General features: G+C 71.8%; 52 protein-coding genes (2 of these 52 cut by a window edge). 18 read left to right on the forward strand and 34 right to left on the reverse strand.

Translation table 11 applies throughout. From position 1 onward, the window contains the following. From E9998_RS25900 to E9998_RS15360, 5 genes are all read right to left on the reverse strand, one after another. Positions 1–369 carry the start of an ABC transporter ATP-binding protein gene (locus E9998_RS25900; RefSeq protein WP_204745465.1) on the reverse strand. The gene continues 672 nt to the left of window position 1, outside the view, so the window shows 369 of its 1,041 coding nt (coding positions 1–369); the start codon lies at positions 367–369; its stop codon lies beyond the left edge, outside the window. Between the two features lie 9 nt (positions 370–378). Continuing rightward, entirely contained in the window at positions 379–1,536 is a 1,158-nt protein-coding gene (locus E9998_RS15345) for an ABC transporter permease (protein WP_136530578.1), read from the reverse strand. Positions 1,537–1,543: 7 nt separating this feature from the next. Then, positions 1,544–2,539 carry an ABC transporter permease gene (locus E9998_RS15350; RefSeq protein WP_136530579.1) on the reverse strand — a complete coding sequence of 332 codons (996 nt, stop codon included), beginning with the start codon at positions 2,537–2,539 and terminating at the stop codon, positions 1,544–1,546. A 15-nt stretch (positions 2,540–2,554) separates the two neighbouring features. Next, positions 2,555–4,606, reverse strand: a complete 2,052-nt coding sequence (locus E9998_RS15355; protein ID WP_136530580.1) for an ABC transporter substrate-binding protein — start codon at positions 4,604–4,606, stop codon at positions 2,555–2,557. A 409-nt stretch (positions 4,607–5,015) separates the two neighbouring features. Next, the gene (locus E9998_RS15360) at positions 5,016–5,483 is read right to left on the reverse strand and encodes a hypothetical protein (RefSeq protein WP_136530581.1); all 468 of its coding nucleotides are present in this window, start codon (positions 5,481–5,483) and stop codon (positions 5,016–5,018) included. 175 nt (positions 5,484–5,658) lie between these two features. Here E9998_RS15360 and E9998_RS15365 point away from each other — a divergent pair, with 175 nt between their 5' ends. Continuing rightward, positions 5,659–6,165, forward strand: a complete 507-nt coding sequence (locus E9998_RS15365; protein ID WP_136530582.1) for a PH domain-containing protein — start codon at positions 5,659–5,661, stop codon at positions 6,163–6,165. Between the two features lie 2 nt (positions 6,166–6,167). Here the strand turns inward: E9998_RS15365 and E9998_RS15370 are convergent, their stop codons facing one another. Then, positions 6,168–7,079 carry a 2-hydroxyacid dehydrogenase gene (locus E9998_RS15370; protein ID WP_136530583.1) on the reverse strand — a complete coding sequence of 304 codons (912 nt, stop codon included), beginning with the start codon at positions 7,077–7,079 and terminating at the stop codon, positions 6,168–6,170. 149 nt (positions 7,080–7,228) lie between these two features. Between E9998_RS15370 and E9998_RS15375 the strand changes: the two genes are divergently transcribed. The 5 genes from E9998_RS15375 (at position 7,229) to E9998_RS15395 (ending at position 13,381) form a co-directional block, all read left to right on the forward strand. Then, a complete protein-coding gene (locus tag E9998_RS15375) occupies positions 7,229–8,380 on the forward strand; it encodes a PQQ-dependent sugar dehydrogenase (protein WP_136530584.1) in 1,152 nt (383 codons plus the stop codon). 828 nt (positions 8,381–9,208) lie between these two features. Beyond that, the gene (locus E9998_RS27230) at positions 9,209–10,084 is read left to right on the forward strand and encodes a metallophosphoesterase family protein (protein ID WP_476729802.1); all 876 of its coding nucleotides are present in this window, start codon (positions 9,209–9,211) and stop codon (positions 10,082–10,084) included. 97 nt (positions 10,085–10,181) lie between these two features. Then, positions 10,182–11,027 (forward strand): polyphosphate polymerase domain-containing protein, encoded by an 846-nt coding sequence (locus tag E9998_RS15385; protein ID WP_136530586.1) that lies wholly within the window; start codon positions 10,182–10,184, stop codon positions 11,025–11,027. Positions 11,028–11,045: 18 nt separating this feature from the next. After that, positions 11,046–11,729, forward strand: a complete 684-nt coding sequence (locus tag E9998_RS15390; protein WP_136530587.1) for a DUF4956 domain-containing protein — start codon at positions 11,046–11,048, stop codon at positions 11,727–11,729. After that, positions 11,729–13,381, forward strand: coding sequence for a CotH kinase family protein (locus E9998_RS15395; RefSeq protein WP_204745466.1), 1,653 nt, complete (start codon positions 11,729–11,731; stop codon positions 13,379–13,381). The genes E9998_RS15390 and E9998_RS15395 overlap by 1 nt, the downstream gene beginning before the upstream one ends. Before the next feature lie 52 nt (positions 13,382–13,433). Here E9998_RS15395 and mgtE read toward each other — a convergent pair whose 3' ends face one another. The 6 genes from mgtE to E9998_RS15425 form a co-directional block, all read right to left on the reverse strand. Then, positions 13,434–14,780 (reverse strand): magnesium transporter, encoded by a 1,347-nt coding sequence (gene mgtE / locus E9998_RS15400; RefSeq protein WP_136530588.1) that lies wholly within the window; start codon positions 14,778–14,780, stop codon positions 13,434–13,436. Positions 14,781–15,115: 335 nt separating this feature from the next. Continuing rightward, positions 15,116–16,603 (reverse strand): Asp-tRNA(Asn)/Glu-tRNA(Gln) amidotransferase subunit GatB, encoded by a 1,488-nt coding sequence (gene gatB, locus E9998_RS15405; RefSeq protein ID WP_136530589.1) that lies wholly within the window; start codon positions 16,601–16,603, stop codon positions 15,116–15,118. 3 nt (positions 16,604–16,606) lie between these two features. Further along, positions 16,607–18,109 carry an Asp-tRNA(Asn)/Glu-tRNA(Gln) amidotransferase subunit GatA gene (gene gatA, locus E9998_RS15410; RefSeq protein ID WP_136530590.1) on the reverse strand — a complete coding sequence of 501 codons (1,503 nt, stop codon included), beginning with the start codon at positions 18,107–18,109 and terminating at the stop codon, positions 16,607–16,609. Then, the gene (gatC, locus tag E9998_RS15415; RefSeq protein ID WP_136530591.1) at positions 18,109–18,408 is read right to left on the reverse strand and encodes an Asp-tRNA(Asn)/Glu-tRNA(Gln) amidotransferase subunit GatC; all 300 of its coding nucleotides are present in this window, start codon (positions 18,406–18,408) and stop codon (positions 18,109–18,111) included. Before gatC ends, gatA begins: the two co-directional genes overlap by 1 nt. A gap of 371 nt (positions 18,409–18,779) precedes the next feature. After that, complete coding sequence (locus E9998_RS15420) at positions 18,780–20,582, reverse strand: ABC transporter ATP-binding protein (protein ID WP_192907099.1); 1,803 nt, start codon at positions 20,580–20,582, stop codon at positions 18,780–18,782. After that, positions 20,579–22,315, reverse strand: a complete 1,737-nt coding sequence (locus E9998_RS15425) for an ABC transporter transmembrane domain-containing protein (protein WP_158299826.1) — start codon at positions 22,313–22,315, stop codon at positions 20,579–20,581. Before E9998_RS15425 ends, E9998_RS15420 begins: the two co-directional genes overlap by 4 nt. A gap of 239 nt (positions 22,316–22,554) precedes the next feature. Between E9998_RS15425 and E9998_RS15430 the strand changes: the two genes are divergently transcribed. From E9998_RS15430 to E9998_RS15440, 3 genes are all read left to right on the forward strand, one after another. Continuing rightward, positions 22,555–23,163, forward strand: a complete 609-nt coding sequence (locus E9998_RS15430) for a hypothetical protein (protein ID WP_136530593.1) — start codon at positions 22,555–22,557, stop codon at positions 23,161–23,163. Between the two features lie 34 nt (positions 23,164–23,197). Further along, positions 23,198–23,749 (forward strand): alpha/beta fold hydrolase, encoded by a 552-nt coding sequence (locus tag E9998_RS15435; RefSeq protein WP_136530594.1) that lies wholly within the window; start codon positions 23,198–23,200, stop codon positions 23,747–23,749. A gap of 154 nt (positions 23,750–23,903) precedes the next feature. After that, positions 23,904–24,650: an SAM-dependent methyltransferase gene (locus tag E9998_RS15440; protein ID WP_136530595.1), complete on the forward strand. Its 747-nt coding sequence runs from the start codon at positions 23,904–23,906 to the stop codon at positions 24,648–24,650. Between the two features lie 147 nt (positions 24,651–24,797). Here E9998_RS15440 and E9998_RS15445 read toward each other — a convergent pair whose 3' ends face one another. From E9998_RS15445 to E9998_RS15480, 8 genes are all read right to left on the reverse strand, one after another. After that, entirely contained in the window at positions 24,798–25,880 is a 1,083-nt protein-coding gene (locus E9998_RS15445) for a response regulator (RefSeq protein ID WP_136530596.1), read from the reverse strand. An 81-nt stretch (positions 25,881–25,961) separates the two neighbouring features. Further along, on the reverse strand, positions 25,962–26,777 hold the full coding sequence (erm, locus tag E9998_RS15450) for a 23S ribosomal RNA methyltransferase Erm (protein ID WP_136530597.1): 816 nt from the start codon (positions 26,775–26,777) through the stop codon (positions 25,962–25,964). A 191-nt stretch (positions 26,778–26,968) separates the two neighbouring features. Beyond that, on the reverse strand, positions 26,969–28,504 hold the full coding sequence (locus E9998_RS15455) for a sodium/solute symporter (protein ID WP_136530598.1): 1,536 nt from the start codon (positions 28,502–28,504) through the stop codon (positions 26,969–26,971). Then, positions 28,501–28,854: a hypothetical protein gene (locus E9998_RS15460; RefSeq protein WP_136530599.1), complete on the reverse strand. Its 354-nt coding sequence runs from the start codon at positions 28,852–28,854 to the stop codon at positions 28,501–28,503. The genes E9998_RS15455 and E9998_RS15460 overlap by 4 nt, the downstream gene beginning before the upstream one ends. Positions 28,855–28,903: 49 nt before the next feature. Then, positions 28,904–29,671: a LytR/AlgR family response regulator transcription factor gene (locus tag E9998_RS15465; RefSeq protein WP_136530600.1), complete on the reverse strand. Its 768-nt coding sequence runs from the start codon at positions 29,669–29,671 to the stop codon at positions 28,904–28,906. Then, on the reverse strand, positions 29,668–30,663 hold the full coding sequence (locus E9998_RS15470) for a sensor histidine kinase (protein ID WP_136530689.1): 996 nt from the start codon (positions 30,661–30,663) through the stop codon (positions 29,668–29,670). The genes E9998_RS15465 and E9998_RS15470 overlap by 4 nt, the downstream gene beginning before the upstream one ends. 165 nt (positions 30,664–30,828) lie before the next feature. Continuing rightward, complete coding sequence (locus tag E9998_RS15475; protein ID WP_136530601.1) at positions 30,829–32,508, reverse strand: solute symporter family protein; 1,680 nt, start codon at positions 32,506–32,508, stop codon at positions 30,829–30,831. Further along, positions 32,508–32,864 (reverse strand): DUF485 domain-containing protein, encoded by a 357-nt coding sequence (locus E9998_RS15480; protein ID WP_136530602.1) that lies wholly within the window; start codon positions 32,862–32,864, stop codon positions 32,508–32,510. Before E9998_RS15480 ends, E9998_RS15475 begins: the two co-directional genes overlap by 1 nt. Positions 32,865–33,200: 336 nt before the next feature. On the opposite strand from E9998_RS15480, the gene E9998_RS15485 reads away from it, so the two are divergent. Continuing rightward, complete coding sequence (locus E9998_RS15485; RefSeq protein ID WP_136530603.1) at positions 33,201–33,620, forward strand: VOC family protein; 420 nt, start codon at positions 33,201–33,203, stop codon at positions 33,618–33,620. A 56-nt stretch (positions 33,621–33,676) separates the two neighbouring features. Here E9998_RS15485 and E9998_RS15490 read toward each other — a convergent pair whose 3' ends face one another. From E9998_RS15490 to ligA, 5 genes are all read right to left on the reverse strand, one after another. After that, complete coding sequence (locus E9998_RS15490; RefSeq protein WP_136530604.1) at positions 33,677–33,976, reverse strand: hypothetical protein; 300 nt, start codon at positions 33,974–33,976, stop codon at positions 33,677–33,679. A 127-nt stretch (positions 33,977–34,103) separates the two neighbouring features. After that, entirely contained in the window at positions 34,104–35,153 is a 1,050-nt protein-coding gene (locus E9998_RS15495) for an RpnC/YadD family protein (RefSeq protein ID WP_136530605.1), read from the reverse strand. Between the two features lie 114 nt (positions 35,154–35,267). Then, positions 35,268–36,245, reverse strand: coding sequence for a sigma-70 family RNA polymerase sigma factor (locus E9998_RS15500; protein ID WP_136530606.1), 978 nt, complete (start codon positions 36,243–36,245; stop codon positions 35,268–35,270). A gap of 99 nt (positions 36,246–36,344) precedes the next feature. Beyond that, positions 36,345–38,372, reverse strand: a complete 2,028-nt coding sequence (locus E9998_RS15505) for a putative bifunctional diguanylate cyclase/phosphodiesterase (protein ID WP_136530607.1) — start codon at positions 38,370–38,372, stop codon at positions 36,345–36,347. A gap of 337 nt (positions 38,373–38,709) precedes the next feature. Beyond that, a complete protein-coding gene (gene ligA, locus E9998_RS15510) occupies positions 38,710–40,974 on the reverse strand; it encodes an NAD-dependent DNA ligase LigA (RefSeq protein WP_136530608.1) in 2,265 nt (754 codons plus the stop codon). A 239-nt stretch (positions 40,975–41,213) separates the two neighbouring features. Here ligA and E9998_RS15515 point away from each other — a divergent pair, with 239 nt between their 5' ends. The 5 genes from E9998_RS15515 (at position 41,214) to E9998_RS15535 (ending at position 46,068) form a co-directional block, all read left to right on the forward strand. Further along, positions 41,214–42,605: an alkaline phosphatase PhoX gene (locus E9998_RS15515; RefSeq protein ID WP_158299827.1), complete on the forward strand. Its 1,392-nt coding sequence runs from the start codon at positions 41,214–41,216 to the stop codon at positions 42,603–42,605. A 257-nt stretch (positions 42,606–42,862) separates the two neighbouring features. Further along, a complete protein-coding gene (locus E9998_RS15520; protein WP_136530610.1) occupies positions 42,863–43,594 on the forward strand; it encodes an ABC transporter ATP-binding protein in 732 nt (243 codons plus the stop codon). Between the two features lie 2 nt (positions 43,595–43,596). Further along, positions 43,597–44,334, forward strand: a complete 738-nt coding sequence (locus E9998_RS15525; RefSeq protein WP_136530611.1) for an ABC transporter permease — start codon at positions 43,597–43,599, stop codon at positions 44,332–44,334. 9 nt (positions 44,335–44,343) lie between these two features. Next, complete coding sequence (locus tag E9998_RS15530) at positions 44,344–44,964, forward strand: TetR/AcrR family transcriptional regulator (RefSeq protein ID WP_136530612.1); 621 nt, start codon at positions 44,344–44,346, stop codon at positions 44,962–44,964. A gap of 87 nt (positions 44,965–45,051) precedes the next feature. Then, positions 45,052–46,068, forward strand: coding sequence for a magnesium and cobalt transport protein CorA (locus tag E9998_RS15535; RefSeq protein ID WP_136530613.1), 1,017 nt, complete (start codon positions 45,052–45,054; stop codon positions 46,066–46,068). Between the two features lie 12 nt (positions 46,069–46,080). Here E9998_RS15535 and E9998_RS15540 read toward each other — a convergent pair whose 3' ends face one another. From E9998_RS15540 to E9998_RS15550, 3 genes are read right to left on the reverse strand one after another with little or no spacing between them, the layout of a single operon-like run. Next, positions 46,081–46,476, reverse strand: coding sequence for a type II toxin-antitoxin system VapC family toxin (locus tag E9998_RS15540; protein WP_136530614.1), 396 nt, complete (start codon positions 46,474–46,476; stop codon positions 46,081–46,083). Further along, positions 46,473–46,748: a type II toxin-antitoxin system Phd/YefM family antitoxin gene (locus E9998_RS15545; protein WP_136530615.1), complete on the reverse strand. Its 276-nt coding sequence runs from the start codon at positions 46,746–46,748 to the stop codon at positions 46,473–46,475. The genes E9998_RS15540 and E9998_RS15545 overlap by 4 nt, the downstream gene beginning before the upstream one ends. Before the next feature lie 59 nt (positions 46,749–46,807). Continuing rightward, the gene (locus tag E9998_RS15550) at positions 46,808–47,509 is read right to left on the reverse strand and encodes a VIT1/CCC1 transporter family protein (RefSeq protein WP_136530616.1); all 702 of its coding nucleotides are present in this window, start codon (positions 47,507–47,509) and stop codon (positions 46,808–46,810) included. A 175-nt stretch (positions 47,510–47,684) separates the two neighbouring features. On the opposite strand from E9998_RS15550, the gene E9998_RS15555 reads away from it, so the two are divergent. Both E9998_RS15555 and E9998_RS15560 read left to right on the forward strand, forming a co-directional pair. After that, positions 47,685–49,493, forward strand: a complete 1,809-nt coding sequence (locus tag E9998_RS15555; RefSeq protein ID WP_136530617.1) for a DUF4153 domain-containing protein — start codon at positions 47,685–47,687, stop codon at positions 49,491–49,493. 119 nt (positions 49,494–49,612) lie between these two features. Beyond that, the gene (locus tag E9998_RS15560; protein WP_136530618.1) at positions 49,613–50,269 is read left to right on the forward strand and encodes a sulfotransferase family protein; all 657 of its coding nucleotides are present in this window, start codon (positions 49,613–49,615) and stop codon (positions 50,267–50,269) included. A 190-nt stretch (positions 50,270–50,459) separates the two neighbouring features. Here the strand turns inward: E9998_RS15560 and E9998_RS15565 are convergent, their stop codons facing one another. From E9998_RS15565 to E9998_RS15575, 3 genes are read right to left on the reverse strand one after another with little or no spacing between them, the layout of a single operon-like run. After that, on the reverse strand, positions 50,460–51,470 hold the full coding sequence (locus tag E9998_RS15565; RefSeq protein WP_204745469.1) for a methionine synthase: 1,011 nt from the start codon (positions 51,468–51,470) through the stop codon (positions 50,460–50,462). Further along, the gene (mnmA, locus tag E9998_RS15570; RefSeq protein ID WP_136530690.1) at positions 51,463–52,572 is read right to left on the reverse strand and encodes a tRNA 2-thiouridine(34) synthase MnmA; all 1,110 of its coding nucleotides are present in this window, start codon (positions 52,570–52,572) and stop codon (positions 51,463–51,465) included. The genes E9998_RS15565 and mnmA overlap by 8 nt, the downstream gene beginning before the upstream one ends. A 57-nt stretch (positions 52,573–52,629) precedes the next feature. Further along, positions 52,630–53,787 (reverse strand): cysteine desulfurase family protein, encoded by a 1,158-nt coding sequence (locus tag E9998_RS15575; RefSeq protein WP_136530619.1) that lies wholly within the window; start codon positions 53,785–53,787, stop codon positions 52,630–52,632. Between the two features lie 247 nt (positions 53,788–54,034). Between E9998_RS15575 and E9998_RS15580 the strand changes: the two genes are divergently transcribed. Further along, a complete protein-coding gene (locus E9998_RS15580) occupies positions 54,035–54,946 on the forward strand; it encodes a hypothetical protein (RefSeq protein WP_136530620.1) in 912 nt (303 codons plus the stop codon). 69 nt (positions 54,947–55,015) lie between these two features. Here the strand turns inward: E9998_RS15580 and E9998_RS15585 are convergent, their stop codons facing one another. The 3 genes from E9998_RS15585 to E9998_RS15595 all read right to left on the reverse strand — a co-directional run. Next, entirely contained in the window at positions 55,016–55,627 is a 612-nt protein-coding gene (locus E9998_RS15585; RefSeq protein ID WP_136530621.1) for a biotin transporter BioY, read from the reverse strand. Positions 55,628–56,124: 497 nt separating this feature from the next. Next, on the reverse strand, positions 56,125–57,054 hold the full coding sequence (locus tag E9998_RS15590) for an electron transfer flavoprotein subunit alpha/FixB family protein (protein ID WP_136530622.1): 930 nt from the start codon (positions 57,052–57,054) through the stop codon (positions 56,125–56,127). A 20-nt stretch (positions 57,055–57,074) separates the two neighbouring features. After that, positions 57,075–57,671, reverse strand: the 3' portion of a protein-coding gene (locus E9998_RS15595; protein ID WP_136530623.1) for an electron transfer flavoprotein subunit beta/FixA family protein. Its footprint extends 174 nt past the window's final position; the window shows 597 of its 771 coding nt (coding positions 175–771); the start codon falls outside the window, past its right edge — the gene reads right to left on this strand; the stop codon is at positions 57,075–57,077.

Raw genomic sequence — 57,671 nt, forward strand, 5'->3', positions numbered from 1 at the left:
GATGGTGCGCAGCGGCAGCAGGGACGCGGCGGGCTCCTGGAAGATCATGCCGATCTCGCCGCCGCGCAGGCGTCCGAGACGCTTGTCCTTGGGGTCGAGGGCGAGGATGTCGAAGGACTCGCCGGTGCCGTCGAGCTCGTGGCCGTTCCAGGCGATGGTCCCCGACTCGATCCGCCCCGGGTCCTCGACCAGGCGCAGGATCGAGCGGGCCGTCACGGACTTGCCGCAGCCGGACTCGCCGACGACGCAGAGCGTCTTGCCCGCGTGGACGGCGAGGTCGACGCCGTCGACGGCGCGGACCTTCCCGTCGTAGGTGTCGAAGCTCGTGCGCAGCCCCGAGATCTCCAGCAGTGGTCGTGCGTGCTCCATTGCCCCCACCTAGTGCTTGTACGGGTCGGCGGCGTCGCGGAGGCCGTCGCCGACGAAGTTGAACGCGAGGACCACGAGCACCACGCAGAGGCCCGGGATGAGCAGCCACGGCGCTCCGGAGAGGACGCTCCACTTGCTGGCGTCCTGGAGCTGCACGCCCCACGAGACGGCCGGCGCGCGCAGGCCCATGCCCAGCCACGACAGCGCCGTCTCGGCGAGGATCATGCCCGGGATCGACAGCGACAGCGCGGCGATGACGTGCGAGGAGAACGACGGGAGCATGTGCCGGAACATGATCCGCCCGTGGCTGGACCCGTCGAGGCGCGCCGAGGTCACGAACTCCTCCGAGCGCAGCGCCAGGAACCGGCCCCGCACCTCTCTGGCGAGCCCCGTCCACGCGACGAGCGCGAGGATCGTGGTGATGATGAAGTACCGGGCGACCGGCCCCATGTCGGGCGGCAGCGCGGCGGCGAGGCCGAGCCACAGCGGGATCGACGGGACGGACATGATCAGCTCGATGACGCGCTGCACCGCGTTGTCGGTGACCCCGCCGAAGTAGCCCGAGACCGCGCCGAGCACGATGCCGAGCAGGAACGCCACCAGCACGCCGATGATGCCGACCGAGGCCGAGACGCGCGTGGCGTACACGAGCTGGCTCAGCAGGTCCTGGCCGTCGGTCGTCGTCCCGAACAGGTACATCGGGTCGTCCATGTCCTTGGGGCCGATGAGGTGCCGGTCCATCGGGATGAGCCCGAAGAGCTCGTACTCCTCGCCCTTGACGAACAGGCCCACCTCGACGCGGTCGGCCGGGTCGGGCTCGTACGTGATGCGCAGCGAGCGCGGGTCCTGCTCGGAGGTGTAGCCGTCGACGTGCAGCCCCCACTGGAAGCCGTCCGGCCCGTCGGTGTCCCACAGCTTCAGCACCTGCGGCGGGGCCGTGGTGTACTCCGAGTCGCGGTGGCGGTCGCCGAAGGGGGCGACGAACTCGCACAGGGCGATGACGATGAGCATCCCCGCGAGCAGCCAGGCCGAGACGAGCGCCAGCCGGTGCTTCTTGAAGGCCCACCACACGAGCGTGCGCTGGGAGGCGCGGGTGCGCCGCTCCTCGCCGCCGGTCGCGGGCGCGACGCCCTCGGGGTCGTTCACGGGCGCGGACTTCATGGACATCGGGCCATCACCTCTGGTGTCCGAGTCGGATGCGGGGGTCGAGCCAGCCGAGCAGCAGGTCCGAGATGAGCGTGCCGATGACGGTGACGACGCTGAGGATCATGATGATCGACCCGGCCAGGTACATGTCCTGGGACTTGAGCGCGCCCAAAAGGATCGGGCCCAGCGTCGGCAGGCTCAGGATCTGGCCCACGACGATGTCGCCGACCAGCAGCAGCGGCAGGATCCAGCCGATCGTGGAGACGAACGGGTTGAGCGCCACGCGCAGCGGGTAGCGGCGCAGCAGCGGCCCCTCGGGGACGCCGCGGGCGCGGGCGGCCGTCACGTACGGGCGGCGCAGCTCGTCGAGCAGGTTGTTGCGGATGATCCGCACCAGTCCCGCGACGCCGCCCGTACCGATGACGATCATGGGAATCCACAGGTGTCCGAACAGGTCCAGGAGCTTCCCGAGGTTCCAGGCCGCGTCGCACCACTCCGGCGAGCACAGACCCGAAGGGACCGACCCGAACCAGGTCACGCTGAAGTAGATGAACACCAGCGCGATCAGGAAGCTCGGGGTGGCCAGTCCCAGGAAGCCGACGGTGGTCACCGCGTAGTCGCCGATCGAGTGCTGCTTGACCGCCGAGTACACGCCGATCGGGAACGCCAGCGCCCACGTCACCAGGAGGGTGATGAGGGAGACCGCGAGCGTCCAGCCCAGGCGCGGGGCGATGACCTGCGCGACGGGCTTGTCGAACTCGAAGGACATGCCCAGGTTGCCGTGGGCGGCGATCTGCGTGAACCAGTGCCAGTACTGCTGGACGAGGTTGCCGTCCAGCCCGTACCTGACCCGCAGGTTCTCCACGTCCTGCGGGCCCAGGCCCTGGCCCTGCTGGTTGTACTTGGCCTGGAGGGCCGTCACGAAGTCGCCCGGCGGCAGGTTGATGATGACGAACACCACCAGCGAGATCGCCAGCAGCGTCGCCGCCATGTACAGGACGCGGCGACCCAGGTATCGAACCACTGTGCTTCCCTCAGGCTAGGCTTCGAGGTACCACTGCTCGGGCGCGGCGGGGCCGGGCGTCCCGTAGGTGGGGTTCTCGGGCATCGCGCCGCCGGTGTTCTTGAGCGCGTTGGCGACCACGGCCCAGGCGCCCTGGCCGCGGACGGTGCCGATGGCGAGGAACTCCTCCTTGGCGATCGCGAGGATCTGCTTGAAGATCTCGTCGCGCGCCGCCTCGTCGGGCTCGGCCTTGAGCTGGTCGTAGAGGTCCCACTGCTCGGTGATGAACGCGGGCGGCTCGGCGACCATGGCCTCCTGGGTGGTGCCGAGGGTGTACTGCTCGGACCACTGGCGGCCGAAGAACGAGCCGCCGCCGGGGCCTGCGGCCATGTACCAGTAGACGGAGATGGTCTCGTCGATGTAGCCGCCGTCGCCGGTCCACACGGTGAGGTCGTAGTCGAACTCGTTGACGAGGTTCTGCCAGTTCTCGCGCGGCTGGCCGCCGATGTTGAGCTTGACGCCGACCGCGGCCCACATGTCCAGGATCATGTCGAGGGCGTTGACCCAGACGGTGCCCAGGAGGGCGTCGTCGGCGACGATCACGGTGAACTCGAGGCGGGTGCCGTCGGCGGACTCGCGGACGCCGTCGGAGCCGGTGGTGTAGCCGGCGTCGTCGAGGGTCTGGTTCGCCAGGTCGGGGTCGAACTCGGTGTACTGGGTGTCGAAGGCCTCGTCGTAGAACCGGGACTCGGGCCGCGGGGCGGCCTGGGCGGGTTCGCCGACGCGGTTCCACAGGACGTCGATGAGCTCCTGGCGGTCGATCGCGTGGGACATGGCGATGCGGAACTGCTTGTCGCTGAAGACCTTCCGCAGTCCGGCGTCGCGGTGGTTCATGTTGAACGCGAGGTTCATGTCGCTGGAGTAGGTCGAGTCGAGGTCGACGACGGTGTAGTCGCCGTTCGCCTCGCCGTCCACGGCATCGGCGCGGTGGGCGTTGTCGTTGAAGTGTCGCGAGTGGAACTGGTAGTCGCCGTTGATCGCGTGGGCGAACATGGTCTCGACGTCGGCGATGATGTTGAACCGCACCTCGTCGAGGTAGGGCAGCTGGGAGCCCTCCTCGTCGACCTTCCAGTAGTAGGGGTTGCGCTCGAACTGGGCGTAGTCGGCGTCGGAGATGGGCTTCTTGCAGCTCCACGGCAGGAGGGTCGGCAGGTCGGCGTTCTCCCACAGGAAGTTCCAGAGGTTGCCCTTGGAGGTGAAGCGGGCGACCCAGCCGTCGAAGCCCTCGTCGAGGGACTCCTGGTCGGCGTTCTCGTTGAAGTCGAGGTGGAACTGCTCCAGGTAGTGGCGCGGGTACATGGTGAAGCGCTGGCCGGAGGTGCCGGCGGCCATGTCGTCGCGGAAGAGGGGCTTGGGGCTGTTGAACTTGACGACGAAGGTGAAGTCGTCGACGATCTCCAGTTCGACCGGCGTGCCGTCGATGGAGCACAGCTCGGTCGGGACGCCTTGGGTCAGGTCGGGGTTGAGCGCGACGTTGTTGTAGGCGAAGTCGACGTCGGCGGTGGTCAGCGGCGTGCCGTCCGACCACTTGATCCCTTCGCGCAGGGTGATGGTGAACTCGGAGGCGTCCTCGTTGGCCTCGAACGCGGAGGCGACGTTCATGCGGATCTCGGACCAGTCGCGGGAGCGTTCGAGGAGGTGCCCGTCGTTGATGGTGCGCCACAGCCAGGGGCCGTCGGCGGCGCCGGTGATCGCGGTGTTCCAGGTGCCGCCGTAGGCGCCCATGGATTCAGCGACCTTGATGACGAGGGGCTCCTTGGGGAGTCGCTCCTCGACCGGGGGGAGGTCGCCGGCTTCGACGCGCTCGGCGAGCATCGGGGCCTCGAGGCCCTTGTCGCCGCCCGCGGCGCCTTCGCCCTCGGGGTCGGTGGAGAACCAGGAGCAGCCGGCCGCCGAGGCGGTGACGGCGGCGGCGCCGGTGAGGACGAGTCCACGGCGGCTGAGGGAGGGGTCCCAGTTGAAGACGCCGGTGCGCGGGGGTTCGGGGTTCGTCACGGCGTGGTCGGGTCGGGGCTGCTGAGTGCTCATCGGTGAGCGCTCCTTCCGTGGTCGCACGGCCGGGGCGGCCGTCATGCAGATCTGGGGTGGCAGGCTCGCCGTGCTCATGTACGGCTCGCAGGCTTCGCCGAGGCTGGGGGTCCGGCGGGGTCCTGCACGACCGCGCCGAGTACCGAAACTGTTGCGTCGTTTCCGGAACAGTTCCGAAAACTTTCGGTAATAGCGGTGAGACTACGGCAACACCAAAACAGCGTCAAGGCTGGTAAGTCGCCACAGAGGTCACGATCGGATCACGAATGGCAATCGCATACCACACTTTGGATGGTGAACAGTTTCGGAAGTTTCGCGCACTCGGCGCGATGAAGTGCGGACCTCTCTTGAGGAGGGCCCGGCGACCGGCTGAACCGTTTCAGTTTCAGGGCGATCGGGCTGGGCCGTTTCACGACCGGCGCGGCGGGAGCCCCCGCCGATAGCCCTCCCAGAGGCTGCGCATCACGAAGATCTTCTCGTCGAGCGCGGCGTCGGCCGACATGGCGCGGCCCGAGTAGGGAGCCTGGAGGCGCCACGGCCGCTGCCGGGGGTCGTTGAGGTAGACGACGGGGACGGTCCGCCCGGCGCGGCGCTCGGCGCGGATGTCGGCCACGTCGGTCCAGGCCGCGAACCGCTCGGGACGGCCTTGGGCGCCGTCGCGTTCGAAGCCCAGCGGGTGCATCCCTCGCTCGTCGAGGACGACCCCGCGCCTGCGGGCGCCCGCGTAGGCCACCGCGAACGCGACCGCCGCCGCGACGGCGAAGAGCCCCAGCAGCGTCAGGTGGTACCAGTGGCCGACGGCGAGCATGTACAGCACGGCGGGCACGAGGGCCGCCGCCACGGCGAGGCAGGCGAGGAAGAGGGCGCGGCCGATCACCTGACGCGTCGTCGGACGGAATGTGATCTTGACGGCCACAACCACCCCCACCAGGCTCGTTCCGCTGCCGTTGAGGTGATCGTGCCACGCTGAGCGCGTACGTCAAGCGACAATCCGACAGATACCGGACCAGACACGCTGCGGCTCACGCGTTCGGGTGTGTCAGGCTTGGTGCATGACGACCGCTGGACCCGAGACGAGCAACGACGCGCCCGACCGTCCCGTGCCGGACAGTGCCTCGCCGGACAGCGCTTCGCCGGACAGTGCCTCGTCCAACCGTGCCGCGCCCCGGCGGCGGCTGCGGGTGCGCCGGTCCGCCGCGATCACCGGCGCCGCGTTCGTCGCCTGGCTCACCGTCGCACCCCTTGCCCTGGCGCTCATGGTCGAGCAGCCGGTCTGGGGCGCGGTCTCGGCGGTGCTCGGCGCGGTCCTCCTGTGCGCCCCCGTGGCGATCTCGATCTGGGCCTGGCGCTCGGGGATCGACGTCACCGCCGAGGGCATCGCCGTGCGCGGCATGTTCACCAGCCGCGTCATCGAGTGGGAGCACATCGACGGCTTCGCGACCGGCGACGACGGCGTCGCGGCCATACTGGACGACCAGTCCCAGGTGCGCCTCGACCCGCTCAAGCCCGAGAACCTGCCGCAGGTCCTCAGGATCGGCGGCCAGGAGCTGCGCGACTGAGGTCAGTACCCGTCGGCGACGAGGTTCGCCAGCGGCTCCCCCGCCGCGAAGCGGCGGATCTGCGGCCCCACCGGCGCGTACGCGCGCTCGATCGTGCCGTCCACCGAGGCACCCGCGTGCGGGGTGATGAGCGCGCCCTCCAGGTCCCACAGCGGATGCCCGGCCGGGAGCGGCTCGGGGTCCACCACGTCCACCGCGCACCGCAGCCTCCCCGAGGCGACCTCGGCGACCAGCGCGTCGGTGTCCACGATCGGGCCGCGCGCGGCGTTCACCAGGAGCGCGCCGTCCTTCATGCGCGCCAGGAACTTCGCGTCGACCATCCCGCGCGTCGCATCGGTGAGCGGCAGGGTGAGGACCACCACGTCGAAGTCCGGCAGCAGGCCCTCCACCGCCTCGATCGGGTGGACGCCGGGCCGGGCGCGCCGCGCGGCCTTCTCGACCTCGGCGCCGAGCGCGGCCAGCACGGTCGCCACGCGCTCGCCGATGTCCCCCGCGCCGACGACGAGGACGCGCCTGCCGACGACGGTGGTCGTCCACTCGACCTTCCACTCGTGGCGGGTCTGCTTGCGCGCGAACACGTCGAAGCCGCGCATCGAGGCGATCACCGCGCCCACCGTCCACTCGGCGGTCACCGCGGTGTGGACGCCGCGGGCGTCGCACAGTGCGACACCGGGCGGCATCGCGTGGACCCACACCTCCGCACCGGCGCTGAGGAGCTGAACGGCCTTGAGGCCGGTCATGTCCCGCAGCGGGGTGGTGACCTTCGACTGCGCCAGGAACGGCGGCACCCAGAACGCCACCGACGCGGGGTCGGAGGGGTAGTCCCCGCGCCCGTCGTAGACCTCGACCTCGACGCCCTCGGGCAGCGGCCCGAGCAGGGCGCGCCCTTCCTCATGCGCGATCCAAACCTTCACGGGGACCAGGGTAATCGACGCCTTGGCAACCGGTATCGGGCCCGGTGGGGGCGCCGGGAACGGCTGGGCCGCAAGGCCTCGCGACGGAGCGGGGCCCGGGCCGGATCGGGGCGGGCGCGGGCGTCGGCCCCGGCCTATAGGCTTGGGCCATGCGCAGGTTGCTCTCGGCCGCGACGGCCACCGCCGCCGCCCTCACGCTCGCCTCGTGCTCCTTCGGCGAGCCGCCCGAGCCCGAGGCCGGCGACCCCCCGAACCTCCCGACCCCGTCGAGCGCGCCCGAAGCGCCCGCCACGTACATGGACGTCGTCGCCGAGGGCCTCGAAGTCCCCTGGGGCCTCGACTTCCTCCCCGACGGCACCGCCCTCGTCGGCGAGCGCGCCACCGGGCGCCTCCTGTCCATCACCCTCGCCGAGGACGGCACGCCCGGAGCGCCCGAGGAGCTGCTCACCGTCGAGGTCGACGACGCCGGCGAAGGCGGCCTCCTCGGCCTCGCCGTCTCCCCCGACTACGCCGAGGACCACGCCGTCTACGCGTACTACACGACCGACGAGGACAACCGGATCGCCCGCCTCGACCTCACCGGCGAGAACGACCCCGAACCGGTCCTCACCGGCATCCCCTCGGGCCCCAACCACAACGGCGGCGCCCTCGAGTTCGGGCCCGACGGCCTCCTCTACGCCTCCACCGGCGACGCCGGGAACGGCGACGACGCCCAGGACCCCGAGTCCCTCGCCGGCAAGATCCTCCGCCTCACCCCCGACGGCGAGCCCGCCGAGGACAACCCCGACCCCGACTCCCCCGTCTACTCCCTCGGCCACCGCAACATCGAGGGCCTCGCCTGGGACTCCGCCGGCGCCCTCTACGCCACCGAGTTCGGCCAGGACTTCGCCGACGAGGTCAACCGCATCGAACCGGGCGGCAACTACGGCTGGCCCTACTTCGAGGGCGCCGGCACCGGCGTCGACTACCTCGACCCGGTCGTCTCCTGGGAGCCCTTCGAGGCCTCCTGCGCCGGAGCGGTGTTCGTCGAGGACACCCTCGTCACCGCCTGCCTGCGCGGGCAGCGCCTGTGGATCGTCCAGTTCGACCAGTCCGGCGCGGTCGACGGCGAGCCCCAAGCGACGCTCGTCGCCGAGTTCGGTCGACTACGATCGGTCGCCACGGGCCCCGACGGGATGCTCTGGGTGACGACCTCCAACCGCGACGGCCGCTGCGTCGAGGAGCGCGGCTGCACCGCCGACGAGACCGACGACCGGATCATCCGGTTCGCGACGAGTTACGCGGCCCAGGGCAGGGTATAGAAGGAGGGGGCCGCCGCGGGAGCGGCCCGGGCGGACACCGACGCGGTCCCGCGACGAGGAGGGCTCCACATGAACGACCGTCCCACGGCCACGCGGCGCATCCGGGACGCCGCACGCGCGACCGGGCGCGCCGCGACCGGCGCATGGCGCCGCACGCGATCGTTCGGCTCGCGGCTGCGGGAGTCCAAGGGGGCGCGGAAGGCCGCGATGGGCCTGGCGATCCTCGCCGTCGGCACCGCCGCGGCCGCGGGCGGCCTGGCCCTCGTGGGCGGCACCAAGGCCGACATCGGCCCGTTCGAGACCACCGTGGCGCTGCACCCCGACGTCCACGGCGAGACCATCGTCAACATCCCCCCGCTCGGCAAGGTCGTCTTCGACAGCCACGACGGCCCGGTCGGCCTCAACCTCAAACTCGACTCGGTCGACCCGATCGCGGCCCAGTCCATCATCAACACCCCCGGCGGCGTCACCTCCGCCTCCGAGAGCCTCGCCTCCGACGTCGCCGACGCGGTCACCCGCGTCGCCATCGAAGCGCTCGCGATCGTCACCCTGTGCGGGCTCCTCGTGGGGGCCTTGGCGTTCCGCAACATGCGCCGCACCCTCCTGACCGGCGTCACCGCACTGGCGGTGACGGCCGGGCTCGTCGGCTACGCCGCCGCGACCATGCGCGCCGAGTCGATCTCGCAGCCGCGCTACGAAGGCCTGCTCGCGTACGCCCCCAGCGTGGTCGGCAACGCCGAGGACATCGCCCAGAACTACGAGGAGTACGTGGCGAACCTCCAGAAGTTCGTCACCAACATCTCGCAGTTCTACGCGCTCGCGATGAACATGCCGCAGCTGGGCATCCAGGACGACTCGATTCGGATCCTGCACGTCTCCGACCTCCACCTCAACCCGTCCGCGTGGCACCTCATGGAGTCGGTGGTCGACCAGTTCGACATCGACGCCGTCGCCGACACCGGCGACATGAACGACTGGGGCTCGGAGCAGGAGGCCGCGATCTTCTCCCAGGGCGTCGAGCAGATCGACGTGCCGTACGTGTTCGTCAAGGGCAACCACGACTCGGCCACCACCGTCGCCGCGCTCGCCGCCTACGACAACGTGATCGTGCTCGACGGCGAGGTCCAGGAGATCGCCGGCCTGCGCTTCGCCGGCGTCGCCGACCCGCGGTTCACCCCCGACAAGGGCGCGCAGCCCAGCAGCGAGTACGCCCAGCTCATGCTGGAGGAGTCGGGGCAGCGGCTCGCGGAGGCGATCGAGGCCGCCGGCGGCGCCGACGTGGCGATGGTCCACGAACCGCCGATGGCCGTCCCGCTCACCGGCGTGGTGCCGCTGGTCCTCGCCGGGCACACGCACGCGCGGGCCGTCCAGGACCTCGGCGAGGGCACCACCCTCATGGTCGAGGGCTCGACCGGCGCGGCCGGGCTGCGGGCGTTCGAGAGCGGCGACGACGTCCGCATGGAGATGGACGTCCTCTACTTCGACCCCGTCACCAAGGCGCTCACCGCCTACGACTCGATCTCGGTGGGCGCCGTCGGCCAGACCGACGTGACCCTCGACCGCACGGTCATCCCGACCGAAGACCAGNTCGCCGTATCATTAAAAAACGTGACCCTCGACCGCACGGTCATCCCGACCGAAGACCAGGTCGACGACGCCGAACTCCAGGACGGGGCCGAGACCTCCCCGCCGCCGCAGGACTGACGGGCGGCTCGACTCCGAGCCGATCCTGAGTTCACCCCGGGTTCACTTCAAGCGGACCGGGCTTGACTCGTCGCGTTCCCGATCGAAAGGAGCGCCGATGAGCGGACCCGACGCACCCCCCGCCGAGCCCGGCGACCTGCGCCGCACCGCCAGCGCACTGCACTCGTTCAACCGGTTCGAGATCAAGTACCTCCTCTCCTACGAGGACGTGCCGCGGCTGCGCGAGGAACTGGCCGCGCGCATGGAGGCCGACCCGTACACGCGCCGCGGCGGCTACCCCGTCGCGAGCCTGTACTACGACTCGCCCTCGCTGCGGTACTACTGGGAGAAGATCGAGGGCCTGCGCTTCCGCCGCAAGCTGCGCGTGCGCGCCTACGGCGAGCGCGGCGACCTCACCGACGACTCGCCGGTGTACCTGGAGATCAAGCAGCGGGTCAACCGCGTGACGCAGAAACGCCGCGTCCGCGTCCCCTACCGGCTCGCCCGCCGCCTGTGCGACGACGCGGTCCTCATCGATCACGCCCCCGAGCAGCGGGCGTTCCTGGAGGAGGTCCTCGGCCTGGTCGAGGGCCACGGGCTGCGGCCCACCGCGATCACCGCCTACCAGCGCGAGGCCTACCTCGGCTCGGACGCCGACCTGGGCCTGCGCGTCACCCTCGACCACCGGGTGCGCGGGCGCGACCGCGACTTCCACTTGGGCGCCGAGGTCGAGAACCGGCTCATCATCCCGCCGCACAAGGCGGTCGTGGAGGTCAAGGCCAACGAACGGGTCCCGTACTGGGTCACCGACACGGCCGCGCGCCTGGGCATGTCCGTCGTGCGCATCTCCAAGTACTGCCAGAGCATCGAGGCGCACGGGCTGGCCCCGCGCTCGGTGTTCCACGTCCCGACCGAGGACGACCACTCGGTCCGCTCCAGGGCCGAAGCGACCGCTTCCCTCTAACCGAAACAGAAAGCGACCATGGACTTCCTCACCGGTTTCAACGACCTCTCCGCGGAGTTCAGCGTGGCGGACATCGCCATCTCGCTGACCCTCTCCTTCATCCTCAGCTGCGCGATCGGCGTCGTCTACCGCCGCACGCACCAGAACGTCTCCTACAGCCAGTCCTATGTGCAGACCCTCATCGTCATGGGCCTGGTCATCTCGGTGATCATGCTCATCGTCGGCTCGAACGTGGCGCGGGCCTTCGCGCTCGTCGGCGCGCTCTCGATCATCCGGTTCCGCAACGCCCTCAAGGAGACCCGCGACGTCGGGTACATCTTCCTGGTGATGGGCGTGGGCATGGCCTGCGGCACCCGGTTCTACCTGCTGGCGATCATCGCCACCGTCGTGGTGTGCCTGGTGCTGCTCATCATGCACCGCTTCAACTGGTTCCACCACAACGTGCAGCGCCAGGTCGTCAAGGTCCACGTGCCGACCGACGAGGACTACACCGGCCGCATCGACGACGTGCTCATCCGCAACACCGACGAGTTCGAGCAGGTGAGCATGGAGACGATTCGCGGCGGCGCCCTGATCGAGACCACGTACACCGTGCGCCTCAAGAAGGGCAGGACACCGGCCGGGCTCCTCGGCGAGCTGCGCGACGTGACCGCGGGCCAGCAGGTGACCGTGCTGACCGGTTACGACCAGACGGACCTGTAGTGGCGGCCGGAAGCCTGCGGCACCGCATCCCGGTGCGGCTGCGCCACCACTGGAGGCTCATCGCGGGGTCGGTCGGGCTCGTCGCGGTCCTCGTCCTCGTCGTCGGGACCGTGCGGGCGACCGCGCTGGTGTACTCCGACGCGAACGAGGGTTTCGTGGTCACGAACGACGTGGGGAACGACGTGGACCTGTTCGACACGTCGGTGGCGCACGAGATCTCGCTGTCGTACGACGAGGGCGACTACGACGAGATGGTCGAGGCCTTCGAGGACTCCGGCGAGAAGGGCTGGATCAAGGCCGACGTCACGATCGACGGCGTCACCGTCCATGACGTCGGCATCCGGTTGAAGGGCAACTCGACGCTCTCGGCGCTCGGCGGCGGCATGTCGGCGGGCGGCGAGGAGGGCGGCTTCCCCGGGGGCGGCGAGATGCCGGAGGGCATGGAGTTGCCCGAAGGCATGGCGGCGCCCGAGGACGGCGAGATGCCCGAGGGCATGGAGTTCCCCGGCGGCATGGGCGGTTCGACGCTCAGCCTCGACGACCCCGAGGGGCTGCCGTGGCTGGTGGACTTCTCGAAGTACGTCGACGGGCAGGTCTACCAGGGCAACAGGCAGATCAGTCTGCGGGTGGACTCGTCGATGGGCGGCGGCGGCGAGGGGACCTCGCTGAACGAGGCCGTGACGCTGGAGCTGCTGGAGGCGAGCGGCCGGTCCTCGTACGACTGGACCTATTCGACGGTGTCGGTGAACGGCGGCGAGGCCGTGACGCGCCGGGTCGTGGACATCATGGACGTGACCTGGGCCGAGGACGAGTACGGGGAGGACGCCGGGGTGCTCTACAAGGCGCTGTCGACCGGTTCGTTCACGTACCAGGGCGCCGACCCCGAGGAGTACGAGGACGACTTCAAGCAGTTGAGCATGGAGGGCTCCTACGACGCGCAGCCGCTCATCGACTTCCTGGAGTGGCTGGGCGAGGCCGACGACGCGACCTTCGACGCGGAGCTGGGCGACTGGGTCGACGTCGAGTCGTTCGCGGCCTACACGGCGTTCCAGAACCTCGTCGCGAACGGCGACGACATGGCCGGGCCGGGTCAGAACTACTACCTCTGGTACGACTTCGAGACCGGGCTCATCTCGATCCTGACCTGGGACGTGGACCTGACGCTCCAGAGCGCCGACCTCTCGCCCGAGGACACCGCCTCGCTCGGCGGCATGGGCGGGGGCGGCTTCGGCGGCGGGCAGGAGGGCGCCGAAGGCGAGGCGCCCGAGGGCGCGGCCGAAGGCGGCGAGATGCCGGAGGGGATGGAGTTCCCTGGGGGCGGCCAGATGCCGGAGGGCATGGAGATGCCCGAAGGCATGGAGTTCCCTGAAGGCGGTCAGATGCCCGGCGGCGAGGACGGCGGGTTCGGGGGCATGGGCGGCAACGAGCTCAAGGAGCGGTTCCTCGCGTCCGAGGCGTTCCAGGACGAGTACGACGCCGCCTACCTGGGGCTGTACGACTCGCTGCTGGCCTCGGGCGCCGCGCTCGACGCCGTGGCGACCGCGCAGGCGGCCGCGGAGCTGAACGGCGCGGACGCCGCGTCCTCGGCCGAGTCGCTGGCCTCGATCGTCCAGCAGCGCACCGAGTTCCTCGCCGGAGAACTCGCGCGGTAGAAACGGGAGGGCCCCTGACGCGGCACGGCGTCAGGGGCCCTCCGTTCGCGCTTCAGCCGGTCAGGACCGGACCGAGGACCAGGGCGGCGACCGAGAAGTAGATGAGCAGGCCCGTGGCATCGCACAGGGTCGAGACCATCGGGGCCGAGACGAGGGCCGGGTCGATGCCCACCTTCTTCGCCACCAGCGGCAGCAGCGAGCCGACGAACGTCGACCAGGTGCAGATGACCAGGAGCGTCAGGGCGATGATGAGCCCTATGTCCCAGCCGTAGACGAACCCGACGACGGGACCGCCCACGGCCGCGAGCATGACGCCGAGCAGGAAGCCCACGCGCGACTCGCGCCAGGTGATTCGGAAGGCGTCGGAGAAGCGGACCTCGCCGACGGCCATGGCGCGGATGATCGTCACCGAGGCCTGCGAGCCGGAGTTCCCGCCGGTGCCGGTCAGCAGCGAGATGAAGACCGCGAGGACCGTGACGTTGGCGAGGTAGGTCTCGTAGTAGTTGAGCACCGTCACCGTGAGCGAGGCGGAGACTGCCAGGACCAGCAGCCACACCGCGCGTTTGCGCGCGAGCATGAACACGCCCGCCGAGAGGTAGGGCCGCTCCAGGGGCTCGGAACCGCCGGCGCGGACCGCGTCCTCGGTGTCCTCGGCCTCCAGGACCTCCATGGCGTCGTCCCAGGTGATCATCCCGACGAGGCGCTCCTCGTGGTCGACCACGGCGAGCGCGATGAGGTTCGCCTCCTGGATGAGGCGGGCGGCCTCCTCCTGGTCGGTGTCGGTGGAGACCTGGTAGTGCTCGTCGGCGATGAGGTCGGTGACGAGCGTGTCGGGGTCGGCGCTGACGAGGTCGGCGAGGGTGACGGTGCCGAGGAGCTTCCGGTGCCCGTCGACCACGGGAAGGACGTCGAGGTGGCGGGGGCGCTCGCGCAGGTGCCTGATCCGCTCGATGGCCGCCGCGGCGGTCATCGACGCGCGCAGCGACACGTAGTCGGGGGTCATGATGCGCCCGGCGGACTCGGGCTCGTAGCCCAGCAGCTGCGCGGTGGTGCGCCGGTCGGAGGCGCTGAGCTGGGACTGGAACCGGGTCGCGACCTTGGCGGGCATCTCGTCGAAGAGCTTGGCCCGGTCGTCGGTCTCCATCGACTCCAGCAGCTCGCGCACGAAGTCGGTCTTGAGCCCGTCGAGCAGCTCCTGCTGGTGGACGGGGTCGAGCTCCTCGAAGACGGCGAGCGCGCGGTCCTTGTGGAGCAGCCGGAACCGGAGTGCCTGTTCGGCCAGGTCCATGCGGGGCAGTTCTTCGGCGAGTTCGACGGTCGAGGTGTCGGCGAGTTCCAGACGGAGCGCCGCGAGTTCGTCCACCGCCGCGGGCGAGATGGGCTGAATGGTCGTTGCCATGCGTCAGCCGCCTCCTAACACGAGGAAAGGGCCGTGCCGCTCACCTCGCGTCAGTAGATACGCGCAGGTCAGGTCGCCCGCTTCACGATAAGAGGGCGCGAGGCACGGTGAAAGGAAAATGGGAAGAACACGTCGGTATCTCGACTAGATCCGGGGTCGTCGCCCATGGCCCTCACCTCCTCGGGTCGCAGTGCGTCTGGCCGCTTCAGGGTACCCCTCCCATGTGAACAACATCGCTTCCTGGGGTTCCCAGAGACTCGCAGCTCACACCGGGACTGAACGGACAGTGAACGCGAAAGGGCCGGATCTGTCGATCCGGCCCTCGCTGTGGTGGACTAGCTCAGCTTGTCCAGGATGATCTGACGGACCGTGGCCGCGTCGGCCTGGCCCTTGGTGGCCTTCATGACGGCGCCGATGAGGACGCCGGCGGCGGCGTGGGTGCCGCCGCGGATCTTGTCGGCGACGGCGGGGTTGGCGGCGATGGCCTCGTCCACGGCGGTCTCGAGGGCGCCGGTGTCGGAGACGACTTCGAGGCCGCGCGCGGCGGCGACCTCGGCCGGGGAGCCCTCGCCGGCGAGGACGCCGTCGATGACCTGGCGGGCGAGCTTGTCGTTGAGGCGGCCGTCGTCCACCATGCCCTGGAGTTCGGCGACCTGGGCGGGCGTGACGGCGAGGGCGGCGAGCTCGTCGCCGGTCTCGTTGGCGTGGCGGGAGAGTTCGCCGAGCCACCACTTGACGGCGCCGGCGGCGCCGGCCCCGGCGGCGATGGTGGCCTCGATGAGGTCGACGGCGTCGGCGTTGACCACCGACTGCATCTCCTTGTCCCCCAGGGCCCATGCGGCCTGGAGGCGCTCGCGGCGCTTGCGCGGGAGCTCGGGGAGCGAGGCGCGCAGCTCCTCGACCCACTCGCGGGAGGGCTCCATGACGGCCAGGTCGGGCTCGGGGAAGTACCGGTAGTCGGTGGCCTCCTCTTTGGAGCGGCCGGGACTGGTCTCGCCGGTGGCCTCGTGGAAGTGGCGGGTCTCCTGGAAGATCCGCTCGCCGGAGTCCAGGAGCGCGGACTGGCGGCGCACCTCGTAGCGCACGGCCCGCTCGACCGAGCGCAGCGAGTTGACGTTCTTCGTCTCGGTACGGGTGCCCCACTCCTCGCCGGGCCGGTTCAGCGAGAGGTTGACGTCGCAGCGCAGGGAGCCCTGCTCCATGCGGACATCGGAGACACCGAGGGAGCGGACGATGTCGCGCAGCTCGGCGGTGTAGGCGCGGGCGACCTCGGGGGCGAGCGCGCCGGTCCCGGGGACGGGCTTGGTGACGATCTCCACGAGCGGGATGCCCGCCCGGTTGTAGTCCACGAGGGACTCGGTGGCGCCGTGGATGCGGCCGGTGGCGCCGCCGACGTGGAGGGTCTTGCCGGTGTCCTCTTCGAGGTGGACGCGCTCGATCTCGACCCGGTAGGTCTCGCCTTCCACGACGACCTCGACGAAGCCCTCCTCGCAGAGGGGCTCCTCGTACTGGCTGGTCTGGAAGTTCTTCGGCATGTCCGGGTAGAAGTAGTTCTTGCGGGCGAAGCGGGTCCACTCGGCGATGCGGCAGTTGAGCGCGAGGCCGATCTTGATGGTGGCCTCGACGGCGGCGCGGTTGGCGACCGGCAGGGCGCCGGGCAGGGCCAGGCACACCGGGCAGACCTGCGTGTTCGGCTCGGCGCCGAAGGCGGTGGCGCAGCCGCAGAACATCTTGGTGCGCGTGTCGAGTTCGATGTGGGTCTCGAGGCCGAGGACGGGCTCGTAGGTCTCGACGGCCTGCTCGAAGGTGTTCAATTTGGTCACGTGCTAGTTCCCTTCGATCTCGGGCGCGGTGTCGGCGAGGAGGACGTCCTGGGTGGACTCCAGGGCGGCGGCGACGCGGTAGGTGACGTCGTCGCCGAGGACCGGGCCCATGACCTGGAGGCCGACGGGCATCCCCTCGGAGAGGCCGACGGGCACGGAGACGGCGGGGCCGCCGTACATGTTCGTCGGGATCGTGTAGAGGTCGGCGAGGTACATCTGGTACGGGTCGCCGGTGCGGGCGCCGAACTCGAAGGCGACGAACGGCGTGGTCGGGCTGACGATGGCGTCGACCGACGCGAAGGCCTTCTCGAAGTCCTGCTTGATGAGCGTGCGGACCTTCTGGGCCTTGCCATAGAACGCGTCCACGTACCCGGCGCTGAGCGCGTAGGTGCCGAGGATGATGCGGCGCTTGACCTCCGGGCCGAAGCCCGCTTCGCGGGTGAGGCTCATGACCTCTTCGAGCGAGTGCTTGCCGTCGTCGCCGGCGCGCAGGCCGTAGCGGACGCCGTCGTAGCGGGCCAGGTTCGAGGAGGCCTCGGACGGGGCGATGAGGTAGTAGGTCGGCAGCGCGTACGCGAAGGACGGGCAGGAGACCTCCACGATCTCGGCCCCGAGCTTCACGAGCTGCTCCACGCCCGCTTCGTAGGCGGCGATGACGCCCGGTTCGGCGGCGTCGGCGCCCTCCTTGAACTCCTTGACGACGCCGAGCCTGACGCCGGTGAGGTCGCCGGTCGCGCCGAGGCGGGCGGCCTCCACGACGGGCGGGACGGGCGCGTCGATGGAGGTCGAGTCGCGCGGGTCGTAGCCGGAGATGACCTCGTGGAGCAGCGCGCCGTCGAGGGCGTTGCGCGAGACCGGGCCCGGGGTGTCCAGTGAGGACGAGAAGGCGATGAGCCCGTAGCGGGAGTTGCCGCCGTAGGTGGGCTTGGCGCCGAAGGTGCCGGTGACGGCGCCGGGCTGGCGGATCGAGCCGCCGGTGTCGGTGCCGATGGCGAGCGGGGCCATCTTCGCGGCGACCGCGGCCGCGGAGCCGCCGCCGGAGCCGCCGGGGATGCGCCCGGTGTCCCACGGGTTGCGGGTCGGGAAGTACGCGGAGTACTCGGTGGAGGAGCCCATCGCGAACTCGTCCATGTTGGTCTTGCCGAGGATCGGCATCCGCGCGGCCTTGATGCGCTCGGTGATCGTGGCGTCGTAGGGCGGGATCCAGCCTTCGAGGATCTTCGAGGCGGCGGTGGTCGGCAGGCCCTTGGTGACCACGACGTCCTTGACGGCGATCGGGACGCCCGCGAGCGGGCCGAGGTCCTCGCCCGCGGCGACGGCGGCGTCGACCTCGGCGGCGACGGCGAGCGCGCCTTCGCGGTCGACGTGCAGGAACGCCTTGACGGTGCCGTCGACGGCCGCGATGCGGTCGAGGAACGCGGTGGTGACGGCGACGGAGGTCAGGCGGCCCTCGCGGATGTCCGCGGCCAGTTCGGCGGCGGTGCGGTCGATGATGCGGTCGGTCATCAGGCCTCCTCGTCCAGGATGCGCGGGACACGGAAGCGGTCCTCGGCGGTGTCGGGGCCGCCGGCGAGGACGGCGTCGCGGGGCAGGGACGGCTGGGGCTGGTCTTCCCTGAACACGTTCACCAGCGGCACCGCGTGCGAGGTCGGCTGGACGCCGTCCGTGTCGACGTCGGCGAGCGTCTTCATCGATTCGAGGATGACGTCGAGCTGGCCGGCGAAGGCGTCGAGCTCGTCATCGGTGACTTCGAGGCGGGCCAGCCGCGCCAGGTGCGCGACCTCCTCGCGTGAAATCGTACTCACGACAGGTGTTTCCTAACGGTTACTAGCTGCGGGAAGACCAGTCGAGTCTAGGCCGTGCGCGGCGCGGGCCCGAGGCGGGCACCGTGGAGAGTGGCCGGGCCCGGCACGGGCTTACCCGGCGCTGTGACGAAGCTGGCGCGAAAAGGGTTCGACAGGAATCGGGCGGTATGGATGTCCACCCCTAGCCACGGCGAATGTGACGTGATACTCTCTCGTTACTGGTTCGGAACGGGTTTCCTGGTTTCCTTTCTGTTTCCTTGCTAAGAACGAGTCGGTGGGTGTTCCGACTTGTGGTGGTGTTCTCGGACCAGTGCAGGCCCCGGGCGAAAGCCCGGGGTCTGATTCGTGCTCTGGGGTGTTCCCTTGTCCCCCTAGGCGTTCGCCGAGGCGAGATCCCCGTCCTCGGTCTCCTGCGCCGCACCGCCGTGCCAGGCGCTCCACAGTCCCGCGTAGTGCCCGCCGAGCGCGATGAGCTCGTCGTGGTCGCCCAGTTCGGCGACGCGCCCGTCCTCGACCACCGCGATCCGATCGGCGTCGTGCGCCGTGTGGAGGCGGTGCGCGATCGCGATCACGGTGCGCCCCTCCAGGACCGCCGCGAGCGCCCGTTCGGTGTCGCGGGCGGCGCGCGGGTCGAGCATCGCGGTCGCCTCGTCGAGGATCACCACGTCGGGGTCGGCCAGGATGATCCGCGCGAGCGCGATCTGCTGCGCGCTCGCAGCGTCGAGTTCGCGGGCCTTGCCGCCCAGCGGCGTGTCGAGGCCCTCGGGCAGGTCGAAGGCCCAGTCGGCGCCGACGGCCGCCAGCGCGGCGTCGAGTTCGGCGTCCGTGGCGCCCGCCTTGGCGAGGATGAGGTTGTCGCGCAGGGAGGCCGTGAAGACGTGGTGCTCCTGGGTGACGAGGGTGACGCGCTTGCGGCGCTCGTCGAGGGGCAGTGCGGCGACGTCGACGCCGCCGATGGCGGCCCGGCCCTCGCGGGGCACGTCGGAGCCGGAGATGAGGCGCGCGAGGGTGGACTTGCCGGCGCCGGAGGGGCCGACGACGGCGAGGCGCTGCCCGGCCGGGACGTGGAGGGACACGCCGTGGAGGACGTCGCGGCCGCTGCCGGGGTAGGCGTAGCGGACGCCGGTGAGCTCGACGGCGCCGTCGGCGGGCCGTTCGCTCGTGGCGCCGGTCTCGGCGTCCTCGGCCTCGGCGACGCCTTCGATGCGGGCCATGGCGGCGAAGCCGCGCTGGACCTTCTCGACCCACATGAGGAGGTGGTCGATGGGGAACAGGATCTGGCGGGTGAGGACGGCGCAGGCGGCGACGGTGCCGAGGGTGACGCCGCCTTGGAAGTAGAACGCGCCGCCGACGATGAGGACGGCGGCGGTGGGGAGGGCGTAGGAGCCGTCGAGGAAGGGGAAGAAGACGCTGCGCAGGTAGAGGGTGTAGCGGGCGGCCTTCCAGTGGCGTTCGACGGTGGCGTCTCCGGCGGCGTCGCGCTGGGCGCGGAGGCGGTAGGCCTCGGTGGTGCGGGCGCCGTCGGCGGAGGCGCCGATGGCGTCGCCGATCCCGGATTCGGCCTCGCGTTCGGCGAGGTAGCCGTGGCGGGCGCGTTTGAGGTACCAGCGGGTGCCGATGTAGAGGGGCGGGACGACGACGAGCATGCACAGGCCAAGGAGCGGGCTGGCCCAGAGCATCGCGGCGAGGAACACGATGACCTTGAGGAGGGAGACGGTGACCTGCGGGAGGCCGTCGCGGAACAGCATCCCGGCTTCGGGGACGTCGGCGGAGGAGCGGGTCATGAGGTCGCCGGAGCCGGCCTGTTCGACCACGGGCATCGGGAGGCGGAGGGCGCGTTCGACGAATTCGGTGCGCATCCGCGCCGAGAGGCGTTCGCCGAGGCGGTGGGAGACGAAGGTGCCGGCCCAGGTGAAGACGACGACGGCGACGATGGAGAGGACGAGGCCGAGCGCGAGGGTGTCGATGGAGTCGCCGGCGGCGAGGCGGTCGAGCATGTCGCCCAGGAGGATCGGGGCGACGGCGGCGGCGACGGCGCCGACGAGGTGGAGGCCGACGGCGGTGGCGGCGCGGCGCTTCTCGGTGGCGAGGAGGCGCAGGAAGGCGCGGCGGACGGCGGGGGTGTCGGCGACCGGCAGGAGGCCGTTGTCGGCGGTGGGGACTGGGGTGCTCACGCTGCCTCCCGGGTGACGAGTGCGCGGTAGTCGGGGTGTCCGGCGACCAGGTCGTGGTGGCTGCCGGTGGCGATGACCTTGCCGCCGTGGACGTACGCGACCTTGTCGGCGCGGCCGAGCCACAGCGGGGAGGTGGTGGCGACGGCGGTGGCGCGTCCGGCGCGGGCTTCGGCGAGGCGGTCGACGATGCGGGCCTCGGTGTGGGAGTCGACCGCGGAGGTCGGTTCGCGCAGCAGGAGGGTCTCGGGGGCGGCGGCGATAGCGCGGGCGAGGCGCAGTCGTTGGCGCTGGCCGCCGGAGAGGGTGCGGGCCTGGTTGTCCAGTCGCGTGTCGAGGCCGTGCGGGAGGGCTTCGACGACGTCGGCTGCGGAGGCGGCCTCGATGGCGGCTTCGACGCGGCCTTCGCCGTCGCGGGCGGCGACGGCGGCGGCGACGGTGCCCGCGAAGAGGTAGGCGTCGTGGTCGGCGACGAGGACGCGGCGGCGCAGTTCGTCGCGGTCGATGGCGGCGACGGGCACGGTGCCGAAGCGGGCTTCAGAGTCGGCGTAGCCGCCGAGGCGGTCGAAGACCTCGGCGATCTGCGCGGCGTCGGCGGAGGCGACGGCGAGGAGTTCGCCGCCGTTGACGGTGAGGCCGGATTCGGGGTCGTGGAGTTCGGCGCCTTCGGCGGGGCCCGGCAGGATCTGTTCGGGCGCTTCGCGTTCGGGGACGGCGAGGAGTTCGCAGACCTTGGCGGCGGCCACGCGGCCCTCGATGATGCGGTAGGTGCAGCCGATGAGCCAGTGGACGGGGAGCATGAGCGCGCCGGTGTAGCCGAAGGCGGCGACCATCTGGCCGGGGGTGAGGTCGCCGGAGGCGACCTGGCTCGCGGAGATCCAGATGACGACGCCGAGGAGGATCGCGGGGGTGCCTTCGCCGAGGGCGTTGAGCCACGCGGTGGGTCCGGCGACCTTGAACCCGGCTTCGCGGAGCGCTTCGGAGTCCTCGCGGTAGGAGGCGTTGAAGCGGTCCTCGCCGCCGATGCCGCGCAGGACGCGCAGGCCCGAGACGATGTCGGAGGCGCGGTCGGTGATGTCGCCGACGCGTTCGCGGTAGCGCTCCTGGCTGGCCTGGAGCTTGGAGAGGACGGGGCCGGTGATGAGGCCGACGGCGAAGACGCCGATGAAGATCGTCAGGCCAAGGGCGACGGAGGTGTTGAACAGGAGGATGCCGACGGCGACGAGGCCGAGGAGGCAGCCGGCGCTGGGCGAGAGGGAGTCGACGGCCCAGGAGATGCGGTTGATGTCGGTGGCGCCGACGGAGACGACCTGGCCCGTGGTGACCTTGCGGCGCAGTTCGTCGCCGAGGCGGTTGACCTTGCGGGTGGCGAGCTGGAGGGTGCGGTAGGAGGCGTCCATGCGCCAGTAGACGGTGAGGCGGTGGGACCACACGATCATCGCGGCGAAGAGGCCGCCGGCGGCGACGAGGCCGAGGGACCAGCCGACGAGCGCGCCCCAGTCGCGCTGGGCGAGGCCTTCGTCGACGGCGCCGGTGAGGAAGTAGGGGAGGATCGGGAGGCCGCCGAGGGCGATGCCGGAGGTGACGAGCGCGGCGGCGGCGAGGCCTTTGCGGCGCGAGGCGAGCCACAGCAGGAACCGCCAGGGCGTGCCCGGCGGCGTCGACTCGTCAACCCTGCGGCCGCCGGGCGGGGGCGGGCCGTCGAGCGGCAGTTCGGGGGCGCGGAGGATCCTCACTTGCCGAGCGTAAAGGGCGGGTACGACAACGGCAAGCCGTTTATCGCTCAAGAGCGGCCCTGAGCTGGGGTTCTTCCGGTGCGACCCAAGGGGTGAGACGTTCGCCGCATTCGCGGCCGCGGTACCGGCGTGGGGGTCGCTCGCGTTCGGCTCGTAGACTCGCGGGGACCCCCGAGGAGGCACCCATCCGAACGACGCGCCGCCGCCGCGCGGTCCGGCCGCTCGGCACCAGGCTCCTGGTGGCCGCCTCCGCGGTCGTGTTCGGTCTGCTCGGCTGGGTGGGCGCGCACGCGCTCTCGTCCTGGCTCCTCGACCACGCCCATGTGACCGGCCGCGCGCCGGACGTGTGGCGGCTGGACGAGCACGCCGACCAGGTCGCGATCCTGGCCGCGGGCCTGGCGATCGGGTCGCTGGCCGGGCTGGCGGCGATCCGGGTCCGGCCGCGGGCCTCCAAGCGGGCGGTGCGGGTCTCGGCGCTGCTGTCGACCGGCGCGTTCGTGTGCACCGACGCGGCCGAGCGTGCCGTGGCCGGGGAGTACCCGGTGCCGCCGCTCATGGTCCTCGTCCTCGGCCTCGCCGTCTACGCGTTCATCGGCGCGTGCGCCTCGCTGCTGTGGCAGTGCCTCGTCGGCGCGGTGCGCGGCGCGCTCGCGTTCCCCGAGCCGCGGCGATCCCCCGCGCTGCGACGGGCCCGCGCCGCCGCGTGCGGCCGCGGGGTCCTCGCGCGCGCCTGCCCGCCGCGGGTCTCCGCGGGCCGGTCGCCGCCCCTCGCCGCGGGACACCTCGACCTCTTACCGCCGCACGGGCTGTGCGGCGGTGTCCCCGCCGCCCGGGCCACGATGCCCTAGGGCTCCCTCCGCGCACTCCCGACAGGAGACCGCCGTGCCGAAGACGCGTTCCGAAGACCTCAGATCCGACCACGGGGAATGGGCCGGTGAGCGCTGGGGCGCCTCCGGCCGCCCCGTCCTGCTCCTCAACCCCGCCGAAGACGACCGCTCCGCCTGGTGGCCGGTGGCCGCGCGCCTCGTCGACCTCGGCGCCGTGTCGGTGCTCGACCTGCCCGAGGGACGCACGGTCGCCGACCAGGCCGAGTCCCTCGCGCTCCTGGCCGCCCGAGCCGGGGCCCGCGCGCCCGTCCTCGCCGGGCACGGCCGGGCCGCGCTCGTGGCGACCGTGTTCGCCGTCCGCTATGTGGCCCACGCGGTCGTGAACGTCGGGCAGCGCCTCGACGTGCCCGAAGCGGCCGAGGCCGGTGGCCGCCTCGAATGCCGGTACCTCTCGGTGTTCAGCGCCGAGCCGCGGCCGGGCTACGAGGCGTGGCTGCGCGTGCGCGTGCCCGGCGGCGAGTACGAGGAGTACGGGACGGGCGACGCCCACCCGCACCTGGGCTCCCCCGGCCGTTTCGCCGCCGACCTGCGCCGCGTCGCCTGCTGAAACCGATGGACGGATCCGCAGCGGCGGCAGTACGTTCTCCGCGATAACTCCACTGACGGGAAGAGGTGCATTTCGATGGCGGTCCTGACGGCCGCGGCCGGTGCGAACCGGGCGCAGAGCGACCACAACCATTGCGACAGAAGGATCTCCGAAAGTGGATCTCCCACGTAGTTTCACCATCCGCGAAAGCGGTCACCGACTGCTCAACCCGTTCACGACCGAGAAGCTCGCGATCCTGGGCGAGGCGCTGCGCATCGAGCCGGGCACCGCAGTGCTCGACCTCGCGTGCGGCAAGGGCGAACTGCTCTGCACCTGGGCGCGCGACCACGGTGTGCGGGGCACCGGCGTCGACATCAGCTCGGTGTTCACCGCGGCCGCGCGCGAGCGCGCCGCCGAACTGGGCGTGGCCGACAGGGTCGCGTTCGTCCACGGCGACGCCTCCGGGCACGTCGCGGACGAGCCGGTCGGCATCGCCGCGTGCGTCGGCGCGACCTGGATCGGCGGCGGCCTCGACGGCACCGTGGAGCTGCTGCGGCGCAGCCTCGCGCCCGGCGGGCTCATGCTCGTCGGCGAACCGTACTGGCGCCGGCGCCCCGAGGACGCCGCGACCGTGGCGGCCTGCCACATGGGCGACGAGTCGGACCTGTACGACCTGCCGGGCCTCGTGGCCCGGTTCGGCGAGCTCGACTGCGACGTGGTCGAGATGGTCCTCGCCGACCAGGACAGCTGGGACCGGTATGTCGCGGCCCAGTGGCTCAACGTCCGCCGCTGGCTCGACGCGAACCCCGGCGACGAGCTCGCCGGGGAGATGCGGGAGGAGCTGCGGACCGCTCCGGTGCAGCACGTGCGCTACCAGCGCGAGTACCTGGGCTGGGGCGTCTTCGCCCTGATGAACCGCTAGAGCGGCGCCGGAACGAAGGCGGGTCCCACGCGGGGCCCGCCTTCAGTTCGCTCCGTGCCAGGACCGCCACAGCCGCACGGGGCAACCGTAGCGAGCGGCCGCGCCGGACGGCAAACGGTCAACAACCGAGTCTGCTTCGCGCGTACGTCACCGGTTGCCGAAGAACGACTGCTGCTGGACCTGCATGGCGTTGCGGCGGTGGCCGACGAGGTCGACGACGAGGTTGACCAGTTCCTCGGGGTTGTTGGTGGCGCCCGCGGCGCGCGGGTGGGTCATGGCCCGCACCTGCGGATTGTCGGAGAACACGACGGCGGGGGTGGGGATGCCGCGCGCGACCATCCGATCGAGGAGGGCCATGCCCGCCACCTGGTCTCCGGGGTCGTTCTCGCGGTGGAGGTCGGTGATCACGAGGTCGCAGCCGTCGGCGTCGAGGTACCGCAGCGCCTCATCGGTGGACTTGACGGTGACGACGCGCATCCCCGCGGTGCGGAAGAGTCGGACCAGCGGTTCGTTCCAGTGCGGATGGTCGTCGACCCAGAGGATCGCGCCGCCCTGAAGGAGGTCGGCGGCGGCCGCGAGCCTGGTGGCGGCGCGCAGGCCGCGCTGAGGATCGGTGGTCACGGCGTAGTAGGACGGCGGCCGGTGCGCGGTGGTGCCCACGGTCGGCGGATAGAGCGGGCCGATCGGGTAGCCCTGGTGCGGCGGAACGGGCGGGTACGGCTTGACGGGCGCGCTCGGCGGAGTCTCCGCCGACAGCGGCTCGGCTTCGGGTCCGGTCTGGACGCCGTCTTCGTCGAGGAGTTCGTCGAGGTCGACATCGTCTTCGGTGACCGGCCCGGGCTGCTTCGGCAGCGGCCGCCGCAGCACGAACGTCCGATCGCCGTCGGCGGGGGCGCCGGGCGGTCCGGGCAGCCAGGTTCCCGTTCCCGTCCGGGCCTCGACCGGGGTCCAGGAGGTCGGCTCGACCGATCCGGGGGGATCGCGGTCGTCCGGCCCCTCGTCGCCCGCCGTCGGGTCGCTCGGCACCGGGGTCTCGGGACCGCGGTTGAAGGCCTGCTCGATCGCGTCCTGCGCGAAGTCGACCGAGACGAACGGCGATTCGACACGGGTCATGCGGTGCGCCTGCTGAGCGAGGAGCCGCTTCGCGAGGACCAGAGCCGCGATGGCGAGGCCGATCCACAGGAACGCCGGCAGCACCTTGATCAGTTCGATCCAGATGGCTTCACTCATGAACGGCTCCAAGGGAGGGGGTACCGGGCCGGGCATCTCAACCATAATGGGCCGAGGCCACCGTTCCGGCACCCCCTCGCGCTAGCGGGTGAGCACCGCGTAAAGCGCGATCCAGCGGTCGGGCGCGACGAGTCCGACCGGCGCGTCGCGCGCGATCCCGGCTTCCGCGCAGGCGCGAGCGGCGAGGCGGGCTGGTACGGCCCGGCGCAGCGAGGCCGAGAGGGAGCCGCCGACGCCGGAGAAACCGAGGTCGACGAGGTCGCGGTAGTCCTCCAGGGCCGCTTCGGGAAGCAGCGGTTCGGGGCGGCGCGTCAGATGCAGGACGGCCGCGTCGACGGCGGGGACCGGGCGGAACTTCGCGCGGTCGATGCGCGTCCCGAGGTCGAAGTGCCACGTCGGCCAGTGGGCGACGGTGAGTCGGCTCCAGCGGCCGTAGTCGCCGGTGTGCTTGCGGGCGAACTCGCGCTGGACGACGAGGGTGGCGGCGGTCAGGGTGCGGGCGGCGAGGCACCAGCGCACGATGTCGGTGGTGATGGCGAAGGGCGCGTTGGCGACCACCGCGAACGGCTCGTCGGGGGCCCTGGCGTCGCGGAAGTCGCCGAGGCGGCACTGGAAGCGAGGGTGGTGGCCCAGGCGCGAGCGCAGGCGTTCGGCGAAGTGGCGGTCCTTCTCGTAGGCGACGACGCGGCGGGCGCGGTCGAGGAGCGGCCGGGTGAGGGCGCCGTCGCCAGGACCGACCTCGACGACGAGGTCGACAGGGCCGACGCCGGAGGCGGCGACGATGCCGCGCGCGATAGAGGGGTCGGCGATGAAGTTCTGCGACAGGGCCTTGCGGTTGGAGGTCTTGCGGTCGGCGGTACGGCCCTCGCGGGCGCGCGGGAACTGGCTGCGGGACATGGCGATCCTTGCGGAGTAGTCGAATCGGGACTCGATTCGCCCAGGTCCGCGCACGGACGCGGCCGGTGCCGCCTGAGGGCACCGGGGAAGGCTGACGCGTGCGGGCCTAGGCCGCCGCGCGGATCCGCGTGTAGGTGGGTCCGAACGCGGCGCACGCGTTCGTCCCGGGACTGCCTGACATGGCGCCGAGACTAGCCGGTGCCGCGGTCGGCGTCGAGCCGGTTTCCGGGGCGGGGCCGCGGGATCGCGTCGGTGTCGCCGGTGCTGTGGCGGCCGGGCACGTGCAGGCGCAGCACGGCCTCCCCGGCCCAGCCGGGCACCGAGCCGGGGCGCGAGGCGAGCGCCATGGACGCGAACGCGAGCGGCACCGTCCACAGTGCGGGCTGCGCCAGGAGGATCGAGACGGGGCCCGGCTCCAGGTCGAGGACGGCCGAGGCCAGCGCCGCGCCGGTGGAGGAGCCGGCGCCGATGAGCAGGCCGACGGTGGCGCCGGTGGCGGTGAGGCCGCGCCACCAGATGCCGAGGGTGAGCAGGGGGCAGAAGGTGGAGGCGGCCACCGCGAAGGCCCAGCCGACCAGGACGTTGATGTCGACGTCGGCGGCCGGGAGGGCGAGGGCGACGGCGAGGACGGTGCCGACGACGACTCCCAGGCGCAGCCGCGAGAGCGACCCGCCGAACAGGTCGTGCGAGAGTCCGCCCGCGAGCGCGAGGAGCAGGCCCGAGGAGGTCGACAGGAAGGCCGCGAACGCGCCTGCGGCGACGAGGGCGGTGAGCACGGCGCCGAGGGTGCCGGGGACGATCGCGCCCGGCACGAGGACGGGGACGACGTCGGTCTCCTCGGGGTCGGGGGTGACGACGCGGCCGAGGAGCCCGTAGACGACCGGGAAGAGGTAGAAGAACCCGAGCAGGACGATGACGCTGACGGCGACGCGGCGGGCCGCGCGGGCCCCGGCGACGGTGTGGAAGCGCATGACGACGTGCGGAAGTCCCATGGCGCCCAAGGTGGTCGCGACGAGGACGGAGACGGTGGAGAGGAGGGAGTGGCCCGAGCCGTCGAGGTCGAGGAGGGGGCGGGTCCAGCCGGGGTCGGCGGCGATCGGGTTGAGCGCGGCGTCGCGGCGCTCGGGTCCGGCGAGGGCGAAGAGCGCCACGGCGGGCCCGGCGATGAACGCGAGCTTGACGAGGTAGTGGAAGGCCTGGACGTAGGTCGCCGAGCGCATCCCGCCGACGGCGATGGTGGAGGAGACCACGAGTCCGGCGCCGACGACGCCGATCCAGTAGGGGATGCCGGAGACGAGTTCGAGCACGACCCCGGCGGCCTTGAACTGCGGCAGGAGGTACAGCAGCATGATGACGAGGACCACGAGGCCGCACATGCGGCGCAGCCGCGGCGAGGCGAGCCGGTACTCGGCGAAGTCGGGGACTGTGTAGGCGCCGCTGCGGCGCATCGGGCCCGCGACCAGCGCGGCGACGAGCACGTACCCGGCGGTGAAGCCCACGGCGTACCACATGGCGCCGACGCCGTTCTTGACGAGCAGCCCGGCGAGGCCGAGGACGGAGGCGGCCGAGACGTACTCGCCGGCGATGGCGAGGGCGTTCCAGCCGGGGACGATGCTGCGGGAGGCGACGAGGAAGTCGGGTGTGGAGCGCGCGGCGCGGACCCCCCAGACGCCGATGAGGACGCTGGCGACGATGACCGCGCCGATGGCGGCGAGGCCGAGCATCAGGGGCCGTCCCCGTGGTGGGTGTCCTCGATGCGCTCGGCCCGGCGCACGTGGAGCGCGGCCAGGGCCAGCAGGATCGGGTAGGGCACGAAGAACAGGAGGATCCAGCCGAGGTGGCCGGGGGTGAGGGCGGCGGCGGTGAGGAGCACGGCGAGGGCCGATAGGAGGGCCCCGGCGGTGGTGACGGCGAGGCGGCGCTGGCGGCGGAGGGCGTTCTCGGCGGCGTCGAGGTCGATGGCCGAGGAGGGCACGGGCGGGCGCCCGGCGAGGTGGGAGAGGCGGCCCTTGGCGTCGGCGCCGCGGCGCTGGGCGAGGCGGGTCTGGGGGCTGGTGACGCGGACGCGCTGGTTCACCGGTGCGCCTTCGCGAAGGCGCGCACCGGGAGTCGGGGCGCGGGGGCGGTCACTGGGTGCGGCCGCCTTCGCGGGCTGCCTGGAGGAGCCGTTCGCGCAGGAGCCGGGAGTGGCGCCGGCTCACGGGGACCTCGCCGACCTCGGTGACGGCGACGAGGCCGGCGGTGGAGGTGACGCGCAGTTCGGTGACGGCGGCGAGGTTGATGAGGAAGGAGCGGTGGGCGCGCACGAACCCGGCGGCGTCCCAGACCTCTTCGAGGTAGGTGAGGGACTGGCGCAGCAGGTGGGAGCCGCGTCCGATGTCCTTCTGGGAGCAGTGGAGGCGCACGTAGTCGCCGTGGGCCTCGGCGTAGGCGATGTCGTCGCGGCGCACGAACACGGTGCGCCCGGCGAGTTCGACCTGGACGACGGCGAGGTCGTCGGCCTTGTCCCCCACCGGCCGTCCGGTGCGGCGGCGGCCGAGGCGCGCGACGGCCTCGGCGAGCCGTTCGGGGCGGAAGGGTTTGAGGAGGTAGTCGGCGGCGCCGAGCCCGAAGGCCTCGACGGCGTGGTTGTCATAGGCGGTGACGAACACGATCTCGGGCGGGTCGGAAAGGCGCTTGAGGATGCGGGCGACGTCCATGCCGGTGAGGCCGGGCATGGCGATGTCGAGGAACGCCGCGTCGAAGGAGCCGGATCCGAGCAGGCGCACCGCCTCGTCTCCGCCTGCGGCGCAGCGGACTTCGCCGACACTGGGCAGTTCGGCGAGCTGCCCGGCGAGTTCGGCCCGGGTGGAGGGCTCGTCCTCGACGACGAGGAGGCGCAGTCCGGCACTCATGCGTGCACCCCCCGCGCGTATCTGGGGATGCGGACGGTCGCCTTGGTCCCCGCTCCGGGGGCGGTGTCGAGCCACAGGCCGTACTCGGGGCCGTAGACCGCTCGGAGGCGCCGGTCGACGTTGGCGAGCCCGATGCGCCCGCCGCCCGCGTGCTTGCCGGTCAGGATGGCTTTGGCCGCTTCGGGTTCCATGCCCGCGCCGTCGTCCTCGATCTCGATGACGCACAGGGCGCCCTCGGAGAAGCCGCGCACGGCGATGTGGCCGGTGCCGGGGCGCGACTCGAAGCCGTGGCGGACGGCGTTCTCCACGATGGGCTGGACGACCAGGAAGGGTATGGGCACGGGCAGGACCTCCGGGGCGATGCGCAGGGTGATGTCGAGTCGGTCGTCGAAGCGGGCGCGCTGGAGTTCGAGGTAGGTCTGGACGGCCTGGAGCTCGGCGGCGACCGTGGCGAAGTCGCCGGTGCCCGCGAAGGAGTAGCGCAGGTAGTCGGAGAAGTCGGTGAGCAGCTCGCGGGCCCGCTCGGGGTCGGTGCGGGTGTGGGCACTGATGGCGGCCAGCGCGTTGTGCATGAAGTGCGGGGAGATCTGGGCGCGGAGGGTGCGCAGGTCGGCGGCGGCGATCCGCTCCCGGGAGCGGTCGAGTTCGGCGTGGTCGAGCGCGGTGGCGACGAGGTGGGCGGCTTCGGCGAGTTCGGCGTCGCTGACGTCCCCGGCGACGAGGAGGCAGCCGGCGAGGTCGCCGGAGACGACGAGGGGCGCGGCGCGCAGGGGCGGGGCGGTGACCGGTTCGAGGAGGTCGAGGCTCTCGGTGAGGATGCCCAGGGCCGCTTCGGTGTCGAGGGGTCCGGCGACGGCGAGGAGGCGTTCGCAGTCGGCGAGGGCGACGGCGTCGGCGGCGAGGAGTCGCGCGAGGCGGCGGGCGGCGGTCTGGGCGCCCTTGTCGGTGAGGCCGTCGGCGAGCGCCTCGCCGATCTGGCGGGACAGTCGCAGGGCGCTGAGGGTCGCCGCGCTTCCGGAGCGCCGTCGTTGGCGCTGAGGAGTGAGCCTCACCGCGCGAAGGGAGGCCCGGATGCGACCGGGGATCACCCCTTCACTGTAACGTGGCGCACATTCGGGGGCGGGGAGGGCCGGTCGGCCTTCCCCGCCCCCTGGGCCTCAGTGATTCACGGCCCGCTCAGAGCCGGCTCCGGTGAGCGCCCGGACCTGGAGGGTCGCGAACTTCTCGGAGTCGGACTCGTCGCTCGTCAGCGTGCCGACGACGGCGCACAGGAGACCGAGCGGGATGGAGACCAGGCCCGGGTTCGACATCGGGAACCATGCGATGTCGACCCCTTCGCCGAGCAGCGAGTTCTCGGCCCCGGAGAAGACCGGGGAGAAGACGACGAGGGTCAGGGAGGCGATGAGCCCGCCGTAGATGCCCCACAGCGCGCCGCTGGTGTTGAACCGCTTCCAGAACAGGCTCAGCAGCAGCGTCGGCAGGTTCGCCGAGGCCGCCACCGCGAAGGCGAGGCCCACCAGGAAGGCGACGTTGAGGTTCTGGGCGAAGATCGCCAGGACGATCGCGACGACGCCGATGCCGATCGAGGCGAGCTTGGCGAAGCCGACCTCTTGGCGCTCGGAGGCCTGCCCGCGCCGGAGGACGCTGTTGTACAGGTCGTGCGCGAGCGACGAGGACGAGGCGATGACCAGGCCCGACACGGTCGACAGGATGGCCGCGAAGGCCGCCGAGGCGATGACCGCGAGCATGACCGACCCGAGGGTCGACCCGCCCACGTCACCGCCGACCACTTCCGCCAGTTGCGGCGCGGCGGTGTTCCCGGCCTTGTCCTGCGCGGTGATGGCCTCGTAGCCCACGATAGCGGCGGCGCCGAAGCCGAGCACGAGCGTCATCAGGTAGAAGGCGCCGATCAGGCCGATGCCCCAGTTGATGGACTTGCGGGCGACGCGGGCGTCGGGGACGGTGTAGAAGCGGATGAGCACGTGCGGGAGGCCGGCGGTGCCGAGCACCAAGGCGATGCCGAGGCTGAGGAGGTCGAGCTTGTTCCACATGGTCTGGACCGCGTCGCCGGGTACCTCGACGCCGTACCGCAGGCCCGGTTCGAGGAACGCCGCGCCCTGGCCCGAGGCGGTGGCCGCGTCCTCCAGGAGGTTCGAGACGTTGAAGCCGTACTGGCCGAGGACCATGATCGTCAGGACGGCCGCGCCGCCGACGAGCACGCAGGCCTGGAAGATCTGGACCCAGGTGTTGCCCTTCATGCCGCCCAGGGCGACGTAGAGGGTCATGATGAGGCCGACGAAGACGATGCCGACGATCTTGGCGGTCGCGGCGTCCATGCCGAGGAAGGTCTCGCCCTCCTTGATGCCGAGCAGGAGCGCGATGAGCGCGCCCGCGCCGACCATCTGCGCGAGCAGGTAGAAGATCGAGACGCTCAGGGTGGAGACGGCGGCGGCGGTGCGGACCGGGCGCTGGCGCATCCGAAACGAGAGCACGTCGGCCATCGTGAACCGGCCGGTGTTGCGGAGCATCTCGGCGACGAGGAGCAGCGCGACGAGCCAGGCGACGAGGAAGCCGATCGAGTAGAGGAACCCGTCGTAGCCGAACAGGGCGATCGTCCCGGCGATGCCGAGGAACGAGGCGGCCGACATGTAGTCGGAGGCGATCGCGAAGCCGTTCTGCCACGCCGAGAAGCCGCGCCCGCCGGAGTGGAAGTCGGTGGCGGTGCGGGTGTAGCGGTGCCCCCAGATGGTGATGCCGATGGTGACGGCGACCGTGGCGAGGAACAGCACCATGGTGAGGGTGCGGCCGGAGCCTTCGGCCTGGGCGAGGATGTCCATCAGCGGTCCTCTCCGTAGTGGACGGCGTCGTGGAGCTCGATCGCCTTGGGGTCGAAGTTGCGGGAGGCGTAGCGGGAGTAGCCCCACGCGATGCCGAAGGTGGAGAGGAACTGCCCCAGGCCGAGGAGGAGGGCGACGTTGACGTTGCCGAAGACCACGGTGCCCATGAAGTCGCGGGCGTAGGCCGAGAGCAGGACGTAGAGGAGGTACCAGGCGAGGAAGCCGAAGGTGGCGGGGACGATGAATCGGAACAGGGTGCGTTTGAGTTCGGCGAACCGCGGGTCGTCGTGCATGGCGGCGATGTCCGCCTCGCTGACCTCGGGGGGTGGACCGTCGGCGTCGGGACTGGTGGTCATCGGGCCTTCCTCCTTGCTGGGCTGTTGCTGGGCTGCGCCCGGTCCCGGTCGCGTCGGCGCCGTGCGGGCCGGGCCGACGCGGAACCGGGTTTGTCAAGGAACCTATGAGCCTCAGGAGGCAGTGAGAAGCATCGATGTGACGTGGGTCGCCGGATCGCCGTCCTCCTGCGACGAGGCTGCGACGGGGCGTCGCCGAACGGTCGGCGAGCGGTCTGTGAACGGCGCGAACGAAAGGGCGCCTCACGGCCGATGAATCCGCGCCGCCCGTCTCGTCTGCATAGGGAAGAGGACCGAGGGCGGGCCGCGCGAGCACCCGTCGGCTGAGAGGACCCGCCGATGGCGACCAAGATGATCTTCCTGAACCTGCCCGTCGCGGACCTGGGCCGGGCCAAGGGGTTCTACGAGGCCCTGGGTTGGGCCGTCAACCCCGACTTCACCGACGAGAACGCCGCCTGCGTCGTCGTGGACGACAACATCTGCCTCATGCTCCTCGTCAAGGACTTCTACACGACCTTCTCCGAACGGCCCGTCGCCGACACCGTCGCCTACTCCTCGGCCGCCTACGCCCTGGCCCTCCGCACCCGCGAAGAGGTCGACGACCTCACCGAGGCCGCCCTCAAAGCCGGCGGCGCCGAAGAGGACGCCCGCAACGACCGCCGCGTCCAAGAAGCCGAAGTAGGCATGTACGGCCGCACCTTCCTCGACCCCGACGGCCACCAATGGGAGCCCTTCTTCATGCCCTACCCCCAGTCCTGACCCCCGGAAACCCCGAAGGGCCGCCCCGCTTCACGCGGGGCGGCCCTTCGCCACCGTCAGCCCGGCGGCTGCGGCGGTTGGTTGGGCGGCGGACTTTCGGGAGGCGGCGGAGCCGCGCCGGGCTGCGGCGGTCGGCCGGGCCACTGCTGCGCACCGGGCGGGTACATCGGCGGCGGGTACGGGTACTGCCGCTTCCTGCCCGCGTGCACGGCGACCAGCACGATCGTGAGCACGACCGCGGCCACCACCGCGACGGCGCAGAGCAGCACAAGCAGATGCCAGGGTTTCAAGGCGCCCAAGTCGAGACCTCCGTTCGGGAGGTCGCTCTGGGAGGGGGTGTCGGGCAATTCCTCCAAATCGGATCCTCCAAAGGGGGACGGCGAAACTCAACCCCCATCATCCCAGCCCCGCACCCGAACCGACTCCCCCGAGCAGCCCGCCCCGCCCGCCACCGGGGCGTCACTCCATCGACGGAAGGCCTGCTCAGTCCTCGAACAACTCCTCGACGCGGTCGACCACGACCACCCGCTGCGTCCAAGCCGCCAACACCTCGGGGTCCTCGCACGACTCGATCCGAGACACCGCGTTGTAGTCGGTCTGGATCGAACGGGCCGCCAGCAGACCGATGAGACCGGCCCTCTGGCGCCTGAGCTCTTCGCGGCGACCTTGTTCAAGTCCGCGCTCAAGACCCTGTTCGAGACCCTGTTCGAGACCCTCCGCGAGGGCGTCCTCCCTGCCCTCGCCGGCCATCCGGGCCTTCGTCCGGCGCCACCACTCGGGTTCGGCCTCCCGGTTCATCGTCTCCTCCATGACCACTGTGAACTCCTCGCCCTTGAGCTTGCTGAGATAGTAGGCGTAATCCTCCGCCAACGTGGGACTCGTCGTTTCCAGTCCTTCCTTGAGCACCGCCATGAGCTTCGACAGCTCCCCCGCATCCCGCGGCATCCGCCGCATCACCATCGTCATGACCTGGAGTTGCAGGCTCCTGCCGAACGCCTCCGGATCGTCGATCGGCGCCAGGTCCGAGGGACCGATCGCCATCGGCGTCACGACGCTGTGCGCGCCGAGCCAGAGCCCTTCGCGATACCTCGAAGCGAGCGCATCGGTCCGGCAGATCATCACCAGCTCGGCCGGCAGCCCGTAGTCCTCGTGGACACGGGCGACATAACCGGGCAGCCGGAGCGCCTTGTCGTCCTTCCAGACCGACTGCACCTCGCAGAGAACCATCATCGCCGAATCGTCCTCGAATCCGAGCCTGACGACACGGTCCGCGCGTCGCTCCTTGAGGATCGGGGCACCGATCGACTCGGCCCGCGTGGACGCTCCGACGAGCAGCTCGCTTCTCACCGGGCTCCCGCGCACTCCACTGTGATGCCAGGCGTCGGTGCACACGGGCACCGCTCGTTCGCGCCCGATCTCGAACAGCTCCCACGAGACCCCCGGCTCGTCCATGATCAGCTTGGCGATCACCTCATGCCAGTCACCTGCCACGTGCGACTCCCTTCTTTCGTCCGACTCGCACATCAGTTCCAACGAGGGGATGAGAGAAGGGAAACGGGCTCATGGTGTGGATCACAGATCGGGAGTCGGGCTCGGGAATGGGCGGGGCCCGGCGCCTTCGGCGCCGGGCCCCAAGGGGGCGTTTGGTTATTCGCGGTGTTCCATGGGGAGGCCGAAGAGGGGGAAGAGCTTGGGGGTGTCGAGGAAGTAGTTGAGGCCGGCGATCTTGCCTTGGGCGATCTCCAGGATGGTGATGGACCAAGGGGTCCAGAGGCCCGGTTCGTCGTCGCTGGGCTTGTAGTGGCCGAAGGCGGGGTGGCCGTTGGCGTCCTCGACGCGGACGAGCTTGGAGCCGCGGCAGGCGGAACCGGTGCCGAGCAGGAACTCCACGACGCTGTCGTGGCCCTGGACCCACAGGGGGAACGGGGGCATCTGGAAGGCGACGTCGTCGGCGCACAGTGCGGTGAGGGCCTTGAGGTCGTAGGCCTCGAAGGCGCTGACGTAGCCGTCGATGAGCTTGCTCAGGTCGGCGTCGTCGATGGCGTAGGCGTCCGCGGGGCGGGCCTGGACCTGCTCCATGGTGGCGCGGGCGCGCTGGAGGGCGCTGTTGACGGAGGCGGGGCTGAGCTGGAGCGCCTCGGCGGTCTCGGCCGCCGAGAAGCGCAGGACCTCGCGCATGAGCATCACGGCGCGCTGCTTCGCGGGGAGGTGCTGGACGGCGGCGACGAACGCGAGCCGCAGCGTGTCCTTCGCTTCGGCCGCGGCGGCGGGGTCGGCGCCGAAGGCCATCGAGTCGGGGATCGGCTCGACCCACATGTAGTCGGGCTCGGGCGCGGGCAGCGGTGAGCCGGCGTCCGAGGCGGGGGCGAGGTCCATCGGCCGGGCCCGGCGCTGGGGGCCCTTGACCATGTCCAGGCACACGTTCGTGGTGATCTTGTACAGCCACGAACGGAGGCTGGAGCGGCCCTCGAAGGAGGCGTAGGACTTCCAGGCCCGCGTGAAGGCCTCCTGCACGGCGTCCTCGGCCTCGAACGACGAGCCGAGCATCCGGTAGGCGTAGGCGCACAGCTCGCGCCGGTGCGGCTCGAACTCGGCGAGTATCTCGTCATTGAGCACAACGTTCATGGCTCCAGCCTTGCACAGACCACCGACACCTGTGAAGACGGTTCGCGCGCGATCGCGCTGGCCGCGGCCGCTCCGGCCGTTCCCTTGTGGCCGCGCCGGTCAGCGGCGGCCGCGGTGGTCGGCCATCCAGCGCTCGAACGCGTCGGGGCTCATGGGCTTGGCGAAGTGCCAGCCCTGGCCCGCGTGGCAGCCCCAGCCCTCCAGCTGCTTGCGCACCGCCTCGTCCTCGACCCCCTCGGCGACCACCTCGACGTCGAGCGCCCGGCCCAGGTCGATCGTGGTGGAGACGATCGCGGCGTTGTCGGGGTCGTCGACGAGGTTGGTGACGAAGGACTTGTCGATCTTGATCTCGGTGACCGGCAGCCGCCGCAGGTGCTGCATCGAGGAGAACCCGGTGCCGAAGTCGTCCAGGCTGATCCCCACGCCGAGGTCGGAGAGGCGCTGCACGTTGACGACCACGCGCCGCGGGTCGGCCATCAGCGCGGACTCGGTGATCTCCAGCTGGAGCTTCGAGGCGTTCACCCCGTAGGCGTCGATCCGCTCGGTGAGGAAGTCGGTGAACTCCGGCGACTGGAGGTCGCGCACCGAGACGTTCACGGCCATGCGCAGGTCGTAGCCGGTCTCGTTCCAGGACCGGAGCTGGCGCAGGGCGATGTCCACGACCCGCTCGGTGAGCATCCGCATCACCGAGGAGTGCTCGGCGGTCTCGATAATCTCGGCGGGGTTCACCACGCCGCGCTCGGGGTGGTTGTAGCGCAGCAGCGCCTCGGCCCCGATGACCTCGCCGTCGGCGAGGCGCACCTGCGGCTGGTAGAAGAGGTTCACACCGGGGGCGTCGGGGTGGTCGAGAGCGCGGCGCACGTCGCCGAGCAGGCGCAGGCGCTCGGGCGAGTGGTGGTCGTACTCGGGGGCGTAGCGCGCGAACGAGGAGGCGCGCTGCTTCGACTCGTACATGGCGATGTCGGCGTGGCGGAACAGGGTCTGGAAGTCCTGGCCGTCGTCGGGGAAGACCGCGATGCCGACCGAGCCGTCGACCTCGACGCTCGCGTCGCCGAGCACGATCGGCGCGTCCAGGCGGGCGCGGATCTCGCGGGCGCACTCCAGCGGGTCGGTCATGCCGTCGATCTCGGCCCACACGAACGCGAACTCGTCGCCGCCCAGGCGCGCGATGGCCTTGCCGGGGGGCTTGTCGGCCAGGAACCGGTGGGCGAGCTCGACCAGGAGCTTGTCGCCGATCTCGTGCCCGAGCGCGGAGTTGACGTCGGCGAAGCGGTCGAGGTCGAGGATGAGCACGGCCACGGCCGTGTTCGTCTCGCCCGCGTCGATGAGCTTGGAGTCGACGAGCTCCTGGAAGCCCTTGCGGTTGAGCAGGCCGGTGAGCGGGTCGTGGTCGGCCTCGCGCTCGCGGTCGGCGGCGGCCTGGAGGATGCGGTAGACGCTGAAGATCGGGATGGCCGAGGCCGCGACCAGCCACCACGAGGACATCGCGGCGGTCGCCAGGATCGGGGCGATGGCGATCTGGGTGACGCGCAGGGCCCACTCGCTGCGGGCCCACTGCGCGAAGAGGTCGGTCCAGCCGCCGCCCAGGCGCAGGGCGGTGCGGGTGGCGACCAGGCCCCAGCTGACGAGGGTCCACACGATCCCGGCCGCGAAGACGGCGAACACCTGCGAGGCCGAGCCGGCCCACTCCCCCGCGCCGCCGAGCGCGTCCCACACCAGCCAGGCGAGCGCCAGCGCGATGCCCTGCTGGGACATGTTGAAGACGGTGCGCCAGCCCGCGGAGGAGATCTGGACGGAGAGGACGACGAGCGCCCCACACTGGACGATGAGCGCGGGGAGGAAACCCCAGGTCACCATGGTCGCGAGGACGTAGACGAGGTAGATCGAGGCGATCGGGGACATCCACAGGCCGCCCCAGCGGGTGGGGCGCAGCTCGGCGACCAGGGCGAGGGCCGCGGTGAGCCAGAACGCGAAGGGCACGCCGAACCAGCCGCCCTCGGGCACCTCGCCTTCGGCGGTCACGGCGACGGCGCACACGATCGCGCCCACGGCGACCGCCGCCAGGAAGCCGTAGTAGCGGCCTGGATGCTCGCTGGGCGCAGTGTTGCGCATGAGCGTCGTGGCCATATCGCTCCTCCCACTGCCACACCGTTCCGCGGTGACGCGCCAGAATCACCTTGGACCAGTCGTGGCCGACTCCTCTGTCATATCGCGAATTTCGCTCCCAGACAACGCTGGGAGCACATGCGGCACACTTGTGACCAGGCGCGACATGCTCGTAACTGAAACCGTTATCCACCCGTTGCCGGCAGTCGGCCCCGGGGTCGATTTCGGACGCGGCGGCCCGTTCGGGCGAAGGGGTCCGGCCCGGCGGCGCGCTCGCGGCGACCGTCCACGGGATGACGCTGCCTTGTTGTAACGAGGCTCCCCCCTCACTGGAATACGGATCGTTACCGACTTGTGATCAATCTGGTTCGCTCCCGTCGCCGACCGCCGGGGCCTCCTCGTCGGGGGCCTCAGGGGACTCGGGGGCGGGGAGCCCTTCGGCGAGGAACCGCGCGAAGTCCTCGCCGCGCACGATCGGGACGCCCAGGCTCAGGGCCTTGTCGTACTTGGAGCCGGGCTTGTCGCCCGCGACGACCGCGCCGGTCTTCTTCGAGACGGAGGAGGAGGGCTTGCCGCCGCGGGCCTTGACGGCGGCGGCGGCGCCCTCGCGGGTGTGGTCGGGGATGCCGCCGGTGATGACGACGGTGAGCCCTTCGAGGGTCTGCGGGAGGGCCGCGGCCGGGTCGGGGGCCTCGTCGCGCATCCGCACGCCCGCGGCGCGCCAGCGCTCGACGATCTCGCGGTGCCAGTCGACGGCGAACCAGTCCTTGACGGCGGCGGCGATGACGGGCCCGACGCCGTCGACGGCGGCCGTCTCGGCCTCGTCGGCGGCGGCGATGCGGTCGAGGTCGCCGAAGTGCTCGGCGAGGGCCTGCGCGGAGACGGGCCCGACGTGGCGGATGGAGAGGGCGTTGACGACGCGCCACAAGGGCTGGGACCGGGCGGTCTGGAGGTTCTCCAGCATCTGCTCGGCGGTCTTCTTCGGGGCGCCGTCCTTGTTGGCGAAGTAGGCGACGACCTTCTGCTCTCCGGTCTTCTCGTCGATCTTGGGGAGCCCGGTGTCGGGATCGCGGACGACGACGCGGATGGGCAGGAGCCGGTCCATGTCGAGGTCGAAGACGCCGCCTTCGTCGGTGAGCACCGGTTCGGCCGGCTCCAGGGGCTGGACGAGGGCGGCGCAGGCGATGTAGCCCATGCGGTCGACGTCGAAGCAGGAGCGTCCCGAGAGGTAGGCGAGGCGCTCGCGCAACTGGCCGGGGCAGGAGCGGGCGTTGGGGCAGCGCAGGTCGACGTCGCCTTCGGCGGCGGGGGCGAGCGGCGAGTCGCATTCGGGGCAGCGCTCGGGCATGACGAAGTCGGTCTCGGAGCCGTCGCGGGCGGCCTCGACGGGCGCGACGACCTCGGGGATGACGTCCCCGGCCTTGCGCACGACGACGGTGTCGCCGATCTTGACGCCCTTGGCCTTGACCTGGTCGGCATTGTGGAGGGTCGCGAACTCGACTTCGGAGCCGGCGACGCGGACGGGCGCGAGCACGGCGTAGGGGGTGGCGCGGCCGGTGCGTCCGATGGAGACCTTGATGTCGAGGAGTCTGGTGTTGACCTCCTCGGGCGGGAACTTGTAGGCGACGGCCCAGCGGGGGGTGCGGGAGGTGGCGCCGAGGCGGCGTTGGACGTCGAGGCGGTCCATCTTGACCACGACGCCGTCGATCTCGTGGACGAGGGCGTGGCGCTTGGCGCCGAACTCGGCGATGTAGTCGAAGGCCTCGGCGAGGGTGGCGACGACCTTCCAGTAGGGGCTGGTGGGCAGGCCCCAGGCGTCGAGGGCGGCGTAGGAGTGGGACTGGGAGTCCGGTTCGAAGCCGCGCAGGGCGCCGAGGCCGTGGGCGATGAAGCTGAGGGGGCGCTCGGCGGTCTTGGCGGCGTCCTTCTGGCGCAGGGAGCCGGCGGCGGCGTTGCGGGGGTTGGCGAACGGGGCCTTCCCGGCGGCGACCTGGGCTTCGTTGAGGCGGGTGAAGTCGGCGGTCGGGAAGTAGACCTCGCCGCGGACTTCGAGGAGTTCGGGCACGTCGAAGCCCTCGGCGGCGGTGAGGCGCTGGGGCACGGCGGCGATGGTGGCGACGTTGGCGGTGACGTCCTCGCCGGTGGTGCCGTCGCCGCGGGTGGCGGCGCGGGTGAGGGCGCCGTTGCGGTAGACGAGGTCGACGGCGAGGCCGTCGATCTTGACCTCGCAGAGGTAGGGCTCGTCGGGGACCTCGGCGGCGACGCGGTCGGCCCAGGTCTGCACTTCGTCGAGGCTGAAGACGTCCTGGAGGCTGAGCATCTTCTCCAGGTGGGTGACGGGCGCGAACGCCGCGGAGAAGGTGCCGACCTGCTCGGTGGGCGAGTTCGCGTTCTTGAGCTCGGGATGGGCGGTCTCGAGGTCGACCAGCTCGTGCATGAGGTCGTCGAACTGGCCGTCGGAGACGGTGGGCGCGTCCTCGGCGTAGTAGCGGCGCCGGTGCTCGGTGATCTCGGCGGCGAGGTCCTCGTGCCGGGCGCGGGCCGCCTCGAATCCGGGGGCCTTCGCGGGCGCGTCCTCCGCGTGGTCTTCGGTGCCGTCCGGGCCGGCCTCAGTGGTGCTCACGGCCCCATTGTGTCAGCTGGGTCCGACGATTCGGGGAGGACGAAGCGGTAGATGTTCACATGAGGACTCGCATCGTCCCGTCCAAGCTTATGCAAGCCGTCACCTTCCGTTCAGGTCGTGATTCCCTGCGACTCGCATCGGGCCGGGAGGATCGGCGGCGTAATGCGCGGCCCCGTCCCTCGAACCGCCCCGGCGCGGCTCGCAGGCCGCGCATCGGCACCGAAGGAGCTCAGGCTGTGGTGACTCTGACGACCGGCGGCGCGAACCGCCGGAGCTTCCTGCGCCGCGGCGCCGCCGCGGGCGGGCGTTTCGCGGTCGGCGCGATGGAGGGCCTGTCGGCCCGCGCCGTGCGGGCCCGGGACGGCGAGCGCGACCGGGTGAGCCCGGGCAACGGCGGGTACGGCGACCTGCGGGCCCTGACGCGGACCGATCCGGATTCGGGCGCGTCGCGGACGCTGCTGCTGCCCGAGGGCTTCGACTTCGCGGTGTGCTCCGCGGCGGGCTCGCCCATGCGGGACAAGGTCCCCACGCCGCCGGCGCACGGCGGCATGGCCTGCTTCGCGACCGGGCGCGCCGGGGAGTGGCGGCTCGTGCGCGGCCACGGCGCGCGGACGGCCGCGGCCGAGGAGGGGCGCGGCTACGACGCGCTGGGGGCGGGCGCGACGACGACGTTGAAGGTGCGCTGGGAGGACGGCGCGCCGCGCTTCGAGGAGGTCTGGCGGTCCCTTTCGGGCACCGTTGCCGCTCGCGCGGGCGGGCCGACCCCGTGGGGCTCGTGGCTCTCGTGCGAGGCGACCACGGCCGGGACGGGCGCGGGCTGGGCCCGCGACCACGGCTACGCGTTCGAGGTCCCTTCGGCCGAGGAGGGCGAGGTGGAGCCCTTGCCGCTCAAGGCGATGGGCCGCTTCGTGCACGAGGCGGTGGCGGTGGACCCGCGTTCGGGCGCGGTGTACCAGACCGAGGATCAGCGCACGGCCGGGTTCTACCGGTACGTGCCCGACGCGCCGGGCGACCTGGCCGGGGGCGGCCGGCTGGAGATGCTCAAGGTCGGCGGCGCGTGGAACTTCGACACGCGCACCGGGCAGCGCTCCGGGCGGTCCCTGGCGGCCGAGTGGGTCGCGGTCGACGACCCGGACCCGGCGGGTGCCGAAGCGGACGAGCTGGCGGTGTTCAACCAGGGCTGGGCGCGCGGTGCGGCGGTGTTCGGGCGGCTCGAAGGCTGCTTCTACGCCGACGGCGCGGTCTACTTCGCCTCCGCCTCGGGCGGCGACGAGGGCGAGGGCCAGCTGTGGGAGTACCGGCCGCTGGGGCGCGGAGGCGGGACGCTGACGCTGGTGTTCGAGTCCCCCGACGCGGCGCTGCTGTCCTATCCGGACGCCGTCGCGGTCTCCCCGGGCGGGAACCTCATCCTGTGCGAGAACGCCGGGGCCGCTCCGGCGCTGCGGGGCGCGACGCGGGAGGGCGAGGTCTTCCCGCTGGCCCGCGGTGAGGACGGCGCCGCGTGGCGCGGGGCCTGCTTCTCCCCCGACGGGCGGGTCCTGTTCGCGAACCTCCAGGACCGCGGCGACGGGGCGCAGGAGTCGGCCGTGACCGTGGCGGTGTGGGGCCCCTGGAGCAAGGGCGTGCTCTGAGACGACGTGCGCTGAGGCATTGACGAAGACGAAGGGCCCGGCCGGGCGGCCGGGCCCTTCGCGTGTCCAGGTTCCGTTCGCGTCCGCGCACGGCGAGGCCTTTTCGCGTGCGAGGCGGCGGCGCCGTGGATTCGGTCCGGCGGGGCTCGGTGGGCGTTCCTGCGAGGGCCCGCGGGCCGACACGCCGCATATTTCAACACGTGATGAATTTCTGTGGTAGCTTGAGGGCATCAGACGTCGCTGCACTGGAGGACGACATGCCACCCACCCCCGACACCGCGATCGAGGTCCGCGACCTCGTGGTCGACCGCGGCAAGAAACCCGTGCTCAAAGGCGTGTCGACCGCCGTCGCCGCGGGCACCGTCACCGGCCTGCTCGGGCCCTCAGGCTCCGGCAAGACCACCTTCATCAGAGCCGTCGTGGGCACGCAGAAGGTCAAGTCCGGCACCGTCGAGGTCCTCGGGCGCCCCGCCGGGTCCAAGCCGCTGCGCAGCCGCGTCGCCTACGTCACCCAGGACGCCTCGATCTACCCCGACCTGTCGGTGAAGGCGAACGTCGCCTACTTCGCCGCCCTCTACGGGCGCGGCCGGTCCGAGGCGGCGGCCGCGATCGAGCGCGTCGGCATGGCCGACCACGCCGACCACCTCGCGGGGAACCTCTCCGGCGGCCAGAAGACCCGCACCTCGCTCGCGTGCGCGCTCGTCATCGAGCCGGAGGTCCTCGTCCTCGACGAGCCCACCGTGGGCCTCGACCCGGTCATCCGCGAGGAGCTGTGGGACCAGTTCAGGGAGCTCGCCCGCCAGGGCGCCACGCTCCTGGTCTCCAGCCACGTCATGGACGAGGCCGACCGCTGCGACCGCCTGCTCCTGCTGCGCGAGGGCCGGTTCATCGCCGACGACACGCCCGCCGACCTGCGGGCGGCCACCGGCACCGCGAACCTCGAAGCCGCGTTCCTCCACCTCATCCGCGACCTCGAGAGGGCGGACTAGCCATGTCGATCCGCATCACGTTCATCACCGCGGGCCGCATCCTGCGCCAGCTGCTCAACGACCACCGCACGGTCGGGCTCATCCTGGCCGTCCCTGCGCTCATCATCGCCCTCATCAGCGCCATCATGGACGACGCGCCGGAGGTCTTCGACAAGACCGGCCTCATCCTCCTGGCGGCCTTCCCGTTCATGCTCATGTTCATGATCACCTCGATCACGCTCCTGCGCGAGCGCACCGGCGGGACGCTGGAGCGGCTCATGACCACGCCGACGGGGAAGCTCGACCTCGTGGTCGGCTACGCGCTGGCGTTCGGCGCCGCGGCGGCGGCGCAGACGACCGTGGCGGCCACCGTCGCGTTCGCGTTCCTAGGCCTCGACGCGGCCGGCCCGGCGTGGGCGGTCTTCCTCATCTGCATCGTGACCGCGCTGTTCGGGATGGCGCTGGGGCTGTTCGTGTCGGCCTTCGCGACCACGGAGTTCCAGGCTGTGCAGTTCATGCCCGTCTTCGTCGTCCCGCAGCTGTTCCTGTGCGGGCTCATCTGGCCCGCCGACCAGATGGCGGGCTGGCTCCAGGGCGTCTCCGACGCGCTGCCGCTCACCTACGCGGTCAAGGCGCTCGCGGAGGTGCAGGTCAATCCTGAGGTCACCGGAGCGATGTGGGGGGACCTCGCGGTGGTGTTCGCTGCGGTCCTCGTCGCAACGGTCCTCGGAGCCGCGACGCTGCGGCGGCGCACGAACTAGGGTCGGTGCGTGGCAAGAGCGAAGCGCGCCGGACGGCGATCAGGCAATCCCGACACCCGGGCCGAGATCCTGGCCGCCGCCCGGCGCCTGTTCGCCGAGGAGGGCTTCGAGTCGGTGTCCATGCGCCGCATAGCCGCCGAGGCCGGCGTGGACCCCTCGCTCATCCACCACTACTTCGGGTCGAAGGACGACCTGTTCCTGGCCGCGATCGAGCTGCCGATGGACCCGGCCCCCGAGGTCGAGGGGGTCCTCAAGGGACAGGATCTGGAGGGGGCTGGCGGGCGGCTCATGCACGCGTTCGTCGCGATCTGGGACGGCCCGCACCAGGACAAGCTGCTCGCGATGGTCCGCTCCAGCCTCTCCAAGCCCGCCATGGCGTTCGTGCTGCGCCAGCTGTTCGAGCACCGGATCGTCACGACCGTGGAGCGGACGCTGGGCGACCAGGTCGACCACATCCCGGTCCGGGCGGGCTTCATCGGCAGCCAGGTGTTCGGCCTGGTCGTGACCCGCTACATCCTCAAGCTCGAACCGCTGGCGTCACTGAACGCCGAGGAGCTGGCCGAGACGGTGGGCCCCACGATCGACCGCTACCTGACGATGCCGGTGGACCGCCTGCTCGAAGGCCGCTGAGGTCTTGACGGTCTCCTGACGGACCCGAACGCGAATCGGCCTCGCGAGGCACCCGGCCGCGGGAGGCCCGGGCCTACACTGGGCCGCATGCCGATCCTCGACAGCGCCATCTACCGCAAGGGCGTCCGCGAATCGCACCACGTCACCCTCGACCAGACCTTCGAGGACCTCCACGAGCACGGCGGGTTCGCCTGGATCGGGCTCTACCGCCCGACGAGCGCCGAACTCGCGGCCGTCGCCGAGGAGTTCGAACTCCACCACCTGGCCGTCCAGGACGCCCGCGCCGGACACCAGCGCCCCAAGCTCGAACGCTACGGCGACACGCTCTTCGTGGTCCTCAAGGCCGCCAGGTACCTCGACGAGCCCGAGCAGGTCGAGTTCGGCGAGGTCCACCTCTTCATCGGCCCGAACTTCGCGATCACGATCCGCCACGCCGAGACCCCGGACCTCCCGGCCGTGCGCCGCCGCCTCGAATCCGAGCCCGACCTCCTCGCGCTGGGCCCGCAGGCGGTGCTCTACGCCGTCCTCGACGAGGTCGTGCGCGGCTACCGGCCGGTGATCGCCGGGCTGGAGAACGACATCGACGAGATCGAGGAGGCCATGTTCTCCGGCGACGCCAACGTGACCCAGCGGATCTACGAGCTGTTCCGCGAAGCGATGGGCTTCCAGCGGGCCACGCACCCGCTCGTCGCCGTCATGCGGTCGCTGGAGGCCGGCTTCGACAAGTACGGGGTCGACCTGGAGCTGCGCCGCGACATGCGCGACGTGCTCGACAACGTGCTCAAGGCCGTCGAGCGCGCCGACACGTTCCGTGCCCTCCTCCAGAACGCCCTCACCGTCCACTCGACCCTGGTGACCCAGGCCCAGAACGACGAGATGCACCGCCTCGCGGCCGAGACCCACGAGCAGGGCGACCAGGTCAAGAAGATCAGCTCCTGGGCGGCGATCCTCTTCACGCCCGGCCTGGTCAGCGGCATCTACGGCATGAACTTCACCCACATGCCCGAACTGGCCTGGCCGCTCGGCTACCCGATGGCACTGGGCCTGATGGTCGTCTCGGCGCTGATCCTGTACGCGGTCTTCAAGCGCCACAACTGGCTCTGACCTCAGCCGAGGTCACTCGCCCGGTGCGACCACCGACTGCCCGGCCGCGTCGGCGTAGGCGGCCAGGCGCCGGTCGTAGGTGACGAAGGCGTGCAATTCCTCCCGCAGCAGGTCGGCGGTCGCGAGGTGCAGCGCGTCGAACGACCGCAGCTGCGGGTACCGGTACCCGGCGGCCTTCGATCGCACCTCTGCGGTCATGTCGAGTCGGTGGATCCGCGCGAGCACCTGCGGCAGGTCGTCGAGGAGGTGCGGGGCGTCGCGGTGCAGCGCCCGCGCCATCTCGACTTCGAGGAGCGCGCTCGACACCTTGGGGACGCCGGCCCTGTCCCCGAGCCACTTCACCAGTGCCGCGGACTCGTTCTCGACCTTCAGCAGCTTGATGACCGCGCAGCTGTCGAGGTAGATCACCAGCGCTCCTCGTCGCGCGCCGCGATCAGGCGATCGGAGAGCGACGGCTCGGTCGGGTCGCCCTCCGGCACCGTGAACGGCGTGTCGTCGGTCGCCGGAACGACCGCGCCCTCCGCCGTCAAGCGGGCGAGCAGCGAACTCGTGGCGGGCTCCGGCGTCATCCGCACCACCGGTCGTCCGTGGTCGGTCACGATCACCGTCTCGCCGTTGCGGACACGGCGCACGATCTGCGCCGTGTGATGGCTGAGTTCGCGAAGCCCGATGGTATCCATGGCGAAATGTTACCACATTTGTGACACATTCGCGGCGGCTCGCGCCCCGAGCGCAGCACTCAGCCGGTGGCGACGTCGAAGGCCGTGCCGAGGGCGTAGGTGACGGCCATGGTGGCGGCGCCGACGGCGATGACGCGGAGGGTGGCGCGGGCGGGCGGGGCGCCGCCGAGGCGGGCCGAGGTGTAGCCGGTCAGGGCCAGCGCGGCGACGACGGCGAGGGCGCAGCCGATGACGCGGACGTCGGCGGGCAGCAGGGTGATCGCCAGGAGCGGGAGCAGTGCGCCGCAGGTGAAGGCGATGAAGGAGGAGATCGCGGCGTGCCAGGGGTTGGTGAGTTCGTCTGGGTCGAGTCCGAACTCGACGGCGGCGTGGGCGTGGAGCGGGTCGGCGGCGGAGAGCTCGCGGGCGGCGGCGCGCGCGGTGGCCGCGGAGAGGCCGCGGTCCTGGAGGTTCTGGGCGAGTTCGTCTTCGGCGCCCTGGGGGTCCTCGGAGAGTTCGCGCCGCTCGGATTCGACGACGCTCGCTTCGGTGTCGCGCTGTGTGGAGACGGAGGTGTACTCGCCGCCGGCCATCGAGAGCGCGCCGGCGACGAGTCCGGCGAAGCCGGCCACGAGGATCGCGGTGCGGTCGGCGGTGGCGCCGGCGACGCCGATGACGATGCCGGCGGTGGAGACGATGCCGTCGTTGGCGCCGAGCACGCCCGCGCGGAGCCAGTTGAGCCTGTTGCCGAGCGAACCCGGTCCTTCCTCGCCGTGTGCCACGGCCCCAGTACACCACAAGGTTGCGTGACATGGGCGTTCTCACAGCGGGCCGCGAATTGCACCACTGTGGGCGATATTCCCGGCCGTCGATGTCGAAGGGTCCATTGGGGATCTTCCCTTCGCGGCGCGAGGGGGCTATTCTCGCACTCCCTCCGATGAGAAGGGGCTCTGTGAAATGAGCGACCCGAACGAATCCCCCGCGCCGCGATCAGAGGACGCCGAAGGGCCCGAGGCCCCCGGCGAGGCGCCGAACCGATCCGCCGCGGCCCCCGAGCCGCCTCCGGCTCCCCGCCCGCCCGAGGCCGACTCCGCGCCGCAGGCGCCTCCGGCCACGCAGGAAGCCCCGGCCCCACAGGCGCCTCCGGCCGCGCAAGCCGCCCCGGTCCCCCGGCCCGAGCAGGCGCCGCAGGCAGCCGACCGGCCCGCGACTCCCGCCGCGCCGCCCCGGCCCGCGGCACCGCCGCACGCCGTCCCGCCGCCTCGCACCGCGTACGAGCAGCAGTTGGCGACGCAGGCGTACTACCAGCAGATGGCGCCTCGCCTCATCGAGCCGAATCCGCGCTGGCACCGGCCCGACTCGGCCGCCTCCTCCACCGCGTCGGTGCTCGTGATCGCCTTGGCGCTGTTCGGCGCCTGGGCGGCCTTCGGCGTCGACGGAGTCGGGATCGGCCTGGCGCTCACCGGCATCGGCCTGGTCGCCGTCCCGCTGCTGACCTCCGACCGGCGGGACCTGCTGCCGCGGCTGCCCGGCGCGGTGCTGGTCGCGGCGCTGTGGTCGGTGGCGGCGTTCCGCGACGCCGGCTGGGTCGTCGCGCTGTGCTCGCTCGCGGCCTTCGCGCTCACGCCCGCGGTGCTCGCGCCGCAGCGCCGCTTCAGCGGCAACCTGGTCGTCCTGTTCATGGGCTGGCTCGAAGGCCTGAGCCCGTCCTTCAGCTGGCTCGCGCGCGGGCGCCGCGACCGGGACGGCGAGCGGTCGAGGACGATGCGGGGCCTGTGGACCGCGCTGGTCACCGTCGCGCTGCTGCTGGTCTTCGGCGGGTTGTTCGCCGCCGCGGACTCGACATTCGCGGGCCTGGTCGGCAGTCTGCTGCCGGACCTGAACCCGGTCGAGATCGTCCTGCGACTCATGCTGGCCGTGGCGCTGTTCCCGCTGGTGCTCATCTGGACGTACACGGCGGTCGCGAAGCCGCGCTTCGACGGCGAGGGCGGCAAGGAGCACCGCACGGTCTCGCGCTTCGAGCTGGCCGTGCCGCTGGGCGCGCTGAACCTGCTGTTCGCGGCGTTCATCGCGGTGCAGCTGCGCGTGTACCTCGGCGGCGAGGACTACGTGCTCGACACGGCAGGGCTCACGTTCGCCGAGTACGCCCGGAAGGGCTTCTGGCAGTTGAGCGTCGTGGCGTTCCTGGCGCTGGGGGTCATCGCGCTCGCCGCGTGGCTGGCACCCAAGCGCGAGCAGGGCGACCGGTGGCTGGTGCGGGCGCTGCTGGGCCCGCTGGGCCTGATGTCGATGGTCGTCGTCGCCTCCGCGCTGTACCGCATGTACACGTACTTCGAGACCTACGGCCTCACGCGGATGCGGGTGTGGATCTTCACCGTGGAGATCTGGCTGGCGGTGCTGTTCGCGCTGGTCCTGGTGTGCTGCTGGAAGCTGCGGGCGACCTGGCTGCCGAGGGCGATCCTCGCCTCGGGCGCCCTGGCGCTGCTGGGCCTGGCCGCGGTGAACCCGGACGCGCTCATCGCCCGGTACAACCTCGACCACGACCACGAGCTGGACCTGGTCTACCTCGCGGGGCTCTCGGACGACGCGGTGCCGGAATTCGAGGAGCTGTCGGCGGCCGACCGCGCCTGCGTGGTGGCGCCCTCCCGCAGCGAGGACCGGGCCGTGCTGACGTGGAACCTCGGGTATCAACGGGCCGAGGAGTTCCGGGAGGAGCACGACCAGTCGCTGCGCTGGGAGGAGTGCCCGACCCGATTCGGGTACTGACGTTCCTTTATCCGGCGGCGGCGCGGGACACCGCGCCGCCGCCGAGTTTCGAACAGGCGGACTGGACGCTTCGGCGCACCGGTTCGACGGCGCCCGTAGCGGTCTCGTAACTTGGGGGGATGCTGCGAGTGATCGGCGCGGGGCTCCCGCGCACCGGGACCATGACGCTCAAGAGCGCACTGGAGACGCTGCTGGGGGCGCCGTGCCACCACATGGCGGAGGTGTTCCGGCGCGTGGAGACCGACCCGCCGGTGTTCCTGGCGGCCGCGCGCGGCGAGGGCGCCGACTGGGACGCGATCCTGTCGGGCTACGCCTCGGCCGTCGACTGGCCCGCCTCTGCCTTCTACGCCGAGCTCGCCGAGCGCTACCCCGAGGCGGTGGTGGTGCTCTCGCGCCGCGACCGGTTCGAGACGTGGTGGTCGAGCGCGACCAACACGATCTTCACGGGCATGGACACCGAGGGCTTCAAGACCCCGGCCTGGTCGGCGATGATCGACGCGATCTGGGAGAAGACGTTCCCGGGCGCGCCCCGCAGCGACCGGGACGCGGTCGAGGAGGCCTACGAGCGCTATCACGAGCGCGTGCGCGCGACGATCCCTCCCGAACGCCTGGTCGAGTTCACGACCGGCGCGGGCTGGGAGCCGCTGTGCGCGGCGCTGGACCTGCCGGTGCCCGAGGAGCCGTTCCCGTACCTGAACACGACGCGGGACTGGCACGAGCGCAAGGGCCAAGTGCCGCCCGGAGGCGTGCCGGAATCCCTGGTCCGGGAGTCCTGAGAGGACGGACACGGACCTCCGCGGGAACCCGGTCGGGCCTCACGGTCGATACCACCGCACCCGCGAGTGCGCACCGGATGCGCACGGCCCCGCGCGAGGACTCGCCGGATCGCCTCGTGACGATGTTCAGCCGTGGACCGGATGCGCACGGCGCCGCGCGAAGGCCCGCCGGATCTCCCGGTGACGGCGATCAGCCGTGGAGTCGCCTGGCGGCCTCGCGGCTCGCCTCCATCGCGAATCGGGCGTAGTCAGGACTCGCCCCGGCCATGCCGCACGCGGTCGCGACGGCGACCTGGCGCGGAAGAAGTTCAGGGTCGAAGCCGAGCCGGTTCCACAGGGCCAGTACGCGGTCGGCGGCCGCGGCGGCGGTGCCGGGGTGGGCCGATCCGATGGCGGGCACGGCCCCGGCGATGAGCCGGCCGCCGCCGTCGAGGTACTCCCCCAGGGCGTCGACCTTCGGCACGTCGTCGAGGTCGAGGAGCGTCAGGTCGATCCCGACCGCGCGGGCGCCGGCCTCGGCGAGGAGCCCGACGGGCACGTCGGGGGCGCAGCAGTGGACGACCAGCGGCACGCCGACCGCGTCCGCGATCTCGCGCAGCCGCTCGCGGGCGACCTCGACCGGCACGCGCCGGTAGAAGTCCAGGCCGGACTCGTTGTTGACCCGCCCGGCCAGCGCGGCGGGCAGGCTCGGTTCGTCGATCTGGATCGACAGGGCCGCGCCGGGCATCCGCGCCTGGGCGGCGGCGACGTGGCGGCGCAGGCCTTCGGTGAGGGAGGCGGTGAGGTCGGCGACCGCGCCGGGGTCGGCGATCATGGCGCCGCCGGTGCGCCGCCACAGGTTCGCGGCGAGCGTGAACGGCCCGACGGAGGTGAGGCGGACGGGTCCGGCGGCGGCGGTCTCGTGGAGTGCGTCGAGGTCGCGTTCGAGGAAGTCGGCGGCGCGGCGGGCGTCGACGCCGGGCAGGTCGGCCATCTCCCAGCGGAACGCCCACCACTGGACGGGCAGGTCGACCAGGAGGGCCGCGCCGCGGCCGATCATGTCGGCGCCCAGGCCCCGGGCGGGCAGTTCGGGCAGGTGGGGCCATTCGGGGAGTTCGCCGAAGACGACGTTGACGGCTTCGCGCACGTCGGTGCCGGGCATGGAGCCGACGCCGGTGGCGACGCCGGAGGGCAGGGCGGCGTCGGGCGCGGGCTCAGACACCGGCGGCCTCGACCGGTGCGGCGGCGTCGGCGGTGTCGATGGTGCCCGAGGCGAGGACCGCGTCGCCGTGCTCGGCGTCGGGGTCGTAGACGACGAGGGCCTGGCCGGGCGCGACGCCGTACGCGGGCTTGCGCAGGACGGCGGTGAGGCCGTGGGCGTCGGCGGTGACGACGGCGGGGTAGACCTCGCCGTGGGCGCGGAGCTGGACCTGGGCGTCGAAGTCGCCGGTGCGCTCGGCGGCGAGCCAGACGGGCCGGCCGGTGCGGATGCGGTCGACGCGCAGGGCTTCGCGGGGGCCGACTTCGACGCGGTTGTCGACGGGCGTGATCGACAGGACGTAGCGGGGGCGCCCGTCGGCGGCGGGCCGCTTGAGGCCCAGGCCGTGGCGCTGGCCGACGGTGAACTGGTGGGAGCCGTCGTGGCTGCCGAGGACCTCGCCGGTGGCGGAGTCGACGATCTCGCCGTCCTTGGAGCCGAGCCTGTTCTTGAGGAACCCGGAGGTGTCGCCGTCGGCGATGAAGCAGATGTCGTGGCTGTCGGGTTTGCGGGCGACGGCGAGGCCGCGCTCCTCGGCCTCGGCGCGCACGAGGTCCTTGGGGGTGTCGCCGAGCGGGAAGAGGGAGTGGGCGAGCTGGGCGGGGGTGAGCACGGCGAGGACGTAGGACTGGTCCTTGCCGGGGTCGACGCCGCGGCGCAGGAGGCCGTCCTCGCCCTTGCGGGCGTAGTGGCCGGTGGCGACGGCGTCGAAGCCGAGGGCCACGGCGCGGTCGAGGACGGCGGCGAACTTGATCTTCTCGTTGCAGCGCAGGCACGGGTTGGGGGTGCGCCCGTTGGCGTACTCGGCGTAGAAGTCCTCCACGACGTCCTCGTGGAAGCGCTCGGCCATGTCCCACACGTAGAAGGGGATGCCGATGACGTCGGCGGCGCGGCGGGCGTCGCGGGAGTCCTCGATGGTGCAGCAGCCGCGTGCCCCGGTGCGGTAGGTCTGGGGGTTCTTGGACAGCGCCAGGTGGACGCCGGTGACGTCGTGCCCGGCCTCGACGGCGCGGGCCGCGGCGACGGCCGAGTCGACGCCGCCGCTCATGGCGGCCAGTACTCGCAGTTTCACGTCGTCAACCTTAGCCGGGCTCGCGCCGGGGCCGGTCCGGCGGCGCGGTGCTCAGGTGAGTCCGGCGGTCTTGGCGCGCCGCACGGCTTCGGGGAGGGCGGCGACAAGGGCGTCCACGTCGGCCTTGGTGGTGGGCCAGCCGAGGGTGAAGCGCAGGGAGGAGCGGGCGTCGTCGGGCGCGGCGCCCATCGCGAGGAGCACGTGGGAGGGCTGGGCGATCCCGGCCGAGCAGGCGGAGCCTGTGGCGCATTCGACACCGGAGGCGTCGAGGAGCATGAGGAGCGCGTCGCCTTCGCAGCCGGGGAAGGAGAAGTGCGCGTTCCCGGGCAGGCGCAGTTCGGGGTCGCCGTTGTAGATCGCGTCGGGCACGGCTTCGCGGATGCGGGCGACGAGGTCGTCGCGCAGGACCGCGAGGCGCTGCGCCTCGGTCTGCTGGGTGCGGGCGGCGTGGAGGACGGCTTCGGCGAGGGCGGCGATGCCGGGCACGTCGAGGGTGCCGGAGCGGATCTCGCGTTCCTGGCCGCCGCCGTGGAGCAGCGGCACGGCCTTGACGTCGCGGCGCAGCAGGAGCGCGCCGGTGCCGGTGGGGCCGCCGAGCTTGTGGCCGGAGAGGGCGAGGGCGGCGGCGCCGGAGGCGGCGAAGTCGACCGGGACGTGGCCGACCGCCTGGATCGCGTCGGTGTGGACGGGGATGCCGTGGGGCGCGGCCAGGGCCGCCATCGCCTCGATCGGCTGGAGGGTACCGACCTCGTTGTTCGCCCACATGCAGGTGATCACGGTGATCTCGGCGGCGTGCTCGTCGAGGAGCCCGGCGAGGACGGCGGTGTCGACCCGCCCGAGCTTGTCGACGGGCAGTTCGGTGACGTCGGCCCGCTCGTGGTCGCCGAGCCAGGCGACGGCGTCGGCGACGGCGTGGTGCTCGATGGCGGTCGTCACGATCCGGTTGCGCGCGCCGGTGCGCCGCTCCCAGTGGACGCCCTTGACGGCGAGGTTGTCGGCCTCGGTGCCCGACCCGGTGAAGATGACCTCGCCGGGTTTGGCGCCGAGGACCTCGGCGATCCGTTCGCGGGCCTCCTCCACGGTGCGGCGGGCGGTGCGCCCGGAGCCGTGGAGGGACGAGGCGTTGCCGAGTGCGCGTGCGGTCCGCATGTAGGCGTCGAGCGCTTGGGGGAGCATCGGCGTGGTCGCGGCGTGATCGAGATAGGCCATGGCCCCTTCAGTCTACGGCGCGTCCGGGCGCGCTCCCTCCCGCAGCGACGGCGGGCGGCGCTGCGCACCCCCGGCGTGGGAACGTGCGCCACCCGACCGCTCGCGGAGCCGTAATCCGCGATGGTGCACGCGAGATAGAATCTGACGAATCCTCCTACCTTTCCGGTTGCGAGGGGTCGCCGCCCCGAGACCGGGCGCCGGGGGGTCCGGACTCCGCGGTGGGCCGGTCGAGAGAAAGTATGTGCCGATGACGCCCGAGCTCGCCGAAGCGCTACGTGCGGGGCCGTTCCACACCGCCCTGCGGGTGGCCATCCAGACCAGCGGGCTCGGCCTCGACCGGATCCGTCACCGCCTCGCGATGCGCGGCATCACCGTCTCCACCACGAGCCTCAGCTACTGGCAGTCCGGACGCTCCCGCCCCGAGCGCGCCGAGTCCCTCGCCGCCGTCACCGCCCTCGAAGACCTCCTCGACCTCCCCGCCGGCTCCCTCCGCGTCCTCCTGGGCCCCAAGCGCGCCCGCGGCCCCCGCTCGATCCGGGGCCAGCTCCCCCGCCCGGACGCGGTCCTCGGCGGCGACGCCGTCCGCGAGCTGTGCGACCAGGTGCCCGCCTCCCGCGAGCACACCCTCGACATCCTCAGCCAGCAGGTGGTCGTGCACGTGGACTCGCAGTGGCAGGAGACGCTCATGGAGCTGTCGATGCTGGTGCGCGCGAGGCGCGACGACGTGGACCGGTACATCCTGCTCTACCGCGGGGACGACGGCTGCGACGTGGACGAGATCGAGTTCAAGCCGGTCCGCGACTGCACCGTCCCGAACGTCCTGCGCCACGCGGACGCCCCGGTCGCGCTCGCCCAGATCGTGTTCGACACGCCGCTGCCGAAGGGCGCGACCCACCTGTTCGAGATCGTCGTCCAGGGCAACGGCGGGGTGTCGACGGGTCACGGGAACGCGTTCCGCTACCCGGTCGACCAGTACTCGCTCCAGGTGCGCTTCGCGCCCGACGCGGTGCCCCGGCGCGTCTACCGCTTCGCGCAGTCGAGCCTCCAGCGGGACAAGCGCGAGACCGGCGACCTGCAACTGGGCCCGACCCGCACGGTCGCGCTGGCCGAGCCGGTCCCGAGGCCGGGGGCGCTCGGCATCGGCTGGGACGCGGTGTAGCGGCGGAGCCGCACATGGACGAACGCGAAGGGCCCCACCGGATTCCGGTGGGGCCCTTCGCCGTGTGCGTCAGTCCTGGGAGCGGAAGCGGTTCACGGCCCACCAGGTGCCAGGGAGCAGAAGCGCGGCGAGGACGAGCTTGACGGCGTCGCCGGCGAGGAACGGGTACATGCCGGCGCTGAGGGCGTCAGAGGCGCTCATGTCAAGGGCGAGCGCGAGGTAGGGGACGCCGAAGGCGTACATGAGGACGTTGCCGACGACCATGAGCACCACGGTCTTCACGACGGTCCGGTCGCCGCCGCGCCGCGCCAGGAAGCCCACGGCGACCGAGGCGGCGAGGAAGCCGATGATGTAGCCGAAGGTCGGCATCGCGAACCCGGAGGTGCCCTCGGTGAACCAGGGGACCCCGGCCGCGCCCGCGGCGAGGTACAGCGCGAGCGTCAGGCCCGCGCGCAGCGGGCCGTAGGCGGCGCCGAGGAGCAGCACCGTGAACGTCGTGAGCACGAACGGAACCGGGCTGATCTGCGGGATCGTGAACGCGATCTGCGCCGACGCCCCGACGGCGGCCGCGCCGCCGAGCACGAGCACGGCATCGCGCGCGATGGCGCGGGCCCGGGTCGAGGCGGGCAGCAGGTCGGCAAGCACACCCGGAGCGGCGATCGCGGCGGCTGGAGCGGCCATATCGGATTCCTCCAACATCATCTGTAGGTTCTCTATAACGAGAGGCTGCCACGAAGCCTAACGCACCCTTGTTACGACAACATGAAGCCCCCGCACGACCGCCCCACCCGCCACGCCGACCCCATGTCACACCCCCGAGCGACCATCGAAAGCGGGGGCGACAACGAACACGAGCCCTCCGCGCCAAACTCGAGCCGCACCGCCGCCACCCCCTGTCGCACCCCCGCGCCATCATCGAAACGGGGGCGACTGCGAACGCGAGCCCAGCTCGCCCAACGGGCGACCGGCCGCAACTCGTCGTCACACCCCTGAGCAATCATCGAAGCCGGGGGCGACAGCGAACGCGAGCCACTCTCGCCAGCGCCCCGCCGCTCCCGCCCGCCCGCCGCGCCTTCCCCTCGAACCGCCGCCCACGTTCGGCCCGCACATGACGACGGCCCGGCCCGCCTTTCGGCGGGCCGGGCCGTCGTCGCGTCAGCGGGCTTGCGCCGCTGCCACTACTTGCGCTTCTCGATCTCTTCGAGGGCCTGCGGGAGGACCTGGAAGAGGTCGCCGACCACGCCGAAGTCGGCCATGCCGAAGATCGGGGCGTCGGCGTCCTTGTTGACGGCCACGATCACGCGCGAGGTCTGCATGCCCGCGCGGTGCTGGATCGCGCCGGAGATGCCCGCGGCGATGTACAGCTGCGGGCTCACCGTGGTGCCGGTCTGGCCCACCTGGAACTTGTGCGGGTAGTACCCCGAGTCGGTCGCGGCGCGCGAGGCGCCGACCGCGCCGCCGAGAGCGTCGGCGACGCGCTCGATGAGGGCGAAGTCCTCCGCGGAGCCGACGCCGCGGCCGCCGGAGACGACGACGCCGGCTTCGGCCAGGCCGGGCCGGTCGCCCGCTGGCTCGTCGACCCGCTGGGTGACGCGCACGCGCTGGTCCTCGTCGGACACCGCGGCGGTGACGGTCTCGACCTGGGGGGTGCCCGGCGCGGGGGCCGGCTCGGTCGCGCCGGCCTTGACCGTGGCGAGCGTGAAGCCCTTGGTGGCCTTGGAGGTCACGATGGTCGCGCCCGCGAACGCGTCCTGCGTGGCGATGCCGTCGGCCTCCAGGGCCGAGACGTCGGTGAGCAGCCCGTTGTCGAGCGCGACCGCTACGCGTGCGGCGATCGCCTTGCCCTCGTCGGTGCTCGGGAGCAGGAGGAAGTCGGGCGCGGCCTGGCGGGCGAGGTCGATGAGGACGGTCGCCTTCGGAGCGACGAAGTAGTCGTCGATGCCGGCGCCTTCGACGCGGTGGACCTTAGCGGCGCCGTACTCGCCCGCGAGGCCCGCGGCGGCGTCGTCGAAGGCCACGGCGGCGACGTCGCCGAGCGAGCGGGCGAGGGTGAGGACCTCGGCCGCGTGCTTGCCGGAGTTGGGAACGTACACAAGGATGTCGGTCATGTCGGTCTCCTGATTCCGGCTCAGATGAACTTCTCGGCGGCGAGGAACCCGGCGAGCTCGGCGCCGCCCTGGCCCTCGTCGGTGACGATCCGCCCGGCGGTGCGGGCGGGGCGGTCGGCGGCGCCGACGACCTCGTTGGCCGCGGCGTCGGCGCCGGCGCGGTCGATGCCGAGGTCGGCGAGGGTGAGCGTCTCGACGGGCTTGCGCTTGGCGGCCATGATGCCCTTGAGCGAGGGGTACCGCGGGGTGTTGATGGTGTCCCAGACGGAGACGATGGCCGGCAGGTTCGCGTTGAGCACGTCGTAGCCGTTGGCCCGCTGGTGCTCCACGGTGATCGAGGCGCCGTCGGTCTCGATCTTGCGGGCGCCGGTGAGCGCGGGCGCTCCGGTGCGGGCGGCGACCAGGTGGGGCATGACGCCCATGCCGGAGTCGGTGGACTCGGCGCCGGCGATGACGAGGTCCCATTCGATGCGGCCGAGGACCGCGGCGAGGATCGCCGAGGTGGTGAGCGCGTCGGAGCCGCCGACGGCGTCGTCCTCGACGTGGACGGCCTTGTCGGCGCCCATCGCGAGGGTCTTGCGCACGGTGTCGGTGGCCTGTCCGGGCCCGAGCGTGAG

Origin of the sequence: Glycomyces paridis, assembly GCF_004912155.1 — a bacterium.
GTDB classification, from domain to species: Bacteria; Actinomycetota; Actinomycetes; order Mycobacteriales; family Micromonosporaceae; genus Glycomyces; species Glycomyces paridis.

Bases quoted from the DNA above. Each gene is read 5' to 3' on its own strand.
- E9998_RS15345 (WP_136530578.1), bottom strand. From the start codon at position 1,536: ATGTCCATGAAGTCCGCGCCCGTGAACGACCCCGAGGGCGTCGCGCCC.
- E9998_RS15355 (WP_136530580.1), bottom strand. From the start codon at position 4,606: ATGAGCACTCAGCAGCCCCGACCCGACCACGCCGTGACGAACCCCGAA.
- E9998_RS15365 (WP_136530582.1), top strand. From the start codon at position 5,659: ATGACGACCGCTGGACCCGAGACGAGCAACGACGCGCCCGACCGTCCC.
- E9998_RS15375 (WP_136530584.1), top strand. From the start codon at position 7,229: ATGCGCAGGTTGCTCTCGGCCGCGACGGCCACCGCCGCCGCCCTCACG.
- E9998_RS15385 (WP_136530586.1), top strand. From the start codon at position 10,182: ATGAGCGGACCCGACGCACCCCCCGCCGAGCCCGGCGACCTGCGCCGC.
- E9998_RS15390 (WP_136530587.1), top strand. From the start codon at position 11,046: ATGGACTTCCTCACCGGTTTCAACGACCTCTCCGCGGAGTTCAGCGTG.
- mgtE (WP_136530588.1), bottom strand. From the start codon at position 14,780: ATGGCAACGACCATTCAGCCCATCTCGCCCGCGGCGGTGGACGAACTC.
- gatA (WP_136530590.1), bottom strand. From the start codon at position 18,109: ATGACCGACCGCATCATCGACCGCACCGCCGCCGAACTGGCCGCGGAC.
- E9998_RS15445 (WP_136530596.1), bottom strand. From the start codon at position 25,880: ATGAGTGAAGCCATCTGGATCGAACTGATCAAGGTGCTGCCGGCGTTC.
- erm (WP_136530597.1), bottom strand. From the start codon at position 26,777: ATGTCCCGCAGCCAGTTCCCGCGCGCCCGCGAGGGCCGTACCGCCGAC.
- E9998_RS15465 (WP_136530600.1), bottom strand. From the start codon at position 29,671: ATGAGTGCCGGACTGCGCCTCCTCGTCGTCGAGGACGAGCCCTCCACC.
- E9998_RS15475 (WP_136530601.1), bottom strand. From the start codon at position 32,508: ATGGACATCCTCGCCCAGGCCGAAGGCTCCGGCCGCACCCTCACCATG.
- E9998_RS15480 (WP_136530602.1), bottom strand. From the start codon at position 32,864: ATGACCACCAGTCCCGACGCCGACGGTCCACCCCCCGAGGTCAGCGAG.
- E9998_RS15485 (WP_136530603.1), top strand. From the start codon at position 33,201: ATGGCGACCAAGATGATCTTCCTGAACCTGCCCGTCGCGGACCTGGGC.
- E9998_RS15500 (WP_136530606.1), bottom strand. From the start codon at position 36,245: ATGAACGTTGTGCTCAATGACGAGATACTCGCCGAGTTCGAGCCGCAC.
- E9998_RS15505 (WP_136530607.1), bottom strand. From the start codon at position 38,372: ATGGCCACGACGCTCATGCGCAACACTGCGCCCAGCGAGCATCCAGGC.
- E9998_RS15520 (WP_136530610.1), top strand. From the start codon at position 42,863: ATGCCACCCACCCCCGACACCGCGATCGAGGTCCGCGACCTCGTGGTC.
- E9998_RS15525 (WP_136530611.1), top strand. From the start codon at position 43,597: ATGTCGATCCGCATCACGTTCATCACCGCGGGCCGCATCCTGCGCCAG.
- E9998_RS15535 (WP_136530613.1), top strand. From the start codon at position 45,052: ATGCCGATCCTCGACAGCGCCATCTACCGCAAGGGCGTCCGCGAATCG.
- E9998_RS15545 (WP_136530615.1), bottom strand. From the start codon at position 46,748: ATGGATACCATCGGGCTTCGCGAACTCAGCCATCACACGGCGCAGATC.
- E9998_RS15555 (WP_136530617.1), top strand. From the start codon at position 47,685: ATGAGCGACCCGAACGAATCCCCCGCGCCGCGATCAGAGGACGCCGAA.
- E9998_RS15560 (WP_136530618.1), top strand. From the start codon at position 49,613: ATGCTGCGAGTGATCGGCGCGGGGCTCCCGCGCACCGGGACCATGACG.
- E9998_RS15575 (WP_136530619.1), bottom strand. From the start codon at position 53,787: ATGGCCTATCTCGATCACGCCGCGACCACGCCGATGCTCCCCCAAGCG.
- E9998_RS15580 (WP_136530620.1), top strand. From the start codon at position 54,035: ATGACGCCCGAGCTCGCCGAAGCGCTACGTGCGGGGCCGTTCCACACC.
- E9998_RS15585 (WP_136530621.1), bottom strand. From the start codon at position 55,627: ATGGCCGCTCCAGCCGCCGCGATCGCCGCTCCGGGTGTGCTTGCCGAC.
- E9998_RS15590 (WP_136530622.1), bottom strand. From the start codon at position 57,054: ATGACCGACATCCTTGTGTACGTTCCCAACTCCGGCAAGCACGCGGCC.